The organism is Rhodococcus sp. AG1013, assembly GCF_003350365.1.
In the GTDB taxonomy this organism is placed as follows: domain Bacteria; phylum Actinomycetota; class Actinomycetes; order Mycobacteriales; family Mycobacteriaceae; genus Prescottella.
In genome coordinates, this window is record NZ_QQAT01000002.1 from 281,158 (window position 1) to 338,828 (window position 57,671).

25 protein-coding genes (2 of these 25 only partly in view) are annotated in these 57,671 nt (G+C 69.2%); 24 read left to right on the forward strand and 1 reads right to left on the reverse strand.

Annotated features, from left to right (window positions below; translation table 11 throughout):
* From DEU38_RS04015 to DEU38_RS04060, 10 genes are all read left to right on the forward strand, one after another.
* Positions 1-257, forward strand: the 3' end of a protein-coding gene (locus DEU38_RS04015) for an ethanolamine ammonia-lyase subunit EutB (RefSeq protein WP_397484295.1). Its footprint begins 1,093 nt before the window's first position; 257 of the gene's 1,350 nt are visible here — the last part of the coding sequence; the start codon falls outside the window, past its left edge; it ends in the stop codon at positions 255-257.
* Entirely contained in the window at positions 254-1,006 is a 753-nt protein-coding gene (gene eutC / locus DEU38_RS04020) for an ethanolamine ammonia-lyase subunit EutC (RefSeq protein WP_114718820.1), read from the forward strand. The genes DEU38_RS04015 and eutC overlap by 4 nt, the downstream gene beginning before the upstream one ends.
* 38 nt (positions 1,007-1,044) lie before the next feature.
* Positions 1,045-1,605: a hypothetical protein gene (locus DEU38_RS04025; RefSeq protein ID WP_114718821.1), complete on the forward strand. Its 561-nt coding sequence runs from the start codon at positions 1,045-1,047 to the stop codon at positions 1,603-1,605.
* A gap of 72 nt (positions 1,606-1,677) precedes the next feature.
* Positions 1,678-2,334, forward strand: coding sequence for a YoaK family protein (locus DEU38_RS04030; RefSeq protein ID WP_114718822.1), 657 nt, complete (start codon positions 1,678-1,680; stop codon positions 2,332-2,334).
* Between the two features lie 116 nt (positions 2,335-2,450).
* Complete coding sequence (locus tag DEU38_RS04035) at positions 2,451-3,776, forward strand: MFS transporter (protein WP_114718823.1); 1,326 nt, start codon at positions 2,451-2,453, stop codon at positions 3,774-3,776.
* A gap of 169 nt (positions 3,777-3,945) precedes the next feature.
* On the forward strand, positions 3,946-5,598 hold the full coding sequence (locus DEU38_RS04040) for an AMP-binding protein (RefSeq protein WP_114718824.1): 1,653 nt from the start codon (positions 3,946-3,948) through the stop codon (positions 5,596-5,598).
* 18 nt (positions 5,599-5,616) lie between these two features.
* Positions 5,617-7,266, forward strand: a complete 1,650-nt coding sequence (locus DEU38_RS04045) for a sigma-54-dependent Fis family transcriptional regulator (protein ID WP_114718989.1) — start codon at positions 5,617-5,619, stop codon at positions 7,264-7,266.
* A gap of 106 nt (positions 7,267-7,372) precedes the next feature.
* Positions 7,373-8,872 (forward strand): aldehyde dehydrogenase family protein, encoded by a 1,500-nt coding sequence (locus tag DEU38_RS04050; protein WP_114718825.1) that lies wholly within the window; start codon positions 7,373-7,375, stop codon positions 8,870-8,872.
* 47 nt (positions 8,873-8,919) lie between these two features.
* Positions 8,920-10,032, forward strand: coding sequence for an NDMA-dependent alcohol dehydrogenase (locus DEU38_RS04055; RefSeq protein ID WP_114718826.1), 1,113 nt, complete (start codon positions 8,920-8,922; stop codon positions 10,030-10,032).
* A 117-nt stretch (positions 10,033-10,149) separates the two neighbouring features.
* The gene (locus DEU38_RS04060; protein ID WP_114718827.1) at positions 10,150-10,410 is read left to right on the forward strand and encodes a GlsB/YeaQ/YmgE family stress response membrane protein; all 261 of its coding nucleotides are present in this window, start codon (positions 10,150-10,152) and stop codon (positions 10,408-10,410) included.
* 15 nt (positions 10,411-10,425) lie between these two features.
* On the opposite strand, the gene DEU38_RS04065 is transcribed toward DEU38_RS04060, so the two are convergent.
* Positions 10,426-11,058: a TetR/AcrR family transcriptional regulator gene (locus DEU38_RS04065; protein ID WP_114718828.1), complete on the reverse strand. Its 633-nt coding sequence runs from the start codon at positions 11,056-11,058 to the stop codon at positions 10,426-10,428.
* A 118-nt stretch (positions 11,059-11,176) separates the two neighbouring features.
* Between DEU38_RS04065 and DEU38_RS04070 the strand changes: the two genes are divergently transcribed.
* The 14 genes from DEU38_RS04070 to DEU38_RS04135 all read left to right on the forward strand — a co-directional run.
* Positions 11,177-12,748 carry a carboxyl transferase domain-containing protein gene (locus tag DEU38_RS04070; RefSeq protein WP_114718829.1) on the forward strand — a complete coding sequence of 524 codons (1,572 nt, stop codon included), beginning with the start codon at positions 11,177-11,179 and terminating at the stop codon, positions 12,746-12,748.
* A gap of 8 nt (positions 12,749-12,756) precedes the next feature.
* Positions 12,757-14,802, forward strand: coding sequence for an acetyl/propionyl/methylcrotonyl-CoA carboxylase subunit alpha (locus DEU38_RS04075; RefSeq protein ID WP_114718830.1), 2,046 nt, complete (start codon positions 12,757-12,759; stop codon positions 14,800-14,802).
* The gene (locus DEU38_RS04080) at positions 14,799-15,962 is read left to right on the forward strand and encodes an acyl-CoA dehydrogenase family protein (RefSeq protein WP_114718831.1); all 1,164 of its coding nucleotides are present in this window, start codon (positions 14,799-14,801) and stop codon (positions 15,960-15,962) included. Before DEU38_RS04075 ends, DEU38_RS04080 begins: the two co-directional genes overlap by 4 nt.
* 38 nt (positions 15,963-16,000) lie before the next feature.
* Positions 16,001-16,468: a MaoC family dehydratase gene (locus tag DEU38_RS04085; RefSeq protein ID WP_114718990.1), complete on the forward strand. Its 468-nt coding sequence runs from the start codon at positions 16,001-16,003 to the stop codon at positions 16,466-16,468.
* Complete coding sequence (locus DEU38_RS04090) at positions 16,465-17,319, forward strand: CoA ester lyase (RefSeq protein ID WP_114718832.1); 855 nt, start codon at positions 16,465-16,467, stop codon at positions 17,317-17,319. Before DEU38_RS04085 ends, DEU38_RS04090 begins: the two co-directional genes overlap by 4 nt.
* A gap of 4 nt (positions 17,320-17,323) precedes the next feature.
* Positions 17,324-19,276 (forward strand): acetoacetate--CoA ligase, encoded by a 1,953-nt coding sequence (locus DEU38_RS04095; protein WP_114718833.1) that lies wholly within the window; start codon positions 17,324-17,326, stop codon positions 19,274-19,276.
* A 163-nt stretch (positions 19,277-19,439) separates the two neighbouring features.
* A complete protein-coding gene (locus DEU38_RS04100; RefSeq protein WP_181818661.1) occupies positions 19,440-20,663 on the forward strand; it encodes an ABC transporter substrate-binding protein in 1,224 nt (407 codons plus the stop codon).
* A 26-nt stretch (positions 20,664-20,689) separates the two neighbouring features.
* Positions 20,690-23,413, forward strand: a complete 2,724-nt coding sequence (locus DEU38_RS04105; RefSeq protein ID WP_114718835.1) for a branched-chain amino acid ABC transporter permease/ATP-binding protein — start codon at positions 20,690-20,692, stop codon at positions 23,411-23,413.
* Entirely contained in the window at positions 23,410-24,171 is a 762-nt protein-coding gene (locus DEU38_RS04110; protein ID WP_114718836.1) for an ABC transporter ATP-binding protein, read from the forward strand. The genes DEU38_RS04105 and DEU38_RS04110 overlap by 4 nt, the downstream gene beginning before the upstream one ends.
* Before the next feature lie 69 nt (positions 24,172-24,240).
* A complete protein-coding gene (locus DEU38_RS04115; protein WP_114718837.1) occupies positions 24,241-24,996 on the forward strand; it encodes a FadR/GntR family transcriptional regulator in 756 nt (251 codons plus the stop codon).
* A gap of 61 nt (positions 24,997-25,057) precedes the next feature.
* Positions 25,058-25,474: a PPOX class F420-dependent oxidoreductase gene (locus DEU38_RS04120; protein ID WP_397484296.1), complete on the forward strand. Its 417-nt coding sequence runs from the start codon at positions 25,058-25,060 to the stop codon at positions 25,472-25,474.
* 379 nt (positions 25,475-25,853) lie between these two features.
* A complete protein-coding gene (locus tag DEU38_RS04125; RefSeq protein WP_258557618.1) occupies positions 25,854-46,553 on the forward strand; it encodes a non-ribosomal peptide synthase/polyketide synthase in 20,700 nt (6,899 codons plus the stop codon).
* Positions 46,554-46,644: 91 nt separating this feature from the next.
* The gene (locus DEU38_RS04130; protein ID WP_114718839.1) at positions 46,645-57,339 is read left to right on the forward strand and encodes a non-ribosomal peptide synthetase; all 10,695 of its coding nucleotides are present in this window, start codon (positions 46,645-46,647) and stop codon (positions 57,337-57,339) included.
* 132 nt (positions 57,340-57,471) lie between these two features.
* Positions 57,472-57,671 carry part of the coding region annotated (locus tag DEU38_RS04135; RefSeq protein WP_114718992.1) for a non-ribosomal peptide synthetase on the forward strand (this coding region is incomplete at its 3' end). 4,797 nt of the annotated region lie beyond the right edge of the window, so 200 of the 4,997 annotated nt are shown.

Below are 57,671 nucleotides of genomic sequence, written 5' to 3' on the forward strand. Positions count from 1 at the left end.
TGGACACCCTGCTCACCCTGCTCGGCGCCGCCGGGACGGCCTTCGTCATCACCGTCCCCGGCGCCGACGACGTCATGCTCGGATATCAGAGCCTGTCGTTCCACGACGCGCTGTACGTCCGGCGCGTGCTCGGACTGCGACCGGCGCCCGAGTTCGAGGCGTGGCTGCAACGCCTGGGCATGGCGGACGCGGACGGCCGGATCCTGCCCGCCGACGTGGACTCGTCGCCGCTACGCGAACTGGTGACCGGCCGATGACGGACTTCTGGGACGAACTGCGGCGCAGCACCCAGGCGAGGATCGGCCTCGGCCGCGCCGGCGATTCGCTGCCCACCGAGCGGGTGCTCGAGTTCCGGGTCGCACACGCCGCCGCCCGGGACGCGGTGCACGAACCGCTCGACGTCGACGCCTTCGCCGCGGGGGTCGCCGGAGTCGGGCTCGGCGCACCGGCCGTCGTGCGCAGTCGCGTGCGCGACTGCGGCGAGTACCTGCGTCGCCCCGACCTGGGCCGCGTGCCGGAGACGCTCGAGCCGGTGGCCCGGACTGACGCGGACATCGGCGTCGTCCTCGCCGACGGGTTGTCCCCACGTGCCCTCACCGACCACGGCGTGCCACTGCTGGGGGCACTGGCCGAGGCCTTGTCCGACCGGTACCGCATCGCACCGCCCGTGGTGGCGACCGGCGCGCGCGTCGCGCTCGGGGACCACATCGGGAAGGCGCTGGGCGTGCGCACCCTCGTCGTCGTGATCGGCGAGCGTCCCGGGTTGTCGGTGGCCGACAGCCTCGGGATCTACCTCACGCACCGGCCCCGACCGGGTCGCGCCGACTCCGACCGGAACTGTGTGTCCAACATCCACCCGCCCGACGGCCTCGGGTACCGGGACGCGGCGCGGGTGGTGTCGGTGCTGGTCGACGGCGCGCACCGGCTGGGACGTTCGGGGGTCGCGCTCAAGGACACCTCGCGTTCGGACCCGCTGACGTCCCCGCCCACGATCCTCGAGTTGTAGGTTTCTCCTGGACTTATCGCACACACGAGGAGAACACGATGGCCTTCGCTGGCAACGTCGACGAACTGGCACTGCTGCAGACGATCCGGTTGAAGGGGCAGGTGACGGCCGACGTCCTGGCCGCGCAGCTCGGCGTCGCCGCCGCGTCGGCGGCGGCAGCGCGTGACGCGCTGCTCGCACAGGGCAAGGCGGAGGAGACCGGTGACGGCGCGTTCACGCTGACCGATGCCGGTCTGGCCGAGCTCGGCGACCAGCTCGACGCCGAGCGGGTGTCCATCGACGAGGACTCGATCGCCGAGATCCACGAGCGTTTCCTCGAGCTCGACGGCCCGCTGCGCGAACTCGTCTCCGGCGCCGACCTCGATTCGCTCGCTGCCCTCGACAAGAAGGCGCAGGACGTGTTCGACGACGTGTCCGCGTTCGTGCCGCGTCTGTCGCGCTACCAGGATCTGTTCGCCGAGGCGTTGCAGAAGGCGCAGGCCGGAGACGCCGAATGGATCGCCGCTCCCGGGATCGCCTCCTACGCCACGGTGTGGGGCGAGATCGCGCGGGAACTGCGTGGTGCGTGCGGCCTGGACGAAGACACGGTCACCGCCTGACGGACCGACGTACCGACGCACTGACGACCGAACCCACCCGGGTGCCGCCCGGGTGGGTTTATCGTCGGAGGGGTGGTCGTCCACTACCCACGGGGCGTGCTCGTCGTCGCGGTATTCCTTTCCGGTCTGGCCGGATTCGTGGACGCGATGGGTTTCATCATGCTCGGCGGATTCTTCGTTTCCTTCATGAGCGGCAATTCCACCAAGCTCTCGGTCTCCGCGGCCGACGGTCTGGTGACCACCGCGCTGACCGGCGCCGGGATCGTCGCGCTGTTCGTCGTCGGTGTGATGATCGGATCGGTCACCGGCCGCCGATTCGGTATCCGCCACAGGTCGGCCGTCCTGACGCTCGTGACCATGTTGCTGATCCTCGCCGCCACCGCGCACCTGGCCGGGTGGACGCCTGTCGCGATCTCGCTGATGATCACCGCGATGGGCGCGGAGAACACTACGTTCGAGCGGGAGGGCGAGGTGAGTATCAGTCTCACCTACATGACCGGCAGTCTCGTGAAGATGGGGCAGCGCCTGGTCACCGCGTTCTCCGGCGGGGATCGGTGGGGGTGGGTGCGGCATTTCCTGCTGTGGGCGGCGATGGTCGTCGGCGCCTTCCTGGGGGCCACCGCGCACCGGTTGGTCGGGCTGGAGGCGCTGTGGTTCGCGGCGCTCTGGGGCGGCATCCTCGCGGTGGTGATCGCCCGGAGACCACCCGTGGCGACGGCGGCTGAGTGACGGGCGTCACTCCACCCCCTTTTCGGGGGTAGTTGGCCAGTGACCCGGATCACTACCTTTCCTCGCAGTTGCTGACGCCAATCGGGGCGTCGCGCACGGCTCGAGAAGAGGGATCCATGACGACTGTGTCGCCATCGGTCGGCTCGGCGAACGCCACACCTCCGCGCACCGGCGTGGGCAGGGTGGCGATCGCGAGTTGCATCGGAACGACGATCGAGTTCTACGACTTCTTCATCTACGGAACCGCTGCCGCACTGGTCTTTCCGACGGTGTTCTTCCCAGCGCTCGGTTCCACCGCCGGCACGGTCGCGTCGTTCGCGACCTTCGCGGTGGCGTTCATCGCCCGGCCCGTGGGCGCAATGTTGTTCGGGCACTACGGTGACCGGATCGGCCGCAAGAAGACCCTCGTCTCGACCCTGTTGCTGATGGGCATCTCGACGCTCCTCATCGGCCTGCTGCCGGGCGCCGAGACGATCGGTGTCGCCGCGCCGATCATCCTCGTGCTGCTCCGATTCGGCCAGGGCTTCGCGGTCGGCGGGGAGTGGGCGGGCGCAACTCTGCTCACCGCCGAGTACGCGCCGCCGGACAAGCGCGGCTTGTACGCGATGTTCCCCCAGTTGGGCCCGGCGATCGCTTTCGTGCTGTCGAGCAGCACGTTCCTCATCACCGGCGCCGTGCTCGGTGACGCGAACGAGGCCTTCCTCACGTGGGGCTGGCGGGTGCCGTTCGTGTTCTCCATCGTGCTCGTCGGCATCGGGCTGTACATGCGCCTGGCCATCGAGGAGACCCCGGTGTTCCGGGCCAACCAGAAGATCGACGCGGCCGACGCCGGTCCCCGGACGCTTCCGTTCCTCGACGCGTGGCGATACCAGACCAAGGAGATCCTGCTCTCGGCGGGCGCGCTCGCGACCCTGTTCGCGTTCTTCTACATGGGCACCGCGTTCCTCACCAGCTACGGAACCAAGACCCTCGGCTTCAGCCGCCCGTTCGTGCTCGTGGTCGGCATCGTCGCCGCCGTCGTGTTCGGTGCGGCGATCGTCGTCTCGGCGCTGTACTCGGACCGGATCGGCCGCCGCCGGGTCATCATGCTGTCCTGCGTCCTCGCGGTCGGCTGGGCGCTGGTCCTGTTCCCGCTCCTCGACTCGGGGTCCCCGGTGGCCTTCGTGATCGGGATGTGCGTCACGCTCGCGATCTTCGGGATGGCCTACGGACCGTGCGGTGCGCTCCTGCCGGAGATGTTCCACACCCGCTACCGCTACACCGGCGCCGGACTCGGCTACAACCTGGCCGGCGTGCTCGGTGGCGCCGTCCCGCCGCTGATCGCGGCGCCGCTCGCCTCTGCCTTCGGCAGCTTCGCGATCGGCCTCATGCTCGCGGTGCTCGGCATCGTCAGCTTCGTGTGCACCAAGGCGCTGGTCGAGACGAAGGACCGCGCGCTCTGAACCGGTCCCCGACCGGGGTCGACGTCGGGGGTGTTCGAACTCTGAACAGTTGTCGGCACCCCCGACAGTCGACTATGTCCTACATCACAGTCGAGCGAGTACGTTGGGGAAGCCCGCACCGCCGGGATTCCCCAGTGGGCGCCGGGGCGGCGCCCGGAGAGGAAACGCGATGACCACAACTTCGCTGTCAGGATCCCTGCCGAGCTACGCCTCGGGAGTGTGGGACGCGCCCATGCTGGGCGACACCATCGGCGACAACTTCGACCGCACGGTCGCGGCGCACGGCGACCGTGACGCGTTGATCGATCGCGGTTCGGGACGACGATGGACCTACAGCGAACTGGCGGCGGATGTGGACGCGGTCGCGTCGGGGCTGCTCGGTCGCGGAGTGGTGAAGGGCGACCGCGTCGGCATCTGGGCTCCCAACTGCGCCGAGTGGACCCTGGTGCAGTACGCGACCGCGAAGATCGGCGCGATCCTCGTCAACATCAACCCCGCGTACCGCTCCCACGAGCTGCAGTACGTGCTGAACCAGGCGGGGATCCGGATGTTGGTCGCCGCGCCGTCGTTCAAGACCTCCGACTACGCGGCGATGATCGATCAGGTCCGGCCAGAGTGTGCCCGCCTGGAGCATGTGCTGTTGCTGGGCGGCCCGGACTGGGACACTCTGGTCGCCGACGGGCGGGTCGCACACGCCGGCAGTCCCGAGACGCTCGCCCGGGCACAGGCGGCACTGTCCGCCGACGAGCCCATCAATATCCAGTACACCTCCGGGACAACGGGATTCCCGAAGGGTGCAACGCTCAGTCACCACAACATCCTCAACAACGGCTACTTCGTCGGTGAACTCTGCGGCTACACCGAACGGGACCGGGTGTGCATCCCGGTGCCGTTCTACCACTGCTTCGGCATGGTGATGGGAAACCTCGCGTGCACCAGCCACGGCGCCGCGATGGTGATCCCCGGACCGGCGTTCGACCCGGCTGCAACACTGGCGGCGGTACAGGCCGAGCGGTGCACGTCGCTGTACGGCGTGCCGACGATGTTCATCGCCGAACTCGCCGACCCGCACTTCGAGTCCTACGACCTGTCGAGCCTGCGCACCGGGATCATGGCGGGTTCGCCGTGCCCGGTCGAGGTGATGAAGCAGGTCATCGAGCGGATGGGCATGGCGGAGGTGTCGATCTGCTACGGCATGACGGAGACGTCACCGGTGTCGCTGCAGACCCGTCGCGACGACAGCATCGACCAGCGGGTCTCCACCGTCGGCCGGGTCGGCCCGCATCTCGAGGTCAAGATCGTCGACCCGGCGACGGGGCTGACGGTGCCGCGCGGAGAACCCGGCGAGCTGTGTACCCGCGGATACTCGGTGATGCTGGGCTACTGGCAGAACCCGGAGAAGACTGCCGAGGCAATCGATCCCGCACGCTGGATGCACACCGGCGATATCGGGGTGATGGACGCGGACGGCTACGTCGCGATCACCGGCCGGATCAAGGACATGGTGATCCGCGGCGGCGAGAACGTCTACCCGCGCGAGATCGAGGAGTTCCTCTACACCCATCCCGACATCCTCGACGCGCAGGTGATCGGGGTGCCCGATCCGAAGTACGGCGAGGAACTGATGGTGTGGGTCCGGCTGCGCGACGGTGCCGAACCGCTCGACGCGGAGAAGATCCGGGCGTTCTGTACCGGACGCCTGGCACATTACAAGATCCCGCGGTACGTCCACCTCGTCGACGAGTTCCCGATGACGGTCACCGGGAAGATCCGCAAGGTGGAGATGCGGGAGCTGTCGCTCGAACTGATCGATCGCGTCTGATCGGAGGAAGTAGCAGTGGTGCACGGTTTACGGCCGGAGATCGAATTATCCTGGAAGCGTTCGAAGCTCAGCGGAATCGACCCCGCCCGGGTGCCCGAACCGGCGCTGCTCGACCCGTCGGACTCGGCGGGCCGACTGCTGCGGGCGGCCCGCCCGGTCCTCGACGAGATCGGGGTGCAACTGTCGGGGACGGGATGCGGAATCCTGCTCGTGGACCGGGACTGCCGTGTCGTGTCCCGCGTGTTCGACTCCGATGCGATGCGGTTCGCGATGGAGGGCGTCGGGGTGCTGCCCGGCGTCGTGCTCAGCGAGGAGAACTACGGCACCAACGCGCTCGGCACGCCGCTCGAGGTGCGCCAGGGCCTCGTGGTCCACGGGCACGAGCACTTCCTCGAGTCGTTCCGCCAGTTCAGTTGTTACGGGCACCCGATCGTCCACCCCGTGACCCGCCGGATCGAGGGCATCCTCGACATCACCGCGACCGAGAAGACCGCGAACCCGCTGTTCGCGCCGTTCCTGGCCCGTGCGGCCGGGGACATCGAGGCCCGGTTGCTCGAGGGGGCGCGCGAGTCGGACCGCCGCGTGGTGGACGCCTTCCAGCGCGCGGCGCGGCAGCGCGGACTCGCGGTCGCGGCGATGGGGCAGGACATCATGCTCACCAACAAGGCGGCCGTCGAGATGCTCGGACCGAGCGACCATGCCGCGCTGCGTGCGCTCGCCGCGGATGTCCCGGCAGGGGAGACCCGGACGCTGGACTTCGTGCTGTCCGCGGGCGGGAGTACCGGACTGCGGATCGATCGGGTCGCCGGCGCCGACAGCGGAGCGCTGTTCCTGCTCGACATCGGCGACACGAGGACGCCGGTGCGGCGCACCGCGACCCCGCAGGACGCGACGTCGCGACTGCGGCGCCGGCTGCGCGAGTTACGCTCCGGCACCGGTTCACTCGCCCTCGTCGGCGAGCCGGGCAGCGGTCGGACGTGGGCGGCGCGGCAGTTCGTCGACGGCGCCGTCGACGTGCTCGAGGTGGTCGATGCGGCCCAGATCGTCGGCCAGGGAGAACACGAGTGGTCGGCGAGCCTGCTCGCGGTCGTCGCGCGCAAACCCGCGTTCGTTCTGATCGAGCACGTGCACCTGGCGCCCGAACCGGTACTGGCGTTGGTCGCGTCCCTAGTGGCGAACCCGAGCGGCCCGCGGATCGTGCTCACGAGCGACCCGGTCGACGGCGGGCAACCGGCCGTGCGGGATCTGCTCGCGCGGTGCGGTGCCCAGGTCGCGATTCCAGCTCTGCGGCAGCGGATCCGGGAGCTCGACCGCCTGGTTGCGGCGCTCGCGGGCGAGCTCGGCCGCGCGGATCTCCGGGTGGGGCCGAGCGTGCTGGCGGCGCTGTCCGAGCACACGTGGCCGGGCAACCTCGTCGAACTTCGCGCCGTGCTCGCGGGCCTTCCCGACAAGCTGGACGGCACCCCGATCCGGGCCCTGGACCTCCCCGAGGACTACCGAGCGTCGGGCAAGGTGGCGCGACTCGGCGGCCGGGAGCGGGCCGAACGCGACGCGATCGTCGAAGCGCTGAACGAGAGCGGCGGTAACAAGGTGCACGCTGCGGCCCGCCTCGGGATCAGCCGCACCACGCTCTACAGCCGCATCCGCGCGCTGGACATCACCGTCTGACGGTGTGCCCCACGCGCGCTGTCCAAAGCTTGAACAGTTGACGATCGCCCTCCCGAAGCACGATGGCTGTGTTGCACGTCACACGTCAGATTCAGGAGGTTCGAGCATGACTGTCGTTGCCGAGCAGGCGGTTTCACCGCGAGTTCGCGAGTTTCTCTCCGGCACCAAGCAGCTCTACATCGGCGGCGAGTTCGTCGACGCGGCGTCGGGCCGCACGTTCGTGACGCACGATCCCGCGACTGGTGATCGCCTCGCCGATGTCGCGTACTGCGAGGCGGCCGACATCGACCGCGCCGTCCAGGCAGCGCGTCGCGCGTTCGACGAGGGGCCGTGGGCGTCGATGAAGCCCAACGAGCGGGAGCGGCTGATCTGGCGGGTGGGGGATCTGCTCACCGAACGGGCCTCCGAGTTCGGTCAGCTCGAGGCGCTCGACAACGGTAAGTCCGTCGCGATCGCGTCCGCCGTCGACGTCGCCTGGGCAGCGGACGTATTCCGCTACTACGCAGGCTGGGCCACCAAGATCGAGGGCAGCACGGTCAACGTGTCGATGCCGTTCGTGCCCGGCGGCGAATTCCACGCGTACACGTTGCGCGAGCCCGTCGGGGTGTGCGGGCTGATCGTTCCGTGGAACTTCCCGCTGCTGATGGCGTCGTGGAAGCTCGCGCCCGCACTCGCCGCCGGCAACACCGTCATCCTCAAGCCCGCCGAGCAGACCCCGCTCACCGCGCTCATGCTGGCCGAGATCTTCGAGGAGGCCGGATTCCCGCCCGGCGTCGTCAACATCGTGCCCGGCTTCGGTGATGCCGGCGCCGCGCTGTCCGCACACGACGACGTCGACAAGATCGCCTTCACCGGTTCCACGGAGGTGGGCAAGAAGATCGTCGACGCCGCCAGGGGCAACCTCAAGAAGGTCTCCCTCGAGCTCGGCGGCAAGAGCCCCAACATCGTGTTCGCCGATGCGGACTTCGATGCGGCCGTGGCGGGTTCGCTCAACGCCTGGCTGTTCAACCACGGTCAGTGCTGCGTCGCCGGCACCCGCCTGTACGTCGAGGACAGCATCTTCGAGCGTTTCACCGAGGCCGTCGCCGACGCCGCGAGCAAGGTCAAGATCGGTCCCGGGCTCGACCCCACCACCGAACTGGGGCCGCTCGTGTCGCAGGAACAGTTCGACCGCGTCACCGGCTACTTGCGCGACGGCCTCGCGGACGGTGCCCGCGCGCTGACCGGCGGCAAGCGCTGGGGCGAGACGGGCTACTTCGTCGAGCCGACCGTCCTGGTCGACGTCGAGCCCGATTTCAGTGTCGTCCGCGAGGAGATCTTCGGACCGGTCGTCGCGGCGATGCCGTTCGATGCGGACGAGGGCATCGTCACCGCCGCCAACGACTCCATCTACGGACTCGCCGCCGGAATCTGGACCCGGGACATCTCCAAGGCGCACCGCACCGCGCGCCGGCTGAAGGCGGGTTCGGTGTGGGTCAACCAGTACAACGGCTTCGACACCGCGATGCCGTTCGGCGGCTACAAGCAGTCCGGCTGGGGACGCGAACTGGGCGCGTCGGGCATCGACGCCTTCACCCAGACCAAGGCCGTCAACATCGCGCTCTGACAGCAGCAACCTCTCACAACGACACCGACATCGATCAAGGAGAACCCATGAAGACCAAGGCCGCCGTTCTGCTCGAGGCCGGAAAGCCTTTCGAGATCATGGAACTCGACCTGGACGGTCCCGGTCCCGGCGAGGTCCTGATCAAGTACACCGCCGCCGGACTGTGCCATTCGGACCTGCACCTCACCGACGGTGACCTGCCACCGCGCTATCCCATCGTGGGCGGGCACGAGGGCTCCGGCATCGTCGAGGAGGTCGGCCCCGGCGTCACCAAGGTCAAGCCCGGCGATCACGTGGTGTGCAGCTTCATCCCCAACTGCGGCACGTGCCGCTACTGCGCCACCGGGCGGCAGAACCTGTGCGACATGGGCGCGACGATCCTCGAGGGCTCGATGCCCGACGGCTCCTTCCGCTTCCATTCGGGCGGAAAGGACTTCGGCGCCATGTGCATGCTCGGCACGTTCGCCGAACGCGCCACCATCTCGCAGCACTCGGTCGTCAAGGTCGACGAGTGGCTGCCGCTCGAGACCGCCGTCCTCGTCGGGTGCGGTGTCCCGTCCGGATGGGGGACCGCGGTCTATGCGGGCGACGTCCGCGCCGGCGACATCGTCGTGATCTACGGCGTCGGTGGCCTGGGTATCAACGCGGTCCAGGGCGCGGTGCACTCCGGTGCCAAGTACGTGGTCGTGGTCGACCCGGTCGAGTTCAAGCGCGAGACGGCACTGAAGTTCGGGGCGAGCCACGCATACGCGTCCGCGGCCGAGGCCGCCGAGAAGGTCAACGAGCTCAGCTGGGGGCAGGGCGCCGACGCCGCCCTGATCCTGGTCGGCACCGTCGACGAGGACGTCGTCTCCGCGGCGACCGCCGTGATCGGCAAGGGCGGCACCGTCGTCATCACCGGTCTCGCGGATCCGACGAAGCTCACCGTCCACGTCTCGGGCACCGATCTGACGCTCAACGAGAAGACGATCAAGGGCACGCTGTTCGGCTCCGCCAACCCGCAGTACGACATCGTCCGGCTGCTCCGCCTGTACGACGCCGGCCAGCTCGCGCTCGACGAACTGGTCACCACTCGCTACTCACTCGAAGATGTCAACCAGGGCTACCAGGACCTTCGGGACGGCAAGAACATCCGCGGCGTCATCATGCACGCGCCGTAGGGCGCGCTCACGCAACGATTTGTGCAATGCCCTGCCCTGGCTCGACGGAGGTCGTACCTTCGAGCCAGGGCGGGGGCGTGTTCCGCGCGTGGCGGGGGCGGACGGAAGGAGCCAGTCATGGGCGAGATCATCGGCACGATCATCTTCGGCGCAGTCATCGGTGTGCTGGCGCGGCTTGTTCTTCCTGGCAAGCAGCCGATGGGATGGATCATCACGGTGGTGATCGGCATCGCCGGAGCGCTCATCGGATACTGGCTGTGGGGTGCCCTGGGAGGCACCGACACACCCGGAATCGATTGGTGGCGTTGGGTGATCAGCATCGCCGCAGCGGCCGTGCTGGCCCTCGGCTACACGGCGATCGCCGCCCGGAGGAAGTAACAGGGCTCCGCGTTGCTACGCGGAATCCGCCAGCAGCGCGGCGAGCGCCATTCTCCGCAGCACCCCGCGCGTCGGGTCCCCGTTCGTCGCATCGACGGACGGGGATACCGCGCTGTACGGGGTGGAGTTGATCAGGCCGAACGTCGCGTGCGCGGCGATTCGGGCGCGGGTGGCGTCGAGTCCCGGATCGATCCTCCGCAGCACATCCACCCAGATCTCCACGTACCGGCGCTGGGTCTGGCGCACGCGGTGGCGGGCGTCGTCGGGCAGTGAGTGCAGGTCGCGATCCTGCACTCGGATCAGCTCCGGCTCGCCCAGCGCGAAGTCGAGATGGAAGTCGACGAGTTGCCCGAGCGCCTCGGCGGGGTCCGACACCCGATCCAGGACCGCGGTGCCGCCGGCCAGCAGTCGCTCGCTGATGTCGGTGAGCAACTCGACGAGCAGCGCGTCCTTGTTGGGGAAGTGCCGATACACGGCGGGGCCGCTGATACCCACCGCGGAGCCAAGGTCTTCGAGGCGAACCCCGGGGAAGCCGCGCTCGGCGATGAGCCGAGCGGCGGCGCGCAACAACTCTCGGCGACGGTCGGCTTTGGCCTGGCTGCGCCTGCTGGGGGCCGTCGGCCCCGCATCACGGTCGACGTCGGTCATCGGTCACATTTTCCTGTTCGTGTGATCTGGACAACTCAGTTAATCACGGATAACCTGATTTCAGTTATTCGGAATTAACCGAATCTCATCGTATCTATCGAACTGCGAGGACGGTGACGTGACAACCGCTCGAACCGCATCAACCACCTCCCATCGGGAACAGCACCTCGCCCTCGTGTCCGAGCTGCGCGACAAGCTGGCCGCGGCGGCGCTCGGTGGCAGCGAGAGGTCCCGTGAGCGCCACGTCGCTCGCGGCAAGCTGCTGCCGCGGGATCGGGTGGACGCCCTGCTCGATCCGGGCAGCCCGTTCCTCGAACTGGCTCCGCTCGCCGCGAACGGCATGTACGGCGACGAGTGCCCCGGCGCCGGTGTGATCGGAGGTGTCGGACGCATCTCCGGGCGTGAGTGCGTGATCGTCGCCAACGACGCGACGGTCAAGGGCGGCACCTACTACCCGATGACGGTCAAGAAGCACCTGCGGGCGCAGGAGATCGCGCTGCAGAACAACCTGCCGTGCATCTACCTCGTCGACTCCGGTGGCGCGTTCCTGCCGATGCAGGACGAGGTCTTCCCGGATCGCGAACACTTCGGCCGGATCTTCTACAACCAGGCGACCATGAGTGCCAAGGGGATTCCGCAGATCGCCGCAGTGCTCGGCTCGTGCACCGCGGGCGGCGCGTACGTCCCGGCCATGAGCGACGAGGCGGTGATCGTCCGCAACCAGGGCACGATCTTCCTCGGTGGTCCGCCGCTCGTGAAGGCCGCGACCGGCGAGGTGGTCACCGCGGAGGAGCTCGGCGGGGGCGACCTGCACTCCAAGGTCTCGGGCGTCACCGACCATCTCGCCGAGGACGACCGGGACGCGCTGCGAATCGTCCGCAACATCGTCGCGACGTTCGGTCCCCGTGCGCCGCGTCCGTGGGACGTCGCGGAGACCGTGGCGCCCGCGGCGGACCAGAGCGAGCTGTACGACGTGGTGCCCACCGATCCGCGCACCCCGTACGACGTGCGCGAGGTCATCACCCGTCTGGTCGACGGCGCCCCTGCGGGCGGCACCGACTTCCAGGAGTTCAAGGCCGAGTACGGCAAGACCCTGGTCACCGGGTTCGCCCGGATCCACGGGCACCCCGTCGGCATCGTCGCCAACAACGGTGTGCTGTTCGCCGAGTCCGCCATGAAGGGTGCGCACTTCATCGAGCTGTGCGACAAGCGCAACATTCCGCTGCTGTTCCTGCAGAACATCACCGGATTCATGGTCGGACGCGAGTACGAGGCCGGCGGCATCGCCAAGCACGGCGCCAAGATGGTCACCGCCGTCGCGTGCGCGCGGGTGCCGAAACTGACGGTGGTGATCGGCGGTTCGTACGGCGCCGGCAACTACTCGATGTGCGGGCGCGCGTACTCGCCCCGCTTCCTGTGGATGTGGCCCAACGCCCGCATCTCGGTGATGGGCGGCGAGCAGGCCGCCTCGGTGCTCGGCGCCGTCGGGTCCGGGCGAGATTCGGGACGAGACCCCGACTCGATCAGGGCCCAGTACGAGGCGCAGGGCAACCCCTACTACTCGACGGCCCGACTGTGGGACGACGGCATCATCGACCCTGCGGACACCAGAACCGTTGTCGGGCTGGCCCTGTCGGCGTGCGCCAACGCGCCGCTCGAGCCGGTGTCCTACGGCGTCTTCCGGATGTGAGGACACACATGACTACTCAGTTCGACGCCGGCGGTGCCGGCACATTCGACACGATCCTGGTGGCCAACCGCGGCGAGATCGCGGTCCGGGTCATGCGTACTTTGCGGCAGCTGGGCATCCGCTCGGTCGCGGTCTACAGCGAGGCCGACGCCGACGCTCGCCACGTCCGTGAGGCGGACGTCGCGGTGCTGATCGGCCCCGCCGCGGCGCGCGAGAGCTACCTCGACATCGACCGGGTACTCGACGCCGCGAAGCGGACCGGTGCGCAGGCGATCCACCCCGGATACGGATTCCTTTCGGAGAACTCGGCATTCGCGGCCGCCTGCGACGCAGCGGGTATCGTTTTCCTGGGGCCGTCGGCGCGGGCCATCGAGGTGATGGGAGACAAGATCACCGCGAAGAACGCGGTGGCCGCGTTCGATGTCCCGGTCGTCCCGGGCATCGCGCGGCCGGGTCTGTCCGACGCCGACCTGATCGCTGCGGCCGACGACATCGGCTATCCGGTGCTCGTGAAGCCGTCCGCCGGCGGTGGCGGCAAGGGCATGCGGCTCGTCGAAGCCGCGGACGATCTTCCGTCCGCGCTCGCCAGTGCCCGCCGCGAGGCGGCGTCGGCGTTCGGCGACGACACCCTGTTCCTGGAACGGTTCGTGTTGCGCCCCCGGCACATCGAGGTCCAGATCCTGGCCGACAGCCACGGCAACGTCGTGCATCTCGGCGAGCGCGAGTGCAGTCTGCAACGCCGGCACCAGAAGGTGATCGAGGAGGCGCCGTCGCCGCTGCTCGACGCGCAGACCCGGGCACGGATCGGCACCGCGGCGTGCAACACCGCCCGCAGCGTCGACTACACCGGCGCCGGCACCGTCGAGTTCATCGTGTCCGCGGACCGGCCCGACGAGTTCTTCTTCATGGAGATGAACACCCGCCTGCAGGTGGAGCACCCGGTCACCGAGATGGTCACCGGCCTCGACCTGGTCGAGTGGCAGGTCCGGATCGCGGCGGGGGAGAAGTTGGCCCTGCACCAGGACGACATCACCCTCACCGGGCACGCGGTCGAGGCCCGGATCTACGCGGAGGACCCCGGACGCGGCTTCCTGCCGACCGGCGGAACCGTGCTCGGTCTGCGCGAGCCCGACGGCATCGGGGTGCGCGTGGACTCGGGACTGCTCGCGGGCACCACGGTCGGCAGCGACTACGACCCCATGCTGGCGAAGGTGATCGCGTACGGCGCCGATCGCGGCGAGGCGTTGCGCCGACTCGACCGTGCGCTCGCCGACACCGCAGTGCTCGGTGTCGGCACCAACGTCGACTTCCTGCGGTTCCTGCTCGCCGACGACGACGTCCGCGCCGGACACCTCGACACGGGGCTGCTGGATCGCCGCGTCGTCGGCTACGGAGTACCGGATCCCGACGACGAGGTCCTCTTCGCTGCGGCCGCCTACCGCTGGCTCGGGCTGTGGGCCGACGGATCCGGCGCCGACCCGTGGGACGCACCCACCGGCTGGAGGGTCGGCGGACCGCATCCGCTCTCGTTCCGGCTTCGCTCGGGCGCCCGGATCGACCACGTCCTGATCACCGGCACGCCCGACGATGCCCGGGTCCGCATCGAACACGGTGAGGACCACACGCTCGCAGCACGACTCGACGGCGATGTGCTCACGGTCGTCTCCGACGGGCGCTGCGATACCTATCGGGTCGCCGACGAGGACGGCACGCTGTGGCTCGCCGGCGCCGATGCGACATGGGTGGTCTCGCAGATCCGCGAGGCGAGTGTCCGCGGCGCGGATGCCCACACCGGTGACGCCGAACTGACCAGCCCCATGCCGGGGACCGTGATCGCGGTCGCCGTCGCGACCGGCGACACCGTCTCCGCCGGGACCGCGGTCGTCGTCGTCGAGGCCATGAAGATGGAACACACCCTCACCGCACCGATCGACGGCGTCACGGAGGTTCTCGTCGCCGTCGGCGACCAGGTGAAGGTCGATCAACTGCTGGCGCGAATCAGCCCGGCACGCACTGAAACACTTGAACTCGCAACGGAGGAAGACGCGTCATGACCGACTACCTGTCCACCGGATCGCTGCCCGACGAGTACCAGCAGCTCGCGAAGACCGTCCGGGACTTCGCACAGAACGTGGTGGCCCCGGTGTCCGCCGAACACGATGCCAACCACACGTTCCCGTACGAGGTGGTCGACGGCATGGCCGACATGGGCCTGTTCGGTCTGCCGTTCCCCGAGGAGTACGGCGGCATGGGCGGCGACTACTTCGCCCTGTGCCTCGCACTCGAGGAACTCGGCAAGGTCGACCAGTCCGTCGCGATCACCCTCGAAGCCGGTGTGTCGCTCGGTGCGATGCCGGTGTACCGCTTCGGCAACGAGGCGCAGAAGCAGGAATGGCTGCCGCAGCTCACGAGCGGCAAGTCCCTCGCCGCGTTCGGGCTCACCGAGCCGGGGGCAGGCAGTGATGCCGGCGGGACCAGGACCACCGCGAAAATGGACGGTGGCGACTGGATCATCAACGGCAACAAGCAGTTCATCACCAACTCCGGCACCGACATCACCAAGCTGGTGACGGTCACCGCGGTCACCGGGACCAAGGAGAACGGCGCCAAGGAGATCTCCACGATCCTGGTACCGACGTCGACGCCCGGCTTCACCGCCGAGCCCGCGTACAACAAGGTCGGCTGGAACGCCTCCGACACGCACCCGCTGACCTTCCAGGACGTGCGGGTACCGCAGGAGAATCTGTTGGGCGAACGCGGCCGTGGCTACGCGAACTTCCTGCGCATCCTCGACGAGGGCCGCATCGCGATCGCGGCTCTGTCTGTCGGAGCCGCGCAGGGCTGCGTCGACGAATCGGTCAAGTACGCCAAGGAACGCGAGGCGTTCGGCCGGCCGATCGGCGCCAACCAGGCCATCGCCTTCAAGATCGCCCGCATGGAGGCGCGCGCCCACGTCGCCCGGACCGCGTATTACGACGCCGCGGCACTCATGCTGTCGGGCAAGCCGTTCAAGAAGCAGGCGTCGATCGCGAAGCTGATCGCGAGCGAGGCCGCGATGGACAATGCGCGCGATGCCACCCAGATCTTCGGTGGATACGGTTTCATGAACGAGTACCCGGTGGCCCGCCACTACCGAGACAGCAAGATCCTCGAGATCGGTGAGGGCACCACCGAGGTGCAGTTGATGCTGATCGCGCGCGAGCTGGGGGTGTGACGGGTGGGGAGGATACGGGAGGGAGCGGCACAGTGACGATGCGCAAGATCGTCCAACGCGGGCTGTGGTTCGAGGAGTTCGAGACCGGAGTCGTCTACGCGCACCGCCCCGGGCGCACCATCACCGAGGCCGACAACGTCCTGTTCACCACGCTGACCATGAACACGCAGGCTCTGCACCTCGATGCCGCGTTCGCCGCCGAGACCCAGTTCGGTGAGCGGCTGGTCAACTCGATGTTCACACTGTCCACGTTGGTCGGGCTGTCGGTGACGCAGTTGACGCAGGGGACCATCGTCGCGAACCTCGGATTCTCCGAGATCGCGTTCCCCAAGCCGCTGTTCCACGGCGACACGCTCTACGCCGAGACCGTCGTCACCGATCTACGCGAGTCCCGCAGCAGACCGGGGGAGGGCATCGTGACGTTCGAGCACACCGGACGCAATCAGCACGGTGACGTGGTCGCCACCGCGATCCGCAAGACGCTCGTGCGGAAGAAGCCGGCATGAACGGCGATCCGCTCGACCTCTGGGCCGGTGCGGTCCCCGGTCCGGCGTGGCTGTTCTGCCCGGCCGACCGTCCCGAGAGGTTCGCGAAGGCGGCCGATGCCGCCGACGTCGTGATCCTCGATCTCGAGGACGGGGTGGCCCCTGCCGACAAGGAGACTGCGCGCCGCGCGCTGGTGGACGTACCGCTCGATCCCGCGCGGACCGTGGTGCGCGTCAATGCGCACGGCACCGACGACTACGCACGCGACTGCGCGGTCCTCGATCGCACGCCCTACACCGCGGTGATGCTGCCCAAGTGTGAATCCGTGGACCAGGTACTCGATCTCGCACCGCTGTCGGTGGTCGTGCTGATCGAGTCGCCGTTGGGTGCATTGGCGGTGCCGCAGACCGTGCAGGCCGCGAACGCCGTGGGCGTGATGTGGGGCGCCGAGGACCTGGTCGCAGGTCTCGGCGGGGCATCGAGCCGCAAGGCCGACGGCAGCTACCGCGATATCGCGCGGCACGTGCGGTCCACGGCGCTGCTCGCGGCGAAGGCGTACGGGCGGTTCGCGCTGGACTCGGTGTTCCTCGACATCCCCGACCTGGACGGGCTCGCGGACGAGTGCGACGACGCGGTCGCCGTCGGGTTCGACGGCAAGGTCGCGATTCACCCCCGACAGCTCGACATCATCCGCCACGCGTATGCGCCCACGTCGGAGCAGTTGGGTTGGGCCGAACAGGTTCTCGCGGCCGCATCCCGCGAGCGGGGTGTGTTCACGTTCGAGGGTCGCATGGTCGATGCGCCCGTCCTGCGGCATGCGGAGGAGATCGTGCGAAGGTCCGGTATCGCCCGCGCCGGCGGAGAAGAGTGAACGCATGACGAGCGAGGTGCGACCCCGACCGCAGTGGGTGCCGACCGACGCCGACATCGAGAAGGCACGGATCACCGACTTCGCCCGGTGGGTGGAGCGGCGCACCGGGCTCTCGCTGCCGGACTACGCCGCGTTGTGGCAGTGGTCGGTGGACCACATCGGCGACTTCTGGCAGGCGGTGTGGGACTACTTCGAGGTGCGGTCCATCACCGATCCGGGTCCGGCGCTGGCGAACGATGCGATGCCCGGCGCGGTGTGGTTCCCGGACGCCCGGCTCAACTACGTCGACCACGTGACCCGGAGCGCCCGCACCGATCGGCCCGCCGTCGTCTACGAGGCCGAGGACGGCCATCCGGTGGTCCTGAGCTGGGCGGAGCTGCTCCGGCAGGCGGGCGCGCTCGCGGCCACCCTGCGATCGCTCGGCGTCGGTGAGGGCGATCGGGTGGTGGGCTACCTGCCGAACGTGCCCGAGGCGGTCGTGGCGTTTCTCGCGACCGCCGGCCTGGGAGCGGTGTGGGCCGCATGCGGTCAGGACTACTCGGCGCCCGCCGCGCTCGACAGGCTCGGCCAGCTCGAGCCCAAGGTGCTGATCGCCGCCGACGGCTACAGCTTCGGTGGCCGGACCCACCCGCGGCACGAGGAGATCGCACACCTGCGCGGCAGCATGCCCTCGCTCGTCGGCACCGTTCTGGTGCCGAAGCTCGGCACCGAACCGGTGACCGACGCGATCGCATGGGCGGATGCCACCGCGGGCGACGCGCCGCTCGAGCCGGTGCCGGTACCGTTCGATCACCCGCTGTGGGTGGTGTTCTCCTCGGGCACCACGGGTCTGCCCAAGGGCATCGTGCACGGCCACGGCGGCGTGCTCCTCGAACACGTCAAATCCCTTGCGCTGCAGATGGACATCGGGACCGACGACACGTTCCTGTGGTACACCAGCCCGAGTTGGATGATGTGGAACTTCCAGGTCGCCGGCCTGCTGGTCGGCGCCACGATCGTCTGCTACGACGGTAGTCCCGGCTATCCCGACACGGACTCGTTGTGGGCGCTGGCCGCCCGGCACCGGGTCACCGTGCTCGGCACCAGCCCCGGCTACGTGCTGGCTTGCTCGAAGGCCGGCGTCGTCCCGCGCCGTGACCACGACCTGAGCGCGCTCCGCGCAGTCGGGATCACCGGGTCGACGCTGCCGGCGTCGTCGTCGACATGGTTGGCGGACAACGTCGGTGAGTCGGTTCCGGTCTTCTCGATCACCGGTGGCACCGATGTCGTGTCGGCCTTCATCGGCGGGGCTCGCACGGTGCCGGTGTGGCCCGGCGAGCTGTCCGCGCCGTGTCTGGGCGTCGCGCTCGATTCCTTCGGGCCGGACGGGCATTCGGTCCGCGGAGAGGTGGGAGAGCTGGTCGTCACTGCGCCGATGCCCTCGATGCCGGTCAGATTCTGGAACGATCCCGACGGAAAGCGTTATCACGAGACGTATTTCGACGACTTTCCCGGGGTGTGGCGGCACGGCGACTGGATCACCGTCACCGAGCGTGGCAGCGTCGAGATGCACGGACGATCCGACTCCACTCTCAACCGCAACGGCATCAGGATGGGTAGCGCCGACATCTACCAGGCTGTCGAACGGCTGCCCGAGGTCGTCGAGGCGCTCGTCATCGGAGCCGAGCAACCGGACGGCGGGTACTGGATGCCGCTGTTCGTGGTGCTCGCGGACGGGGCGGTGCTCGACGCCGATCTCGAGGATCGCATCAAGTCCGTCATCCGGGAGCAGGCATCGCCGCGGCACGTCCCGGACGAGGTCATCGCGGCACCCGGGATTCCACACACCCGTACCGGGAAGAAGCTCGAGGTCCCGATCAAACGGATGTTCCAGGGTGCCGATGCCGCGCGGATCATGGATCGGAGCGCGATGGACGCCCCGGAGCTCATCGATTGGTACCTCGCCCAGAAGCGGTGACGGCCGCTGACGAGGCATTTCGGAGCGCATCGCAACGAAAATCGCGAACTTTGCAAAAACCTGCATTCCGTTCCCATACGCTGCTGCCGAGGTTGGGCGGGAGTGCGGGACACGGCTCCCGGGAATAACGAGATGTAGCTGCCCCATACGCAAAGGACGCGCCGTGAACCTGAAGAGATTTACTCCCGCAATCGCCGCTATTGCCGCCGCCGGTCTGCTCGCCTCGGGCTGCAGCAGCAACGACAGCGGTGCGGACCCGGCCGAGAACGCGGCCACCGGGGCGCCGATCAAGGTCGGTCAGATCATTCCCATCGAGGCGCCGGGGCTCGCATCCATCAACTCTGCCGAGGGCGCGATCGCCTCGGTCGACGCCTTCAATGCCCGCGGCGGCGTGAACGGACGCCCGCTCGAACTGGTGCAGTGCGACTCCATGGGGGATCCCAACAAGGAGGTCGACTGCGCCAACAAGATGATCACGGAGGGTGTCGTCGCGACGATCGCGGACTTCACGCCCGCCAACAACGAAGGGACGTCCCAGGTCCTGCAGAACGCGGGTATCCCGCGAATCGGGTTGAACCCGCTGAACATCTCGGACTTCTCCGCCACGAACGTGTTCACCCCGTTCTCCGGCTCGCTGCTCAACCTGTACGGGATGATCGACATCCTGGTGGCCGACGGCAAGACCAAGCTCACCCTCATGCGTCCCGACGTCCCGGTCGCCGCGATGCTGATCCAGCTGCTCGGCCCGGCCGTGCAGGCGAAGGGCGCCGAGATCGTCAACGAGGTCGCGGTGGGCGCGGGCGCGACCGACTACACCCAGTTCATCGCCGCCGCTGAGCGCAACGGAGCGCAGGGCGTGATCATGGCGCTGGGCCCGACCGAGGCCAACCCGATCGCCCAGTCGTTCGAGCAGCTCGGGTCGAAGCTGAGCTTTGCGCTGGGATCGGTCGGGTTCTCCCAGGCCGACCTGCAGGACCTGGGGACCTTCGCGACCTCCTCGAAGTACACCGGCGTGGTTCCCGCGCCCTCGTCGAGCACCGACGACTTCCCGGGACTGAAGTACTTCCTGGCGGACATGGAGAAGTCCGGCAAGAAGGAGCTCGAGCTGGAGAACCTCACCGGCGACGAGATGAACCCGTGGCTGGCGGTGCGCGCGTTCGGTGAGGTCGCGAACGGGTTGACGGACATCAACAAGAGCACGGTCCAGATGGGATTCGAGAACGCCAAGGATCTCGACATGGCCGGCCTGGTCCCGGCCTGGACACCGGGTGCGGTCGAGCCGTTCGGGATCTTCCAGCGCGTCTCGAACACGATGATGTACCGGATGACGTTCGACGGCGACGTGGTGGTCACTGATCCGACGCAGTACGACCTGCGCACCTCCTGACCCGAGCACACCCTGGAGTTTGACGAATGACTGAGTTACTGCAGTTCGCGATCCTGGGCCTGGGAGCGGGCTCCGCCTACGCGCTCCTTGCGCACGGCATCGTGCTGGTCTACCGCGGCTCCGGGGTGGTGAACTTCGCGCAGGGCGCGATAGCCATGGTGGCCGCCTATGTGTGTCTGGAAACCTTGCAGCGCGAACATGATTGGGCGCTGCTGCCGGCCTTCGTCGTGGCGGTCGTGGTCGCCGCACTGATCGGACTGGCGTTCCAGCTGCTGGTGTTGCGCTGGTTGATGAACGCTGCGCCGATCGTTCGGCTGGCCGCCACTCTCGGCCTGATGGTGCTCCTGCAGGCGGGGGTACAGCAGTACTACGGGGCCAAGTCGATCCGGGTGCGAGCCTTCCTGCCCGACGACGCCTATCACTGGGGAAGCATTGTGGTGCAGCAGGATCGGCTGATCCTGCTGGGGATCGCGGTGGGAATGACTGCCGTGCTCTGGGGGCTGGCCCGGTTCACCCGGGTCGGTCTCGCCATCACCGCGGCGGCCGAGAACGAGCGCGCCGCCGCCGCACTCGGTTGGTCGCCCCAGCGGCTGGCCGCGCTGACGTGGACCGTCGGCGGTGCACTGGCCGGCACCGCCGGCATCCTGGTGGCACCGTTGACGGGACTCACGCCGTCGGCGTTCGTCGTGATCGTCACCGTCTCGGCGCTGGCGGCTGCACTGCTCGGCAACTTCCGCTCGTTCCCGCTCACCCTGCTCGGCGGGCTGTTGCTCGGTGTGGGTGAGAGCGTGGTCGTCCTGTACCAGGACGACCTGCGGGATCTGCTCGGGATGGAGACACTCACCGGCATCAACCGGGCAGTGCCGTTCCTGGTCATCCTCATCGTGCTGGTGGTGCGGGGGAAGGGGCTGCCGCTACGCAGCCACGTCTCGGAGCGGCTGCCCCGACTCGGCTCCGGGGAGATCCGTTGGGCGGGTCTCGTTCTCGCAGTGGTCGCGGCGGGCGTGGTCATCGCGATCGGCGGCGATTGGCTGCGGTCGCTGACGCTGACCCTGGCTGCCGCGGTCTTCCTGCTCTCGATCGTGGTGCTGACCGGTTTCGCCGGTCAGCTCTCGCTCGCCCAGTACACCGTCGGCGGGTTGGGTGCGCTGTTCGCCGCGCGACTCGTCGGCCAGGCCGGCTGGCCGCTGATCCCGGCGGCGGTAGTCAGCGTGGTCGCCGTCATCGCCTTCGGCGTGGTGTTCGCGCTGCCCGCACTGCGGACACGGGGCGTGAACCTGGCGGTGGTCACCCTGGGGCTCGGATTCACGGTCCAGGAGATGGTGTTCAACAACCCGACCCTCACCGGCGACAAGCTCGAGGGTTCGGTCAAGATCTCCGAGCTGAACCTGTTCGGGCTGGAGGTGACGGCTTCGCGTTACCCCGAACGGTGGGCACTGCTGTGTCTCGTCGCGCTGGTCGTGTGCGGCCTGATGGTGGCGAATCTGCGTCGCTCGCGTACCGGCCGGCGGCTCATCGCGGTGCGCACCAACGAGCGGGCCGCGGCCTCGCTCGGGATCAGCGTGTTCGCGGTCAAGATCTATGCCTTCGCTCTCGCAGCGGGGTTGGCCGCGGTGGCGGGAATTCTGCTCGGCCTGCGCAACACCGCCGTCACCTACCTCGAGTTCAACGTATTCGCCTCGATCAACGCGGTGGTCCAGTCGGTGATCGGCGGGCTCGGGTTCGTGGTGGGCAGCGTCATCGGCGCACTGATGGCGCCCGGGGCGCTCGTCAGTCGCCTGGTGGACGGTCTGGCCATTGCCAGCCTGCTCGCCGGAGTGATCCTCATCGTCACCCTGCTCACCAACCAGAACGGAATCGCGGACGTGGTCTCCCGCCAGCTCCGGGCGATCGGCAGGCTCCCCGGGCTTGCCGCGTTGCGGCCGCGGGACACGCGGCGGGCTCACGAACTCTCGGACGAACTGCCGTCCAGCACCGTCGCACCGACGCCGTTGTCGGTTCGCGGGCTGACGGTGCGGTTCGGTGGCGTCACCGCCGTCGACGGGGTCGACCTCGACGTCGCGCCCGGACAGGTCGTGGGTCTGATCGGGCCGAACGGGGCCGGCAAGACCACCGTGATCGACGCGATCACCGGATTCGTCAGTCCCGCGGCGGGACAGCTGACGCTGGGGGACCACGACATCACCGGCTGGTCGACGGCACGGCGGTCCAAGGGCGGACTCCGTCGCTCCTTCCAGTCGCTGGAACTGTTCGAGGACGTCACGGTCGGCGAGAACATCCACGCGGGTGCCGACGAGGCCACCTGGAGTACGTGGTTCACCGATCTGATCCGCCCGGGCCGCCATCCACTCTCACCCAGTGCGTCGACCGTCGTGCGGGACTTCGAACTCGAGGACGACCTGGGCGCACTGCCGGGTGAACTGTCGTACGGCCGGCGCCGGCTGGTGGGTATCGCCAGAGCCGTCGCGTCCGCGCCGTCCGTCATCCTCCTCGACGAGCCCGCGGCCGGGCTGGACGACGCCGAGAGCCGTGAGCTCGCGGTGGCCATCCGGCATCTGGCGGTGCAGCGCGGGGCGGGGGTGCTCCTCGTCGAGCACGACATGGGTCTGGTGATGTCCACCTGTGACCGGATCGTGGTGCTCGAGGCAGGCCGGGTGATCGCCGCCGGCACGCCGGACGAGATCTCCGCCAGCGCGGCGGTCCGCGATGCATACCTGGGTACCGACGACGAGACGGAGGCGGCGCGATGACCGTGACCACCACGAGCGAGAAGACCGTGGCGTCCGACACGGTGCTGGAATGTCGCGGCTTGGGCGCGGGCTACGCCGGCGCCGTGGTCTGCCGCGACCTCGACATCACCGTGCGCTCGGGCGAGGTCGTGGCGCTCATCGGCGCCAACGGGGCGGGCAAGTCCACGACGATGTTGACGGTGGCGGGGGAGCTGGCGCCGATATCGGGCTCACTGTCGGTGCTCGGCTCGGACCGGCGCGCATCGTTGTCGGCACTGGCACGGCGTGGGCTGAGCTACGTCACCGAGGAGCGATCGGTGATCATGGGCCTGACCGCCGCCGAGAATCTCCGGCTGGCAGGCGTCTCGGCCGACGACGCGTGTGCCGTGTTCCCGGAGCTACGGGCGCTGCTCCGGCGGCCCGCCGGACTGATGTCCGGTGGCGAGCAGCAGATGCTCACTCTGGCCCGGGCGTTGGCACGGAACCCCAAGCTGCTGCTGGCGGACGAGCTGTCGCTGGGCCTGGCGCCGCAGATCGTGCAACGCCTGCTCGCGGTGGTGCGGTCCGCGGCCGACGAGCGCGGTGTCGGTGTCCTGCTGGTCGAACAGCACGTCCGCCAGGTGCTGACCGTCGCGGACAGGGTGTATGTGATGCGGCGCGGCCAGGTGATGCTCGAGGGGACGGCCGCCGAGATCGGCGCCGATCTGGACGCGGTGCAGCGTGCCTACCTGTCGGGTGGGGGAGACACCGGCAGCGCCGGTACCGGCCAAATCGGTTAACAGTTGTACCCTTGGTCGTTCGTCGGGCCTGCTCAGGCGGGCTTCGATTCAACGGAGTGAAGGGGCGTCGTGGCAGCCGGAGCGAAATCGTCGGTGGTTCGGGTACCGAAGGCTGGTGAGTTGGTCGCTGCGAACTTGCGTCGGCGGATCATCACCGGTGAGCTCGGCGCGGGCGATCCCTTGCCGAACGAGTCGGTGCTCATGGAGCAGTTCGGGGTGTCCCGGCCCACGCTCCGCGAGGCGTTCCGGATCCTCGAATCGGAGTCCATCATCACCGTGCTGCGCGGTGCCCGGGGCGGTGCCCGGGTCATGGCCCCGGACGCGTCGGTCGCCGCGCGCTACACGGGTCTGCTGCTGCAGTACCAGGGGACACCGCTGGTGGACGTCTACCGGGCCCGGGCCTCGCTCGAGGTGTCAGCTGTCGGTGTCCTCGCCGGTCCCGGCCACGCGGAGGCGCTCGACCGTCTCGCCGCGATGATCGCGGAGGGGGCGCAACTGGTGGACGACGCCGCCGGCTTCGCGCACCACGACGTGCAGTTGCACCAGAGCCTGGTGGATCTGGCCGGCAACGAGACCCTCGCGGTGCTCGCCGGCATGCTCGTCCACATCATCGAGGCCCACAACGCGCTGTTCATCGCCGCGCACGGGAACGAGCACGAGCAGCCGGCTGCTCGTGCCGCGCAGCGCGCCTACACCAAACTGCTGGATCATCTGCGCCGCGGCGATGCGATCGCGGCCCAGGACTTCTGGCGCAAACACCTGGACGGAATCGAGAAGTACATGGTGGGCGATTCGGCGACGACGCTCGTCGAAGTTCTGTCCTGACAGATTCCGTCGAGCCCGGCACCTCCGCGGCAACTCGCGTACTGTGCGGTCTGTGAGCACTCTGCGTGACGCGAAGGTCCGGGAATTTCTCACACACGGAACTCGGACCGGCAAACTGGGCTATCTCTCCGGAGACGGTCGACCTCTCGTCGCCCCGGTCTGGTTCGTGTTGGACGGCGACGAGGTGGTGTTCAACACGGGCGCGGACACGGCCAAGGGCCGGTACCTCGCCCGCGATCCCCGGGTGGTGTTGTGCGTCGACCTCGAGGAGCCGCCGTACGCCTTTGTGCAGATCCAGGGTGACGCCGTCCTGTCGACGGATCCCGACGAGCTGCTGCGTGTCGCGACCGATGTCGGCCGGCGGTACATGGGCGCCGATCGAGCCGAGGAGTTCGGGCGGCGCAACGGTGTGCCCGGCGAACTCGTGGTGCGAGTCCGCCCGACCCGGGTGATCGCCGCGCTCGACGTCACCGGGTGACGGTGCGAACGGGCGTCCGGAAATGCGTTGTGGAGGGGTGAGCCTGTAAGTTCATCCGAGTGCTCAACCCAGGAATTTCGGTGGTCGACCGCCGCACGTGACCCCCTCGGATGGACCGGGGCGCTGCGAGTGTGATCGAGCACCATCCAGGTGGTTGGCCGTCTCTCCCTCAACTCGGTGACCGGCGTCCGCCGGTGCTTCCCTGCTGTAACGAACCAGGTCCGATCAGCAGATATACACCCGAGTGCGTGCCGTGCCGGCAGATCGTTCCGGTCCTGTGTCGGGCTCGGTTGGGCAGTTGTGTACTCGGTGTCCGTTCGCTCGTCGCTCCGGCGGCGTGCGGACGGGGGCGCGTGATGGTGGAAGAGAGGCTCTGGGTTTGAACTCGCTAGGCGTCGGTGGACTAGAGGGTGGCGGCTCGATCGGGAACGGCTCCGACGGTGAGCCCTTTCCGCTGTCTCAGGCACAGCTCGGCATGTGGTTCGCGCAGCATGTCGATCCGTCTGTGCCCGCGAACATCGCCCAGTACGTCGAACTACGCGGCGACTTCGATATCGACCTCCTGCACCGGGCCAGTGCCCGAGCGGCAGGGGAGACCGGATCCGGTTACGTCCGGCTCCTGGAGATCGACGCGCAGCCGTATCAGGTGGTCGACCCGACCCTCGACGATTCCCCCGAGTACGTCGATCTGCGGGCGGAGGCCGATCCGCGCGCCGCGGCGCTGGAGTGGATGCGGTCCGACTACAGCGCACCCGTCGACCTCCTGCGAGATCGGCTCGTCGTCGCGGCGGTCCTGCGGATCGAGGACGACGTCTACTTCTGGTACAACCGCGCCCACCACGTCGTCCTGGACGGGTTCGGCGCCACCACCTTCGTCAATCGGGTCGCCGAGCTCTATACGGCGTTCGCCGAGGGCGCGGAGCCGTCGGCGAACCTGTCGTCCCCGCTGGAGAAGGTGTACGACGCCGACCGCACGTACCGGGCGTCGACGCGTTTCGCCTCGGACCGCGAGTACTGGCTCGAACGGCTGTCGGGTGTCGGGGAGTCGACCAGCCTGGCCGGCCGCTCGGCTCCGCCCGCGCCGCTGAGCCGAATCGACAGCGCTGCGCTGTCGGACGGCGCCGCGGCGCGCATGGAGGCGTTCCTGGGCCGCGAGGACACCACGATCGCGACGGTGGTGATCGCGGCCTTCGCGGCGTACCTCGCGCACATGACCGGACGCGAGGACGTCGTCCTCAGTCTGCCGGTGACGGGCCGTACCAACGCGGTCCTGCGCCGCTCCGGCGGGATGGCGTCCAACGTGGTTCCGCTGCGTCTGACGGTGTCCGCCGACACCACCGTCTCGGAGCTGCTGGCCCGCGTCGCCACCGAGGTTTCCGGAGCCTTGCGGCACCAGCGCTACCGCCACGAGGACATCCGGCGCGACGTCAGCGGTTCCGCCGGACAGGCGTCGTTCTTCGGTCCGTGGGTCAACATCATGATGTTCCACACGGAACTGCGGTTCGGCGACATGGTGGGCGAACTCAACATCCTGTCGACCGGCCTCATCGAGGACCTCGGCGTCAATCTGTACCAGAGCGTCGCCGGCACCAGGACCCACGTGGACTTCGAGTCCAACCCCAATCTGTACGGAGACGAGGAATCGCGCCGCAACCACGAGCGGTTCGTCGAGTTCCTCGACCGCTACGTCGGTTCGGCGTCGGACCGGCCGGTGTGGGGCATTCCGCTCGGCACCGAACTGGAACGCCGAACCGTTCTGGGCGACTGGGTCCGGACCGAACACAGCTTCCGGACACGCGATCTCGCCGAGGCGTTCGACGAGCAGGTCGCCCGAACACCCGGCGCGACGGCCCTCGTGTACGAGGGTCGGTCGCTGACCTACGCCGAACTCGACGCTCGCGTCAACGGACTCGCCCGCATCCTGATCGACATGGGGGTGGGTCCGGAATCGCTTGTGGGCCTGTCTATCCGGCGCTCGCTGGATCTCATCGTCGGTCTGTACGCGATCGTGAAGGCCGGTGGTGCCTGGGTTCCGATCGATCCCGACCACCCGGTGGACCGCACCTCCTACATCCTCGAATCGGCGCGACCGGCGGCGGTGCTGACCACCGCGCGGGACCGCGTGGAACTGCCGCCGGGCACTGTCACGGTCGAGATCGACTCGCTCGATCTCGACACGCTCGACACCCGGCCGGTGACGGACGCGGACCGGCTGGCTCCGTTGCGTCCGGACAACACGGCGTACGTGATCTACACGTCCGGCTCGACGGGACGCCCCAAGGGTGTCGCGGTGTCGCACGGCGCGATCGACAACCAGCTCGAATGGATGCTCCACGAGTATCCGATGGCCGAAACCGACGTCTACCTGCAGAAGACCGCCACCACGTTCGACGTGTCGCTGTGGGGCTTCTTCATGCCGTTGCGTGTCGGCGCGTCGATGGTCGTCGCCACTCCGGACGGTCACCGCGATCCGGTGTACGTCGCGAACAAGATCGCCGAGCACTCGGTCACCGTGACGGACTTCGTGCCGTCGATGCTGACGGTGTTCGTCGCCAACGCCCCTGCCGGAACGTGTGATTCGCTGCGCGACGTGTTCGTCATCGGCGAGGCGCTGCCGCCCGAGACCGCGGCCGAGTTCCGGGAACTGTGCGGCGCCGGGCTGCACAACCTGTACGGCCCCACCGAGGCGGCCGTGTCGGTCACCTACTACGAGTCCGGCCCGCAGGACGTGGTGAGTGTCCCGATCGGTCTGGCCGAATGGAACACCCGGGCCTACGTGCTCGACCACCGGCTGCGACCGGCCCCGATCGGTCAGCCGGGCGAGCTCTACCTCGCCGGTGACCAGCTCGCTCGCGGCTACGTCGGCCGCCCCGACATCACGTCGGACCGCTTCGTCGCCAATCCGTTCGGCGGCGTCGACGGCATCGGCGTCGCAGGCGAGCGCATGTACCGCACCGGTGACCTGGTGCGGTGGCGTGCGGACGGCACGCTGGATTACATCGGTCGCACCGATTTCCAGGTGAAGTTCCGCGGCCAGCGCATCGAGCTCGGCGAGATCGAGACGGTCCTGCTGGCGCACGACGACGTCTCGCAGACCGTGGTCCTCGTGGTGGCGACGGCGACCGGCGACCAGCTGGTCGCCTACGTCGTCCCCGCTCGCGGGTGCTCGATCGTCCCGACGGATCTGGCCGAGTTCGCGGGCCGCTCGCTGCCCGCTTACATGGTGCCGGCGTCGGTGACGGTGCTCGACGCGTTCCCGCTCAACACCAGCGGCAAGCTCGATCGCAAGGCGCTTCCGGAACCGATGTTCCTGAGTAGCAAGGAGTTCCGGTCCCCGCGCACCGACTCCGAGAAGACCGTTGCCGCGGTGTATTCCGAGGTGCTCGGCATCGAGAAGGTCGGTCTCGACGACGACTTCTTCGATCTCGGCGGCAACTCGCTCGTCGCGACCCAGGTCGTGACGCGGGTGGGTGCCGCGCTGGGCGTCCAGCTCGGAGTGCGGGAACTGTTCGAGGCGTCGACGGTCGCGGCGCTCGCCGCTCGCGCCGGCGCGACGGTGTCCCGATCCGCCGGTACACCGGTGCTGGGGGCGGTGACGCGGCCCGAGCAGATCCCGCTGTCCCTCGCGCAGCAGCGGATGTGGTTCCTCAACCGGTTCGACGCCACCACTGCGGTGTACAACCTGCCGTTCGCGGTGCGACTGTCCGGATCGGTCGACCCGCAGGCATTCTCGGCAGCCTTCGCGGACGTGGTCGAGCGGCACGAGTCGCTGCGCACGGTCTACCCGGAGGTCGACGGCGGTGCCCGTCAGGTGATCCTGCCTGCCGGTGAGGTGGTCCGGGCGCTCGAGCCCGTCGTGATCACCGAGGGGGAGCTCGAAGCGACGTTGCTCCGTCTGGCCTCCCGTGGCTTCGACGTGACCACCGAGCCGCCGTTCCGCATCGAGCTGCTGCAGCTGTCGGACACCGAGTTCGTGGTCGCGATGGTGCTCCACCACATCGCCGCGGACGGGTCGTCGTTCGGCCCGCTCGCCGGTGACCTCATGATCGCCTATGCCGCGCGGGCCGAGGGTTCGGCCCCGCAGTGGGCCGCGCTGCCGATCCAGTACGCCGACTACGCGGTGTGGCAGCACGAGATGCTCGGGTCGGAGACCGACACGAACTCGCTTGCGGGTCGGCAGCTCTCGTACTGGACCCGTGCGCTCGCCGGGCTGCCGGACCAGCTTCATCTCCCGGCCGACCGGCCCCGTCCCGCGGTGGCCTCCAATGCGGGCGCCAAACTCCGCTTCGACATCCCCGCCGAGACCCACTCGCGCTTGCTCGACATCGCACGCGAGCACGGCGCGACCCTGTTCATGGTGGTGCACGCCGCGTACGCCGTCCTGCTGTCGCGGCTGAGCGGCACGTCGGACATCGCGGTCGGCACCCCCGTCGCCGGTCGCGGTGACGAGGCTCTGGACGGCCTGATCGGCATGTTCGTCAACACCCTCGTGCTGCGGACCCAGGTCGATCCGGCGCTGTCGTTCGCGGATCTGCTGGTGGCAGTCAAGGAATCCGACCTCGAGGCGTACGGCAACGCGGACGTCCCGTTCGAGTGGCTGGTGCAGGCGCTCGAGCCGACCCGCTCGCCGGCGCGGCACCCGCTGTTCCAGGCGATGCTGTCGGCCGAGGTGACCGGCGTGCGAGACCTCAGCTTCGCGGGTGTGCGAGCCAGTGCTGCCGAGTTGGATGTTCCCATCGCGAAGTTCGATCTGCAGCTGCAGATCTCGCAGAACTACGACGACTCCGGTGCCCCCGCGGCGGTCGCGGGAGTCTTCGAGTACGCGACGGACCTGTTCGACGCGTCGACGATCGCATCCTTCGCCCAGCGCTTCGTCCGTATCCTCGACGCGATCGTGGAGGACGCCTCGGTTCCGGTGGGCGACGTCGAGATCCTCGGCGTCGGCGAGATCGACACGTTGACCGCGGTGCACGGCGGTCCGGTCGGACGCGAGTGCCTCCTGGCGGAGATCCTCACCGGCGCCGTGGCATCGCACCCGGATGCGCCTGCGGTCGGCTGCGAGGGGACCGTGCTGACCTATCGGGAGATCGACGAGCGGTCGAGTCGTCTCGCGCGTCGTCTTGTCGCGGCCGGCGTCGGTCCGGAATCGGTTGTGGCTCTGGGATTCCCGCGATCGTGGGAAATGGTGCTCTGCGTCTGGGCGGTGGCCAAGACCGGAGCGGCCTACGTCCCGGTCGATCCGACCTATCCGGTCGACCGGATCGCACACATGCTGTCCGACTCGGGAGCGCTGCTGGGCATCACGTCCGGCGCCGACCTGGCGGACCTCCCGCGGGAGACGGCGTGGCACGCCCTCGACGTCCTCGAGTCGCAGGCGCAGGACCTCGGCGCCGCGCCGATGCGCGACGCCGAGCGGACGGCACCGCTGCACCTCGACCACGTCGCGTACGTGATCTACACGTCCGGATCGACCGGACGCCCCAAGGGCGTCGCGGTCACCCATCGGGGCCTGTCGGGTCTCGTGGACCGCACTCGCGAGTTGTACCGCGTCGGCCCCGCCGACCGGGTGCTCCACATCTGTTCGCCGAGCTTCGACCCGTCGGTGCTCGAGTGGACCCTCGCGGCGTCCGCGGGCGCCGAGATCGTGGTCGTGCCGCCGACGATCATCGGTGGCACGGAACTGCACTCGCTGCTCTCCGAAGCTCGGGTGACGCACGCGATCATCACGCCCGCGGTGCTCGGTTCCGTGAATCCGCGCGATCTCGACGACCTGCGGGTGGTCTCGGTCGGCGGCGACGCCTCCACGACCCAGTTGGTGGACCGCTGGGCCCCCGGACGCCAGTTCTTCAACGCGTACGGCCCCACCGAGACCACCATCGTGTCGACCCGTGCCGAGCTGTTCCCGGGCCGGCCGATCACCATCGGTGGACCCGTCCCCGGTGTCGGCGCACTGATCCTCGACGCGCGACTGCGACCCGTCCCGGTGGGTGTGGCAGGTGAGCTGTATCTGACGGGTGGTGCTCTCGCCCGTGGCTACCACGACCGGCCGGGGCTGTCCGCGGATCGGTTCGTCGCGAGCCCGTTCGGTGGCGCCGGTGAACGCATGTACCGCACCGGCGACGTCGTCCGCTGGACGGCGCGCGCGAGCGAAGCGACGGGGGATGCGTCGCAGTACGCCATCGAGTACGTCGGCCGCTCGGACTTCCAGGTGAAGGTGCGCGGTTTCCGGATCGAACTCGGCGAGATCGACGCTGCCCTCACCAGTCACCCCGACGTCTCGTTCGCTGCGACGATCGGCCACCGCCTGCCGTCGGACCAGGTCGCGCTCGTCTCGTACATCTCGGCAACCGACGGTGTCGATGTCGACTCGGTGTCGGATCACGTTGCGGCGCTGCTGCCGTCGTACATGGCGCCCGCATCGATCATCGTGCTCGACGAGGTGCCCCTGACGCCGGTCGGCAAACTGGACCGCGCCGCGTTGCCCGCCCCGGTGTTCGAGGCGCGAGAGTTCCGGGCACCGACGACGCCGATCGAGGAGATCGTCGCCGACGTGTTCGCCGACGTCCTCGGTGTGGACCGGGTCGGACTCGACGACGATTTCTTCGCGCTCGGCGGTAACTCGCTGATCGCGACCCAGGTGATGTCGCGGTTGGGTGCGCTGCTGGACACGCGGGTTCCCGTCCGCGTCCTGTTCGAGGTCTCCACGGTGGCCGCGCTGGCCGCCCGGGTCGAGCAGCATGCTGGTGCCGGTGCCCGCAAGGCCCTCGTCGCCGCCCCCCGCCCGGACCGCGTGCCGCTCTCGCTCGCGCAGCAGCGCATGTGGTTCCTCAACCGGCTCGACCCCGAATCACCCACGTACAACCTGGCTTTCGGACTCCGCTTGACCGGCGCCCTCGACGTCAGCGGCCTCCAGGTTGCGGTCGTGGACGTCCTGGACCGACACGAATCGTTGCGCACGATCTTCCCGGACTCGCCGGAAGGACCCCACCAGGTGGTGGTCGACGCGGTTCGTACCGTGCCGAACCTGACCCCCGAGGACGTGTCCCGGGAGGGGCTGCAGCGCGCGGCGCTGGCGCTGGCCGCCCGCGGCTTCGACGTGACGACCGAGTCCCCGGTTCGGGCCGGCCTCTTCCGCATCGACCCGACCGAGCACGTGCTCGTGATCGTGGCGCACCACATCAGTGCGGACGGCTGGTCGATGGGTCCCATGGCCCGCGACATCATGGCGGCGTACGCGGCCCGGACCCAGTGGGATCAGCCCACCTGGCCCCAGCTGCCCGTGCAGTACGCGGACTACGCGCTGTGGCAGCGGGAAATCCTCGGCTCCGAGGACGACCCGCGTTCGGTGATCTCGACTCAGGCCAAGTACTGGATCGGGCAGCTCGACGGGCTGGCCGATCAGCTCGACCTGCCTGCCGACCGTCCGCGACCTGCCCAGCAGTCGTTCCGCGGCGCACGGGTCCAGTTCGATGTGTCCCCGGAGATCCACCGCGCGCTCGTCGACCTGGCACACGCCCACAACGCATCCCTGTTCATGGTCGTGCACGCCGCGCTGTCGGTGCTGCTGTCGCGGCTCGCCGGAACGTCGGACGTCGCGATGGGGACACCGGTCGCCGGCCGCGGCGAGCAGGCGCTCGACGATCTCGTCGGCATGTTCGTCAACACCCTGGTGCTGCGGACCGAGATCGATCCGGGTGCACGATTCGTCGACGTCCTGGGCCACGCACGCGACGTCGCACTCGGCGCCTTCGCGCACTCGGACATCCCGTTCGAGCGGCTCGTGGACGTACTCAACCCGGCACGGTCGACCGCCCGGCATCCGCTGGTCCAGGTGATGCTGTCGTTCGAGAATCTGGGTGCGACACACCTCGACCTGCACGGGCTGACGATCGACAAGCTGGACCTCGACGCCGAGGTTGCGAAGTTTGACCTGCAATTCACCTTCCGGGAATCCATCGGGAACGACGGTGTCGCCGAGGGCATGGCCGGTGAATTCACCTATGCGACAGACCTGTTCGACGAGTCGACGGTGCGGACGTTCACCACTCGTTTCGTCCGGGTGCTGCAGGAGATCGTCGCGGAGCCCGAAGCGGTCGTCGGTGACATCGATCTGCTCAGCCCTACCGAGATCGCGCAGCTGACACTCCCCGCCGGCCCCGCGGCACCCGAGCAGCTCCCGTTGGCGGACCTGATGGCCGCGGCCGCGGCGGCGGATCCGTCGGCGATCGCCCTCGTCTCGGGCGCAGAGGAGATCAGCTACCGCGAGCTCGACGAGCGGTCGTCCCGCCTGGCCCGCCTGCTGGTCTCGCGGGGCGCCGGACCCGAGGATGTCATCGCCGTCGCGCTGACCCGGTCCATCGAGTCGGTGACCGCGGTGTGGGCCGTGGCGAAGTCCGGTGCGGCATTCGTCCCGGTCGACCCGACCTATCCCGGTGATCGCGTCGCGCACATGGTTTCGGACTCCGGTGCGCTCCTGGGCGTCACCGTGGCCGAGCACGCGGCGGGCCTGCCGGAAGGCATCCCGTGGTTGGTGCTCGACGACGCGGCGGTATCCGCGGCCGTCGACCGCCAATCGGCCGCCGCACTGTCGGACTCGGATCGGGTGCGCCGGCTCGAGACGCGCCACCCCGCGTATCTGATCTACACGTCGGGATCCACGGGCGTCCCGAAGGGCGTCGTCGTCACGCACACCGGCCTCGCCGCCTTCGCCGAGGAGCAGGTGGCCCGGTACGGGCTGGCGCAGGACTCCCGGACGCTGCACTTCGCGTCGCCCAGTTTCGACGCGTCCATTCTCGAACTGCTCATGGCCGTCGGTGCGGCCGCGACGATGGTGATCGCGCCGACGTCGGTCTACGGTGGCCTCGAACTGACGGAACTGCTGGCGGCACAGAAGGTCACGCACGCATTCGTCACGCCCGCCGCGCTGGCGTCGGCCGATCCGGCGGGCCTGGCCGCACTGCGCGTCGTCGTGGTCGGCGGCGAGGCGTGCTCGACCGACCTGGTCGCGCGCTGGGCCACCGGTGGGCGCCGGATGTTCAACGCGTACGGCCCCACCGAGGCCACCGTCGCGTCCAACATCTCGGACGCGCTGGTGCCGGGTACGCCGGTCACGATCGGACGCGCGATCCGCGGCGCGAACACCTATGTCCTGGACACGCGGCTGCGTCCGGTCCCGGCCGGTGTCGTGGGCGACCTGTATCTCGAGGGTCCCGGTCTGGCCCGTGGCTACCACGAGCGGGCGGGACTGACCGCCGAGCGATTCGTCGCGAATCCGTTCGGGGCGCCCGGATCTCGCCTGTACCGCACCGGTGACGTCGTGCGGACGGGTGCGGACCGGGTGATCGAGTACGTCGGCCGCGCCGACGACCAGGTCAAGCTGCGCGGCTTCCGCATCGAACTCGGTGAGATCGAGGCCGTCCTGTTGGGGCTGGACGCGGTCGCCCAGGCCGTGGTGGTCGTCAGACATGACCAGCTGGTCGCGTATCTCGTTGCGGCGTCGGGCGTATCGATCGATGCCGCCGAGGTCAAGGAGGCCGTCGGGCGCGCGTTGCCGTCGTACATGGTTCCGGCCGCGGTCGTCGTGCTCGACGAACTGCCGATGAGCGCGAGCGGCAAGCTCAACCGTCAGGCGCTGCCGGAGCCCGAGTTCGAGGCCCGCGAGTTCCGCGCCCCCACGACGCCGATCGAGGAGATCGTCGCCGACGTCTTCGCCGAGCTGCTCGGTGTCGGACGGGTGGGACGCGACGACGACTTCTTCGAGCTGGGCGGAAACTCGCTGATCGCCACCCGGGCGGTGGCGCGTCTCGGCGAGGCCCTGGACGCGAAGGTGCCGGTGCGGGTGCTGTTCGAGGCGTCGAGCGTGGTTGCCCTGGCAGCGCGGATCGAGCAGCTCTCCGGCACGGGCGGACGCAAGGCCCTCACGGCCGGCCCTCGGCCGGAACGGATTCCGCTCTCGCCCGCGCAGCAGCGGATGTGGTTCCTCAACCGATTCGACGGTGCATCGGCCGCGAACAACATTCCGGTCGCGGTCCGGCTGTCCGGGCTGCTCGACCGTCGGGCCATGCAGGCCGCGATCACCGACGTGGTCTCCCGGCACGAAGTGCTGCGCACGGTCTACCCCGAGGTGGACGGCACCGGGCGTCAGGTGATTCTGCCGATCGAGCGCGTCGACATCGCGGTCGAACCCATCACGGTCTCGCCGGAACAGCTGGCGGCCGAGCTGCCGGCGCTGGCGGCCACCGCGTTCGACGTCACCCGTGAGGTGCCGCTCGTGGCGCGGTTGTACGAGGTGCGGCCCACCGAGCACGTCCTCGTCCTGGTGGTCCACCACATCGCGGCGGACGGCTTCTCGATGGGACCGCTGACGCGCGACATCATGACGGCGTACGCGGCCCGCAGCGGGGGATTCGCACCCGGATGGCCGCGACTGGCGGTCCAGTACGCGGACTACAGCCTGTGGCAGCAGGACGTCCTGGGATCGGAGGACGATCCGGAATCGGTCGCGGCCCAGCAGATCGGCTACTGGACGTCCGTGCTGGCGGATCTGCCCGACCAGCTGGAGCTGCCCACCGACCGGCCGCGGCCCGCGGTTGCGTCGAATCGGGGTGCGGCACATCGGTTCCAGATCACTCCGGAGCTGCATCAGGCGCTGACGGAACTCGCGCACCGGCAGAACGCGACGCTGTTCATGGTCGTGCACGCGGCGCTGTCGGTGCTGTTGGCGCGGCTGGCCGCCACCTCGGACGTCGCGGTCGGCACGCCGGTCGCGGGTCGTGGCGAAGCGGCGCTCGACGACGTCGTCGGAATGTTCGTCAACACGCTCGTGCTGCGATCGGATGTCCAGGGCGCGGAGTCCTTCGCGGACCTGCTGGGGCGCACCCGCGAGGGCGACCTCGGGGCCTTCGCGCACGCGGACGTTCCGTTCGAGCGGTTGGTCGATGTGCTCTCGCCGGTTCGATCCCAGTCGCGCAACCCGCTCTTCCAGGTGATGCTGGCCTTCCAGAACCTGGGGCAGACCACCCTCGAACTGCAGGGGCTGTCGGTATCGGCGGTCGAGTTCGACGAGGTCTTCTCGAAGTTCGACATGCAGGTCACGCTGTCCGAGTCGATCGAACACGACGGTTCCGCTGCCGGCATGGCGGTCGAGATCACGTACGCGACGGATCTGTTCGACGCCTCGTCGATGCGCGCGTTCGGGGAGCGGTTCGAGCGGCTCCTGGAGTCCGTGAGTGCGGACGAGTCGATCCTCGTCGGTGACCTCGAGATCCTCGACGACGCCGAGCGAACCCTGATCGTCGAGGACTGGAACGACACGGACCGGGCGGTCGACGGTTCGACGCTCGTCGGATTGTTCGATGCGCAGGCGGCGGCGACGCCGGATGCTCCGGCTGTCCTGTCCGCGGGCGAGTCGCTGTCCTACGGCGAGTTCGCGGTCCGGGTGAATCGTCTGGCACGGCTGCTGGTGTCGGAGGGCGTGGGCCCCGAGTCGCTGGTTGCGGTGGCGATGGGTCGTTCGGTGGAGCAGTTGGTGGCCGTGTACGCGGTGTCGGCTGCCGGCGGCGGGTACGTGCCGGTGGATCCGGATCAGCCGGTCGAGCGGAATCGGTATGTGCTGGAGACGGCGAATCCCGTTCTGGTGCTGACCACGTCGGGTGACGCCCGCGATCTGCCCCCGGTCGACCGCGTGCTGGATCTCGACACCGTGGATGTGTCCGGGTTCTCGGGCGCGCCCGTCACCGACGCGGACCGGATCGCTCCGCTGCGTTCGGAGAACGTGGCGTACGTGATCTTCACGTCGGGTTCGACGGGTCGGCCGAAGGGCGTGGCGGTCTCGCACGGTTCGGTCGTCAACCAGCTCTGCTGGATGCAGGGTGCCTACGGTCTCGGCGGGTCCGATCGGGTGCTGCTGAAGACGGTGTTCACCTTCGACGCATCGGTGTGGGAGTTGTTCTGGCCGTTGCAGGTCGGTGCGTCCGTCGTGGTTGCGGGTCGCGACGACCACCGCGATCCGGAGGCCCTCGCACGGGTACTGGTCGACGAGTCGGTGACGGTGGCGCAGTTCGTGCCGTCGGTGCTCGGCGCGGTGCTCGATCATCTCGGCGACGCGGCCACGTTGTCGCGGGTGTTCTGTGGTGGCGAGGCCCTGACGCCGGTGTTGGTGGCGCGGCTGTCGCAGGTCAGCGGTGCGTCGGTGCACAACCTGTACGGGCCCACCGAGGTCGCGGTGCAGGCGACCAGCCACGACGTGGCTGGGGACGAGGTGTCGGTGCCGATCGGTGCACCGGTGTGGAACACGCGGGCATTCGTGCTCGACGGACGCTTCCGGCCGGTGCCGGTCGGTGTCGCGGGCGAGTTGTATCTGTCGGGCGCACAGGTGGCGCGCGGCTACTTCGGTCGGGCCGACCTGTCGGCGGAGCGGTTCGTGGCGAACCCGTTCGTCGACACCGGTGCGCGGATGTATCGCACCGGCGACCTGGTGCGCTGGACTGCCGACGGCGAGCTCGAATACCTGGGCCGCAGCGACTTCCAGGTCAAGCTGCGTGGCCTGCGGATCGAGCTCGGCGAGATCGAGAGCGTGCTGCTCGATCGGCCCGAGATCGCGCAGGCCGCGGTGCTGGTGAAATCGGATCAGCTCGTCGCGTACGTGGTCCCGTCGGCCGGGGCCGCCATCGACGCCGTGAACATCAAGGCCGCGTTGTCGACGTCGCTGGCGTCGTACATGGTGCCCGCGGTGTTCGTGACGTTGGATGCGTTGCCGCTGGGCGCGTCCGGCAAGCTCGATCGCCGGGCCCTGCCGGAGCCGGTGGTGGCGGCGGCGGAGTTCCGGGCGCCGGCCACGCCGGTGGAGGAGATCGTCGCGGGTGTGTTCGCCGACGTGCTCGGCGCCGACCGCGTCGGTCGCGACGACGACTTCTTCGCGCTCGGCGGCAACTCGCTGATCGCGACGCAGGTGGTGTCGCGGCTGGGTGCGGCGCTGGACACCCAGGTGCCGGTCCGCGTGCTGTTCGAGGTGTCCACGGTCGAGGAACTGTCGGCACGGTTGGCCGATCTGGCCGGCGTCGGTGGCCGGAAGGCTCTGACGGCCGGCCCACGGCCCGATCGGATTCCGCTGTCGCTGGCACAGCAGCGGATGTGGTTCCTCAATCGGTTCGAACCGGAGTCGGCCGTCAACAACGTCCCCGTGGCGATCCGACTGACCGGCACACTCGACGTGTCGGCGTTGCGGGCCGCGTTCGGTGACGTTCTTGCCCGACACGAGTCGCTGCGCACGGTGTTCCCGGACAACGGCGGAGTGGGCTACCAGTCGATCGTTCCCGTGGACCGGGCAGTCGTGGACCTCGATGTCGAGCGGGTCGACGCGGAGAGCCTGGTCCCGGGTATTGCCGCGCTGGCGGGCGCCGGTTTCGATCTGTCGACCGAACTTCCCGTGCGCGCCCGGCTGTTCGAACTGTCGCCCTCCGAACACGTGCTGGTGCTCGTCGCGCACCACATCGCGTCGGACGGGTTCTCGATGGTCCCGTTGGCGCGCGATGTGATGACCGCGTATGCGGCCCGTTCGGCCGGCGTCGCCCCGGGATGGGCTCCGCTCGCGGTGCAGTACGCGGACTACGCCCTGTGGCAGCGTGAGGTGCTCGGCTCGGAGGACGATCCGCAGTCCGTGATCTCCAGCCAGGTCGACTACTGGACGTCCGTGCTGTCCGGGCTTCCGGCGCAGCTGGATCTGCCGGCGGATCGTCCGCGACCCGCGGTGGCAACCAATCATGGTGCGTCGTACCGCTTCTCGGTCGGCGCAGACCTGAACGGTGCGATCGAGTCCGTCGCCCGCGCACACGGTGCCACCCCGTTCATGGTCGTGCACGCGGCACTGTCGGTGCTGCTGGCACGGCTCAGCGGCACCTCCGACATCGCGATCGGCACCCCGGTCGCCGGTCGTGGCGAGCAGGCACTCGACGACGTGATCGGCATGTTCGTCAACAGCCTCGTGCTGCGCACCGAGGTCGACGGCGGGCAGTCGTTCGCCGAACTCCTCGCGGCAGTTCGGGCGGCGGACCTCGACGCGTTCGGGAACGCCGACGTGCCGTTCGAGCGGTTGGTGGAGATCCTCGACCCGGAGCGGTCGCAGGCCCGGCACCCGCTGTTCCAGGTGATGCTGGCGTTCCAGAACCTGGACCGCGCGTCTCTCGAACTCCCGGGGCTGAGCGTTGCCGGCGTCGACTTCGACGTCGCGGTCGCCAAGTTCGACCTGCAGGTGACGGTCGAGCCCGCCGAGAACGGTCTCGCCGTCGAACTCACGTACGCGACCGACCTGTTCGACGAGCCGTCGATGCGCACGTTCGGTGAGCGCTTCCTCCGGATCCTGGAATCGGTGACCACTGATGCGTCCACGCGCGTCGGTGACGTGGATCTGCTGGACGACTCGGAACGCGCACTGGTACTGGAGAACTGGAACGACACCGGCCACGGTGTCGAGGGATCCACGCTGGTCGAGCTGTTCGAGGAGCAGGCCGCACGGACCCCCGATGCGACGGCCCTGGTGTTCGAGGGGCAGTCGCTGAGCTACGGCGAGTTCGCGGCTCGGGTGAATCGGGTGGCGCGGGCGCTGATCGCGCAGGGGGTGGGCCCGGACACGTTCGTCGGCCTCGGGATGCGGCGTTCGCCGGATCTGCTGGTGGGCATGTACGCCGTGCTGAGCGCCGGTGGCGGGTACGTCCCGGTGGATCCGGATCAGCCGGCCGAGCGCAACGGGTACATCCTCGACACCGCGAATCCTGTTCTGGTCCTGACCACCTCGCGCGATGCAGCGGACCTGCCGACGTCGGCGCGGGCGGTCGACCTCGACACCCTGGACGTGTCCGGCCTCTCGGATGCGCCCGTGCGCGACGGCGAGCGCGTGCGTCCGTTGCGGGCCGAGAACGCCGCGTACGTGATCTTCACGTCCGGTTCGACGGGGCGTCCGAAGGGCGTCGCCGTCGGGCACGGCGCGATCGTCAACCAGGTGCGGTGGCTGGTCTCGGAGTACGGACTGTCGGCCGACGATGTGGTGTTGCAGAAGACCCCGTTCACGTTCGACGTGTCGCTGTGGGAGCTGTTCGGCACCCTGGCGGTCGGCGCTCGCCTGGTGATCGCCGCCCCCGACGGGCATCGGGACCCGGGCTACCTGAAGCAGGTGATCGAGGAGCAGGCGGTCACGGCGACCTCCTTCGTGCCGTCGATGCTGTCGGCGTTCACCGCGGAACTGGCGTCGGGGGAGTGCGGTTCGCTGCGCACCGTGCTGGTCGCGGGCGAGGCGTTCCCGACCGCGGCGGCGGCCGCATTCGCTCGAGTCAACGGCGCCGAACTGCACAACCTGTACGGGCCCACCGAGTTCGCGGTGCACGCGACGGCGCGTCCGGTGGCCGGTGTCGTCGGCGCGAGCGTCCCGATGGGCGGTCCGGTCTGGAACAGCCGCGCGTTCGTCCTCGACGGTCGACTGAACCCGGTGCCGGCGGGTGTCGCGGGTGAGCTGTATCTGGCGGGTGCACAGTTGGCGCGCGGCTACTTCGGGCGCAGCGATCTGACAGCGGACCGGTTCGTGGCGAACCCGTTCTCCGACCACGGCGAACGGATGTACCGCACGGGCGACCTCGTGAAGTGGACCGCCGGAGGCGAGCTGGAGTACCTGGGCCGCACCGACTTCCAGGTGAAGCTGCGTGGTCTTCGAATCGAGCTGGGCGAGATCGAGACCGCACTCCTCGCGCAGGAGTCGATCGCACAGTCGGTGGTCCTGGTGAAGTCGGACCAACTGGTGGCCTACGTCGTTCCGGCGCCGGGTGCAACCGTCGACTCCGGCACCGTCAAGGTTGCGCTCGCGACATCGCTGGCGTCGTACATGGTGCCGTCGACGTTCGTGTTCCTCGACGAGTTGCCGTTGGGAGCCTCCGGAAAGCTGGATCGGAAGGCGTTGCCGGAACCGGTGTTCGAGGCCCGCGAGTTCCGCGCACCGACCACTCCGATCCAGGAGATCGTCGCCGGAGTCTTCGCCGAGGTCCTGGACCTCGGGCGTGCCGGTCTGGACGACGACTTCTTCGCCCTCGGCGGCAACTCGCTGCTCGCGACGCAGGTGGTGTCGCGTCTGGGCGCCGCGCTCGACTCGCGCGTTCCCGTGCGGGAGCTGTTCGAGGCGTCCACGGTCGAGGCGCTCGCGGCGCGGCTGTCGGAACAGTCGGGCGACGACCGCCGGGCACTGGTGGCCCGTCCCCGGCCGGACCGGATTCCGCTGTCGCTCGCGCAGCAGCGGATGTGGTTCCTCAACCGCTTCGACACCGAGTCGACCGCCTACAACATCCCGATGGCCCTGCGGTTGTCCGGCGACCTCGACGTGGTCGCCCTCGAGCGGGCCGTCGCCGACGTCACGGCGCGGCACGAGTCGCTGCGCACGGTCTTCCCGTCCACTGACGACGGCCCGCAGCAGGTGATCCTGTCGGCCGACCGCGTCGTGCTCGAGATGACGCCGATCGACGTCGATCCGGCCGAGGTGGCCGATCGGCTGCGGGCACTCGCCGGGACGCGCTTCGACGTCACGGCGGACGTCCCCATCCGGGTGGAGTTGTACCGCGTGGGCGCCGGCGAGTTCGTGCTCGGCATGGTGGTCCACCACATCAGCGCGGACGGTGTGTCCCTCGCCCCGCTGACCCGCGACATCATGACGGCGTACGCGTCGCGCGTCGCCGGTCGGGCTCCCGGGTGGGCGCCGCTGACGGTGCAGTACGCCGACTACGCGCTGTGGCAGCGCGACGTCCTCGGCGACGAGGACGATCCGGAATCGGTGTCGGCGCAGCAGCTCGCCTACTGGAGCGAGGCGCTCGCGGACCTGCCCGATCAACTGAACCTGCCCACCGACCACCCGCGGCCGGCGGTCCAGACGTTCCGCGGCGGGCTGGTCGAGTTCGAGGTCGACGCACAGACCCACCGCGGGCTGCGCGACCTCGCCCGCGAGCAGAACGCGACGCTGTTCATGGCGGTGCACTCCGCCTTCGCGGTGTTGCTGTCGCGGCTGTCCGGCAGCGATGACATCGCCGTCGGCACCCCGATCGCCGGCCGCGGCGAGGCAGCGCTCGACGACCTCGTCGGCATGTTCGTCAACACGCTGGTGTTCCGCACGCACGTCGACCGGACAGGATCCTTCACCGACACGCTCGGCCGGGTTCGCGAGACGGACCTGCAGGCGTTCGCGAATGCGGACGTGCCGTTCGAGCGACTGGTCGAGGTGCTCAACCCGACCCGGTCCACCGCGCGTCATCCGCTGTTCCAGGTGGGCTTCTCGTTCCAGAACCACGAGCGCGGCAACCTCGAGCTGCCCGGACTCACGGTCGAGGCAGCCGAGGTGGAATCCGGTGTGGCGCAGTTCGACCTGCACCTGATCATCGAGGATCGGTACGACGGCGGCGGCGACCCGGTCGGCATGCGGGCGTCCATGACGTACGCGGCCGACCTGTTCGACGAGCCGACCGTCCGCTCGTTCGCGGATCGGTTCGGCCGGTTGCTCACCGCGCTGGTCGTCAAGCCCGAGATGCCGGTCGGCGACGTGGACCTGCTCGACGTCGGCGAGCGGGCACACCTGCTGGCCGGGCGGAATGCCACCGCACACCGGACCGAGCCGGCCACGCTGGTGGACCTCTTCGACGCGCAGGTCGCCGCGACGCCCGACGCGGTCGCGCTGGTGTCCGGTGACGAGCGCCTCACGTATGCCGAGTTCGACGCCCGCGTGAACCGCCTGGCCCGACACCTGATCGGCCGCGGTGTCGGTCCGGAATCGTTGGTGGGTCTGGCGATTCGACGGTCCGTGGACCTGCTGGTCGGCATGTACGCGATCGCCAAGACCGGTGGCGCGTACGTGCCGGTCGACCCCGATCAGCCGGCCGAACGCATCGGGTACGTCCTGGACGCCGCGGCGCCGGTGTGCGTCCTGAGCACATCGCGGGACGGCTTCGCCGACACAGATTCGTGGCCCGTGCTCGAGATCGACACGCTCGACCTCGCGGCGTACCCCGGTGCGCCGGTGGCCGACACCGAACGGCTCGCCCCCCTGCGACCCGAGAGCACCGCGTACGTGATCTTCACGTCCGGATCGACGGGCCGCCCCAAGGGCGTGGCCGTGGCGCACACCGCGATCGTCAACCAGTTGCGGTGGATGCGGCACGAATACGCCCTCGACGGCACGGACGCAGCGCTCCTCAAGACCGCGGCCACCTTCGACCTGTCGGTGTGGGAGTTCTGGTCGATGGCGACGTGCGGTGGCCGCCTGGTGATCGCGGCGCCCGACGGGCACCGGGATCCGGGCTACCTGCTGGACGTGCTGCGCGGCGAGCAGATCACCACGCTGCACGTCGTCCCGTCGATGCTGTCGATGCTGCTGACGACCGCCGACGGCGGGCTGCCGGACTCGCTGCGCCGGATCTTCGCTATCGGTGAGGCGCTGCCGGCGGCCACCGCGCAGGCGTTCCGGAGCCGCAACACCGCGACCCTGCACAACCTGTACGGACCCACCGAGGCCGCGGTGTCGGTGACCCATCACGAGGTGACCGCCGCCGACACCGGCACGGTGCCGATCGGTGTGCCCGAGTGGAACACCCAGGTGTACGTGCTGGATTCGCGTCTGGGCCCGGTGCCCGCCGGGGTCACCGGCGAGCTGTACCTGGCCGGCGACCAGTTGGCCCGCGGCTACCACGGCCGCCCCGACCTCACGGCCGACCGGTTCGTGGCGAACCCGTGGGGCAGCGGCGAGCGCATGTACCGCACCGGTGACATCGTCCGGTGGAATGCGCAGGGCGAACTCGAGTACGTGGAACGCGCCGACTTCCAGGTGAAGGTTCGCGGCTTCCGGATCGAGCTCGGCGAGATCGAAGCCGCGCTGCGGGAGATGCCGGCGGTGCGTGAGGCTGCGGTCACCGCTCACACCGACAATCACACGGGCACGCGACTCGTGGCGTATCTGGTGGCTGTGACCGATCTGGACGTCGACGAGGTGCGCGACGAACTGTCGCGGACACTGCCGTCGTACATGGTGCCGTCGGCGTTCGTGGTGCTGGAGGCGTTGCCGCTCAATGTGAACGGCAAGCTCGACCGCAAGGCACTGCCGGCGCCGGTGTTCGAGGCCCGCGACTTCCGGGCGCCGACGATGCCGCTCGAGGAGATCGTGGCCGGTGTGTTCGCGGACGTGCTCGGTGTGGAACGGGCCGGCCTGGACGACGACTTCTTCGAACTGGGTGGCAACTCGCTGGTCGCGACGCAGCTGGTGTCCCGACTCGGCGTCGCGCTCGACACCCAGGTGCCGGTGCGCCTGGTGTTCGAGGACTCCACTGTCGCCGGCGTGGTGGCGGGGGTGACGCCGCTCGTGGGTCGGGGCGCCCGGGCCGCACTGACCGCCGGGCCGCGCCCGGAGCGGATTCCGTTGTCGCTTGCGCAGCAGCGGATGTGGACTCTGAACCAGGTCGATCCGAGTTCGTCCGCCTACAACATCCCGGTCGCGGTGCGGCTGTCCGGTGCACTGGACATCGCTGTCCTGCGGGCTGCGGTGGCCGACGTGATCGCGCGGCACGAGGTGCTGCACACGATGTACCCGGACACCCCGGAAGGTCCCACGCAGGTACTGGTGCCGGCCTCCGACGTGGCACCGGACCTCGCCCCGGTGGCGGCCACCGAGGCCGAGATCGTCGACCGCCTCGTCGGGTTCGTCGGACGCGGATTCGACGTCACTGCCGAGGTTCCCGTCCGCGCGGCGCTGTTCACGCTGGGCGAGACCGAGCACGTGCTCGCGTTCGTCGCCCACCACATCAGCGCAGACGGCTTCTCGATGGGTCCGCTGATCCGGGACGTGATGTTCGCGTACGTCGCGCGGGTGGACGGTGGTGTGCCGCAGTGGCAGCCGCTGGACGTGCAGTACGCGGACTTCAGTCTGTGGCAGCGCGCGGTTGTCGGTTCCGGGGCCGACCCGGACAGCGTGGTGTCGCGTCAGATCGCGTACTGGACGGACGAGTTGCGCGGCGCTCCGGAGCTGTCGGCGCTGCCGACGGACCGGCCACGTCCGGCCCGTCCGTCGATGGCCGGTGCCACCGTCGAGTTCGACATCGACGCGGATCTCGTGGCGCGCGTGGAGAACACGGCCCGCGAGCAGGGTGCGACGACGTTCATGGTGTTCCATGCGGCGCTGGCGGTGCTGCTGTCCCGGCTCGGAGGCTCGAACGACGTCACGGTCGGTACGCCGGTCGCCGGTCGCGGCGAGGCCGCTCTCGACGACCTGATCGGCATGTTCGTCAACACCCTGGCGCTGCGCACGCGGGTCGAGCCGGGTGCGCCGTTCACGGACCTGCTGGCGCAGGCCCGCGAGAAGGACCTTGCGGCGTTCGGCAACGCCGACGTCCCGTTCGAACAGGTGGTGGACGCCGCCGGGGTGCGCCGCTCGAGCGCGTACACACCGCTGTTCCAGGTGATGCTCACGTTCCAGAACATGGAGACGGGAACCTTCGCCCTGCCGGGCCTCGAGGTGTCGGCGCTGGATCTCGGCGGCGATCAGGCCAAGTTCGACCTCCAGCTCACTGTGGTCGAGCAGTACCACACCGACGGTGGTCTCGCCGGTGTCCGTGCGCTGTTCACCTACGCCACGGAGCTGTTCGACCGGGACACCGTCGCGGTGTTCGCGGATCGGTTCGTGCGGATCCTCGATGCCGTCACCGGTGATCCGGCGATCGTGTTGCGGGCGATCGACGTGACGACCGATGCCGAGCGGGACGCGCTCGAGCCGAAGAAGGCGAAGACGGTCGAGGACCTGCCGGAGTTGGTGGCCGGAGCCGCCGAGGTGTCACCGGACACGGTCGCCATCTCGCACGCCGGCACCGACGTCACGTTCGGCCAGTTGCACGCCAAGCTGGACGCGACGGCCACCGCGATGGGCGGGGCGTTGAAGCCCGAGGCCCTGACGACAGTCGCGCTGTCGGGTCTGCTGCCGGGGATCCTGCCCGCCCTGGGCGCCGACGGATACCAGTCGGCCATCGCGGGCATGATCGCCGACGCATCGGCGATCATCGAGGGCGGACACGAGTGATCGCAGTCGGATGATCTCGGGGGGAGCCGGCAGTTCGGCTCCCCCCGAATCGGGCGATCGAAGTTTTCAGATGTCGGGAAGGACAAAGAACATGGCGGCCCAGCAGCCCGGAGTCGACTCGTTGACGGTCGAGGATCTGCCTCGACTCCTCGCCGGGGTGGTCGAGGTCGATCCCGAGCGGATCGCCCTGACCGCTGGTGACATCACCGTCACGTACGCACAGCTGAAGCAGGAGATCGAGACCCTCGACGCCGCGATGGGCGGGGTGCTCGGCATCGATGCGCTCGTGCCGGTCGTGCTGTCCACCGTGGCGCCGGGTCTGCTCGAGGCGCCCGAGACCGGGGGACTGCCCGGGCTGCTGAGTGCCCTGTTCAGCGATGCCGCCGAGGTGCTCGGGGACGACGCAGCGGCGTCCGCCGAGCCCGCAACCACGCTCGCCTCACTGTTCGACGAGCAGGTCGCCGCCACCCCGGACGCCGTCGCGCTCGAGTTCGACGGCGCGACGCTGACGTATGCCGAGTTCGATGCCCGCGCCAACCGCCTCGCGCGCCACCTGATCTCGCTCGGTGTCGGTCCGGACACCCTGGTGGGTCTCGGCATCCGGCGATCGATCGACCTGCTGATCGGGATGTACGCAATCGTCAAGGCGGGCGGCGCGTACGTCCCGCTGGACCCGGACCATCCGGCCGACCGCCTCGGCTATGTGCTCGACATCGCTCGTCCGGCCGCGATCCTCACGACGACTCGGGACGGTCTCACGCTCGACACCGACACCCCGGTCCTCGCGATCGACACCCTCGATCTGCACGCACTGTCGGCCGATCCGGTCACCGACGTGGACCGTCTCACACCGCTGACGGGCGAGAACCTCGCGTACGTCATCTTCACGTCCGGGTCCACCGGCCGCCCGAAGGGTGTGGCAGTCGGGCACGGTGCGATCGTCGCGAACCTGCGCTGGCGTCAGCACATGTACCCGATGACGGCAGCCGACGTGGTGCTGCAGAAGACGCCGTTCACGTTCGACGTGTCGGTGTGGGAGTTCTTCTGGCCGCTGCAGGCCGGTGCGCGTCTGACGATCGCGCTGCCGGACGGCCACCGCGACCCCGCGTACCTGGCCCGCACGATGGTCGAGCGCGGCGTCACCGTCGCGCACTTCGTGCCGTCGATGCTGTCGGTGTTCGTGGTCGAACCGAGTGCGGCGACAGTCACGACACTGCGGAACGTGTTCGCGTCGGGTGAGGCGCTACCGCCGCAGACCGCAGCCCGCTTCCGTGACATCTCGGGAGCGGCGCTGCACAACCTGTACGGCCCCACCGAGGCCGCCGTGGACGTCACTTTCCACGAGGTCACCGCGGCCGACACCGCCACGGTGCCGATCGGCGCCGCGGTGGCCGACACCGGCCTGTACGTGCTCGACGACGGACTGCGCCGCGTTCCGGCCGGGACCGAGGGCGAGCTGTATCTGGCGGGCGTCCAGTTGGCACGGGGTTACCTGCAGCGTCCCGACCTGACGGCCGACCGGTTCGTCGCCGACCCGTACGGCGGCCCGGGCGAGCGCATGTACCGCACCGGTGACCTCGTCAAGCTCGGCGGTTCCGGTGAGCTGGAGTACGTGGGCCGCACCGACTTCCAGGTGAAGCTGCGCGGTCTGCGCATCGAGCTCGGCGAGATCGAGTCGGCCCTGCTGGACCACGATGCGGTGTCGCAGTCCGTCGTGGTCGTGCACGCCGACCCCGAGCTGGGCGACCACCTCGTGGCCTATGTCGTCACCGACGGCGGCGCGCCCGTGGACCGCGAGGAGATGGCCGCCACGGTGAGCGCGCGGCTGCCCGAGTACATGGTGCCGTCCCTGTTCGTCGCGATGGCCGAGTTCCCGCTGAACGCGAGCGGCAAGCTCGACCGCAAGGCCCTTCCCGCACCGGACTTCTCGTCGCTGGCGAGCGAGTACCGCGCGCCGAGCACCCCCACCGAGGAGATGCTGGCGGCCACGTTCGCGGAGGTCCTGGGCGCCGAGCGGATGGGCGTCGACGATGACTACTTCGCCCTCGGCGGCAACTCGCTGAGCGCGACCCGCGTCGTCGCGCGGATCAACGCCGAACGCGGCATCCGCATCGACGTGCGCGACTTCTTCGACGCGCCGACCGTCGCCCGGCTCGCGGCCCTGGTGGACGCACAGGTCGCCGCGGGCGGCGACACCCGCGCCCCGCTGGTCGCGCAGCCGCGCCCGGAGACCGTGCCGCTGTCGCTCGCACAGCAGCGGATGTGGTTCCTCAACCGCTTCGACACCGACTCCGCGGTCAACAACATCGTCGTCGCGATCCGATTGTCGGGCTCGCTCGACGTCGCTGCGCTGCGCGGCGCGGTGAACGATGTCGTCGCCCGGCACGAGTCGCTGCGCACGGTCTTCCCGGAACGGGACGGCGCCGCGAGCCAGGTGATCCTGCCCGCGGACCGGGTCACCGTCGATCTGGACGCCGAGTCGATCACCGAATCCGACATCGTCGGTGCGGTCACCGAGACGATCTCCCGTGGATTCGATGTCACGGCCGCGGTCCCGATCCGGATGCGGCTGCTCGCGGTGTCCGCCACCGAGCACGTGCTCGTGGTGGTGGTCCACCACATCAGCGCCGACGGCTTCTCGATGGGACCGCTGACCCGTGACATCGTCATGGCGTATGCGGCCCGCTCGGCCGGTGTCGCCCCGGGCTGGACGCCGCTCGACGTGCAGTACGCCGACTACGCGCTGTGGCAGCGTGAGGTTCTCGGCAGCGAGGACGACCCGGAGTCGCTCATCGCGCGGCAGGTGGACCACTGGCGCGCCGCTCTCGCCGACCTGCCCGATCGGCTGGATCTGCCCGCGGACCGCCCGCGCCCCGCGATCGCGTCGAATGCCGGCGCATCGCATCGATTCGGGATCGACGCGGCACTCGCGGCGCGACTCGACGCCGTCGCGCGTGAGGCCGGCACGACCCCGTTCATGGTGGTGCACGCCGCGCTGTCGGTGCTGCTCGCCCGGCTCAGCGGCACCACCGACATCGCGATCGGCACCCCCGTCGCCGGTCGTGGCGAGGCCGCGCTCGACGACCTCGTCGGCATGTTCGTCAACACGCTCGTGCTGCGCGCCGACGTCCGGGAAGATCGCCCGTTCACCGAACTGCTCGCCCAGGTTCGCGCGTCGGATCTCGAGGCGTTCGGTCACGCCGATGTCCCGTTCGAGCGGTTGGTCGAGGTTCTGAGCCCGGCCCGCTCGCAGGCGCGGCATCCGCTGTTCCAGGTGGTGCTCTCGTTCCAGAACATGGACCGGACCGAACTCGCCCTCGGTGACCTGACCGTTTCGGGCGTCGACTTCGATGCCGCCGTCGCGAAGTTCGACCTGGCGGTGACGCTCGCCGAGGCCGATTCGGGCGCAGCAGGATTCGATGTCGACCTCACCTACGCGACGGACCTGTTCGATGCGTCGACGATGCGTGCGTTCGCGGAACGGTTCCTGCGGGTACTGGGGGCGGTCACGGCCGATCCGTCCGTGGTGGTCGGCGACATCGAGATCCTCGACGGCGCCGAGATGTCCGCGCTGACGGCGGCCGACGGCCGTGTCACCGAACCGCTCCTGCTGCCACGGATCCTCGAATCCGCGGCGAGCACCGATCCGTCCGCGATCGCCCTCGTGGCGGGGGAGCGGACCGTCAGCTACCGCGAACTCGACGAGAGCTCGTCGAGGTTGGCGCGCGTGCTGATCGACCGCGGTGCGGGACCCGGCGATGTCGTCGCGATCGCGCTGACCCGCTCGATCGATTCGGTGACCGCCGTGTGGGCGGTCGCCAAGTCCGGTGCCGCGTTCGTACCGGTGGACCCGAACTACCCGGCCGATCGCGTGACGCACATGGTGTCGGATTCTCGTGCGGTGCTGGGTATCACGCATGCCGAGCATGCCGACGCGCTGCCGTCCGGGCTGCCGTTGCTCGTGCTCGACGACGCAGCAACGGAACAGCAGATCGCGAGCGCGTCCGCGCTGGCGGTCTCCGATGCCGACCGGCGGCGCCCCCTGCACCTCGCCGACGCCGTGTACGTCATCTACACGTCGGGGTCGACCGGCGTGCCGAAGGGCGTCGTCGTCACCCACACCGGGCTGTCGGCCTTCGCCGACGAGCAGGTGGAGCGCTACCGACTCGGATCGGGTTCGCGCACGCTGCACTTCGCGTCACCGAGCTTCGACGCGTCGGTCCTGGAACTGCTCATGGCCTTCGGTGCCGGCGCGACGATGGTCATCGCGCCGACGACCATCTACGGCGGGCACGAACTTGCCGAACTGCTGCGGCAGCAGCGCGTGACGCACGCCTTCGTCACGCCGGCCGCTCTCGCGTCGGTCGATCCGGCGGGCCTGGACGCGCTGGGTGTAGTCGTGGTCGGCGGCGAGGCCTGCCCGGCCGACCTGGTGTCCCGCTGGGCGCCGGGCCGGGCGATGTTCAACGCGTACGGCCCCACCGAGGCGACCGTGGCGTCGAACATCTCCGACGCGCTGGTGCCGGGGGAGCCGGTCACGATCGGCCGCGCCATCCGCGGCGCGACCGCCTACGTGCTGGACGCGCGGCTGCGGCCCGTGCCCGCCGGGGTTCCCGGAGAGCTCTACCTCGACGGCGTCGGCGTCGCCCGCGGCTACCTCGGCCGTCCCGGCCTGACCGCGGAGCGGTTCGTCGCGAACCCGTTCGGCGGCCCGGGAAGCCGGCTGTACCGCACCGGCGACGTTGTGCGCACCGGTACCGACCGCGTGATCGACTACGTGGGCCGCGCCGACGACCAGGTGAAGCTGCGCGGCTTCCGGATCGAGCTCGGCGAGATCGAATCGGTACTGGCCGCACACGAATCCGTCGCGCAGGCCGCCGTGCTCGTGATCCGCGACCAGCTCGTTGCGTACGTGACCGCGGCCGACGGTCGCACGATCGACGTCGCGGCGTTGAAGGAGCACGCGGCCCGGTCACTGACGGCCTACATGGTGCCCGCTGCCGTGCTGGTGCTCGACCGGTTGCCGCTCACCGGCAGCGGCAAGCTCGACCGCAAGGCGCTGCCCGAGCCCGAGTTCGCGACGGCGGTGTTCCGGGCCCCGGCGACGCCGGTCGAGGAAACCGTGGCAGGGGTGTTCGCCGACGTCCTCGGCGTCGACCGGGTGGGGCAGGGCGACGACTTCTTCGCGCTCGGCGGCAACTCGCTGCTTGCGACGCAGGTGGCCTCCCGCTTGGGCGCCGCACTGGACACGACCGTCCCGGTCCGGCTGCTGTTCGAGGTCTCCACCGTGGAGGCACTCGCGGCCCGCGTGATGGAATCCGACGCCGGCGCCCGGACGGCGCTCGTCGCGCGGCCGCGTCCCGACCGGATCCCACTGTCACTGGCGCAGCAGCGGTTGTGGTTCCTCAACCGCTTCGAGCCGGAGTCGGCGGTGAACAACATCCCGCTCGCGATCCGACTGTCCGGAGCGCTGGACGTCGACGCCCTCGCTGCCGCGATGGGCGACGTGCTCGACCGGCACGAATCGCTGCGTACCGTGTTCCCCGACATCGACGGCGTCGGATACCAGCAGATCCGGCCCGCGGTCGAGGTGTCGGCGCCGCTTTCGGCGGAACCGATCTCGGATGTGGACCTGCCCGCGATCGTCGATTCGATGGTGACGGCCGGGTTCGATCTGACTACCGACCTGCCCGTGCGGATGCGACTGTTCTCGGTGTCGGAGACCGAACACGTCCTGGTGCTCGTCGTGCATCACATTGCGGCGGACGGTTTCTCGATGGGCCCATTGACCCGCGACGTCATGATCGCGTACGCGGCGCGATCCGCCGGGACCGTGCCGGGCTGGGCGCCGCTGGGTGTGCAGTACGCCGACTACACGCTGTGGCAGCGTGAGGTTCTCGGCAGTGAGGACGACCCGGAGTCACTGCTCGCCCAGCAGCAGAACTACTGGACATCCGCGCTCGCTGGTCTGCCCGACCAGCTGGATCTGCCGTCGGACCGTCCCCGTCCCGCCGTGTCGTCGTATCGGGGGGCACGGCTGTCCGTCCCGCTGAGCGGAGAGTTGCAGACCGCGCTCGCCGAACTGGCCCGCGCACGCGGCGTCACCTCGTTCATGGTGGTGCACGCGGCGCTGGCGGTGCTGTTGGCGCGGTCGAGTGGCACCTCCGACATCGCCGTCGGCACGCCGATCGCGGGCCGCGGCGAGCAGGCGCTCGACGACCTCGTCGGCATGTTCGTGGGCACCCTCGTGCTGCGCAGTGACGTCGACACCGCCCGCTCGTTCGACGATCTCCTGGCCGCGGTGCGTGAGACCGACCTGCAGGCGTTCGGACATGCCGACGTGCCGTTCGAGCGGTTGGTGGAGATCCTCGACCCGGCGCGTTCGCAGTCGCGGCACCCGCTGTTCCAGGTGATGCTGACGTTCCAGAATCTCGGACGCACCGACCTCGCGCTGGGCGGGTTGACCGTCTCCGAGGTGGAGTTCGACTCCGCCACAGCGAAGTTCGACCTCCAGGTCACCTTCGCCGAATCGACCGGCGAGACGCCCGACCTGACGATGGATCTGACGTACGCGACCGATCTGTTCGACGAGGCGACGGTCCGCGCCTTCGGCGACCGGTACCTGCGGATCCTGTCCGCCGCGACGGCCGACCCGGGAGTACCCGTCGGCGAGATCGACCTGCTCGACGACTCCGAACGCGACCTGGTGCTGCGGCAGTGGATCGACACCGACCACGACGTGCCGCGGGCGACGCTGGTCGACCTGTTCGAGGCACAGGTGGTGCGGACTCCGGATGCGACGGCGTTGGTGTTCGGGGGCGAGTCGCTGAGTTACGGGGAGTTCGCTGCGCGGGTGAATCGCACGGCGCGCCTGTTGATCTCGGAAGGTGTGGGTCCGGACTCGTTGGTGGGTCTGAGGATGCGGCGTTCGCTGGATCTGCTGGTGGGCATGTATGCCGTGCTCGCCGCGGGCGGCGCCTACGTTCCGGTGGACCCGGATCAACCGGCGGAACGCAACGCCTACATCCTCGACACCGCGAAGCCGGTACTGGTCCTGACGACCTCGCGCGACGGCGGTGATCTGCCCGGTGCCGCAGCGGTGGTCGAACTCGACACGACCGATGTGTCCGGTTTCTCGGACGCGCCGATCGTGGACGCGGAGCGGCGGGCACCGCTGCGGCCGGAGAACACCGCGTACGTGATCTTCACGTCGGGGTCGACGGGTCGGCCGAAGGGTGTGGCGGTCGAGCACGGCGCGATCGTGAATCGTCTGGTGTGGATGCAGGCCGAGTACGGGCTGACTGCGGGCGATGTGGTGTTGCAGAAGACGCCGTTCACGTTCGATGTGTCGGTGTGGGAGTTCTTCTGGCCGTTGCAGGTGGGTGCGCGTCTGGTGGTGGCGGCGCCGGATGGTCATCGGGATCCGGGTTATCTGGTGCGGGTGATGGCCGATCGTGGTGTGACGGTGGCGCATTTCGTGCCGTCGATGTTGTCGGTGTTCGTGGCGGAGTGGTCAGCGAGCGGTGATGCGGAATCGTCTGTGTCCCGGGCGGATTCGTTGCGTCTGGTGTTCGCGTCGGGTGAGGCGCTGCCGGCTCGGACGGCGGAGCGGTTCCGGGCGATTTCGTCGGCTTCGTTGCACAATCTGTACGGGCCGACCGAGGCCGCGGTGGATGTGACGTTCCACGAGGTGACGGTGGCGGACACTGCGGGTGTGCCGATCGGTGCGCCGGTGTGGAATACGCAGGTGTTCGTGCTCGATGCGCGGCTGCGTCCGGTGCCGGTGGGTGTGCCGGGTGAGCTGTATCTGGCGGGTGTGCAGTTGGCGCGTGGGTATGTCTCGCGCGCGGATCTGACGGCGGACCGGTTCGTGGCGAATCCGTTCGGTGACGGCGGCGAGCGGATGTATCGCACGGGCGATCTGGTGAAGTGGAATGCGTCGGGCGAGCTGGAGTACATCGGGCGTACGGACTTCCAGGTGAAGTTGCGTGGTCTGCGGATCGAGTTGGGGGAGATCGAGACCGCACTGCTGGCGCAGGATGTGATCGCGCAGTCCGTGGTGTTGGTGAAGAACGATCAGCTCGTCGCCTATGTCGTCCCCACTGTGGGTGGCACGGTCGACACCGAGGTCGTGAAGGCCGCGCTTGCGACGTCGTTGGCGTCGTACATGGTGCCGGCGGTGTTCGTGGTGCTGGATGCGTTCCCGTTGAATGTGTCGGGCAAGCTGGATCGGAAGGCGTTGCCGGAGCCGAGTTTCGAGGCCACGGCGTTCCGTGCCCCGACGACGCCGGTCGAGGGGATCGTGGCCGGCGTGTTCGGCGAGGTTCTGGGGATCGAGCGGGTGGGTCTGGACGACGACTTCTTCGGCCTCGGTGGCAATTCGCTGCTGGGTACGCAGGTGGTGTCGCGGCTGGGTGTCGCGCTCGATGCGCAGGTGCCCGTGCGGACCCTGTTCGAGGCGTCGACCGTCGGTGCGCTGGCGGCGCAGGTACAGAGCCTTGCGGGCGCGGGTGCGCGCAAGGTGCTCACCGCCGGGCCCCGGCCGGACCGGATCCCGCTCTCGCTCGCGCAGCAGCGCATGTGGTTCCTGAACCGGCTCGAGCCCGAATCCACCACGTACAACATCCCGCTGGCGATGCAGCTCACCGGCGACCTGGACAACGGTGCGCTGCGTGCAGCCCTGCAGGACGTCCTCGTCCGCCACGAGGCGTTGCGCACGTACTACCCGGAGGACGCGGACGGCCCGTACCAGGTGATCCTGCCGACCGATCGGGTCGAGTTCGATCTCACGCCCGTCTCCGTGAACGCGGACGAACTGCTCTCCCACGTGAGCGGTCTGCTCGGCCAGGGCTTCGACGTGACCAGCGGTGTGCCGGCGCGGGCGGGACTGTTCCGGATCGACGACCGCACCCACGTCTTCGCGTTCGTCGTCCACCACATCGGCGCGGACGGCGTCTCGATGGCGCCGATGGCCCGGGACCTGGTCGCCGCGTATGCCGCTCGCAGCCGGGGCGAGGCACCGCAGTGGTCCCAGCTCGCGGTGCAGTACGCGGACTTCGCGCTGTGGCAGCGCGAGGTGGTGGGCTCGGCGGACGAGCCCGGCACGGTGGCCGCCGACCAGCTCGAGTACTGGGTGCGGACGCTGTCGGGCGCGCCGGATCTGCTCGACCTCCCCACCGACCGTCCCCGCCCGCCGGTGGCGTCGATGCGCGGAGCCGAAACAGGTTTCACGATCCCGGCCGCACTGCACACCGCACTCGATTCCCTCGCGCGGGCCGAGGGCGCATCGCTGTTCATGGTGGCGCACAGCGCGTTGGCCGTTCTGCTCGCGAGGCTCAGCGGAACCTGGGACGTCACGGTGGGCACCCCGATCGCCGGACGCGGGGACGCCGCGCTCGACGATCTCGTGGGCATGTTCGTCAACACGCTCGCGCTGCGGACGGAACTGACGTCGTCGATGACGTTCACGGATGTCCTCGCTCGCACCCGTGAGACGGATCTGGCGGCGTTCGGCAACGCGGACCTGCCGTTCGAGCGCGTGGTCGAGGCAGTGTCGCCGTCCCGCTCGACGGCGCGGCACCCGCTGTTCCAGACCGTGCTGTCGTTCCAGAACCAGCAGCAGGCCGCACTCGAACTTCCCGGTCTGACGGTGGGCGCGGTGCCGGATCAGGAGCGGGCCGCCAAGTTCGACCTGCAGCTGACACTGGTGCCCGCGCCCTCCGGAGATCTCGAGGCGCTGTTGACCTATGCGACGGACCTGTTCGACGAGTCGACGGTCGCGATGCTGGGGCAGCGGTTCGTCCGCATCCTCGAGGCCGTCGCCACCGATGCCCGCGCCGTCGTCGGTGACATCGACATCGTGTCCGACGCGGAGCGCGCACAGCTGCGCAGTGCCGCAACGGTCGGACGATCGGCGAACGTCGAGTCGGACGCAGTCGTCGTGCCCAGCGGCAGCACGGTGCCGCAGATCCTCTCCGCGGTGGTGGAGGCCGATCCGGAGGCCCCCGCGATCTCGGACGATGGTGAGGAGATCACCTACGGTGACCTCGACGAGCAGTCGTCCAGGCTGGCGCGGCTGCTGATCGGCGAGGGCGTCGGCCCGGGCCACCAGGTGCCGATCGTGCTGCCGCGCTCGGCGGACGCGGTGGTCGCGGCGTGGGCGGTGCTCAAGAGCGGTGCCGCGCTGACACCGATCGACGCAGCAGACGCAGATCGGATGCCGTCCGGCATGCCGGCCAAGGTCGGCATCACGACGTCCGCACACGTCGACGCCCTTCCCGACAGCATGGAATGGGTCGTGTTGGACGGCGACGCGGACCGGATCCACATCGACGAGCAGTCGGGCCGACCGGTCACCTACACCGAGCGGATCCGCCGACTGGGCTCCGAGGATCCCGCAATCGTGGCGGCAGACGGATCGTTCTCGCTCACCCACGGAAACGTGGTGGCGTTCGCGGAACGGGACCGCGCCCGCTACGACATCACCTACGAGTCCCGGACCGCGTGTACCGAGCCCCTGAGCAGCGTGTGGTCCGCGATCGAGCTGATCATCGCGTCCACCGCAGGTGCGGTGACCGTCGTCACGGCACTACCGGACGGTAACGTCACCGACCTTCTGGCCGACGAATGGGTGACCCATGCGTTCGTGTCGGCGGCCTGCGCGCAGGCCCTCGACGTGGAGGAACTCGAGGATCTCGAGGTCCTCGTGCTCACCGACGGCGCACTGCCGGAGGAACGGCCGGAAGTCCGGCGGGTCGTCGCCGATGCGGAGGCATGGTCCGCGTGAGGCGATAATGATGGTTTGTCCCGGGCGATGTATGTGTAAGGAATGAGTCACTGTGCTGCGTTGTGAGATGCCGAGTCGGCAGAAGCCGAGTCTTCGGGTGCAGGCGATCGACGCACGAGGTGTTCTGAACGCATGAGCGAGCAGGGTCGGGAGCTGCACGGGAATGACGGAGACGAGCGCAAGCGCACCAGGCGCCCGCGCCCGGAACGCCGGGAACGTCCGGCGCGCCGGAGCCGTCCCCGTTCGACGACGCTGCCGCAGCTGCTGGCGGCCGCTGTCGAGCGTGACCCGTCGGCCACCGCCCTCGTGTGCGGCGACCGCTCTCGCACCTA

Bases quoted from the DNA above. Each gene is read 5' to 3' on its own strand.
- eutC (WP_114718820.1), top strand. From the start codon at position 254: ATGACGGACTTCTGGGACGAACTGCGGCGCAGCACCCAGGCGAGGATC.
- DEU38_RS04025 (WP_114718821.1), top strand. From the start codon at position 1,045: ATGGCCTTCGCTGGCAACGTCGACGAACTGGCACTGCTGCAGACGATC.
- DEU38_RS04035 (WP_114718823.1), top strand. From the start codon at position 2,451: ATGACGACTGTGTCGCCATCGGTCGGCTCGGCGAACGCCACACCTCCG.
- DEU38_RS04040 (WP_114718824.1), top strand. From the start codon at position 3,946: ATGACCACAACTTCGCTGTCAGGATCCCTGCCGAGCTACGCCTCGGGA.
- DEU38_RS04050 (WP_114718825.1), top strand. From the start codon at position 7,373: ATGACTGTCGTTGCCGAGCAGGCGGTTTCACCGCGAGTTCGCGAGTTT.
- DEU38_RS04055 (WP_114718826.1), top strand. From the start codon at position 8,920: ATGAAGACCAAGGCCGCCGTTCTGCTCGAGGCCGGAAAGCCTTTCGAG.
- DEU38_RS04060 (WP_114718827.1), top strand. From the start codon at position 10,150: ATGGGCGAGATCATCGGCACGATCATCTTCGGCGCAGTCATCGGTGTG.
- DEU38_RS04065 (WP_114718828.1), bottom strand. From the start codon at position 11,058: ATGACCGACGTCGACCGTGATGCGGGGCCGACGGCCCCCAGCAGGCGC.
- DEU38_RS04075 (WP_114718830.1), top strand. From the start codon at position 12,757: ATGACTACTCAGTTCGACGCCGGCGGTGCCGGCACATTCGACACGATC.
- DEU38_RS04080 (WP_114718831.1), top strand. From the start codon at position 14,799: ATGACCGACTACCTGTCCACCGGATCGCTGCCCGACGAGTACCAGCAG.
- DEU38_RS04085 (WP_114718990.1), top strand. From the start codon at position 16,001: ATGCGCAAGATCGTCCAACGCGGGCTGTGGTTCGAGGAGTTCGAGACC.
- DEU38_RS04090 (WP_114718832.1), top strand. From the start codon at position 16,465: ATGAACGGCGATCCGCTCGACCTCTGGGCCGGTGCGGTCCCCGGTCCG.
- DEU38_RS04095 (WP_114718833.1), top strand. From the start codon at position 17,324: ATGACGAGCGAGGTGCGACCCCGACCGCAGTGGGTGCCGACCGACGCC.
- DEU38_RS04105 (WP_114718835.1), top strand. From the start codon at position 20,690: ATGACTGAGTTACTGCAGTTCGCGATCCTGGGCCTGGGAGCGGGCTCC.
- DEU38_RS04110 (WP_114718836.1), top strand. From the start codon at position 23,410: ATGACCGTGACCACCACGAGCGAGAAGACCGTGGCGTCCGACACGGTG.
- DEU38_RS04130 (WP_114718839.1), top strand. From the start codon at position 46,645: ATGGCGGCCCAGCAGCCCGGAGTCGACTCGTTGACGGTCGAGGATCTG.